We start from the raw sequence: 55582 nt of genomic DNA, 5'->3' as shown, positions 1-55582 counted from the left end.
CGCCGGCAAGAAGGACATCAAGCTGCCCAAGACCTTCCCCGGCGCCGAGCAGGAGGGCGAGCGGCTGCAGAAGGTGCTGGCGCGCGCCGGCTACGGCTCCCGGCGGGCCTGCGAGGAGCTGATCGACCAGGCCAGGGTCGAGGTGAACGGCGAGATCGTCACCGAGCAGGGCAAGCGCGTGGACCCGGAGAAGGACGAGGTCAAGGTCGACGGCCTGACGGTCGCGACCCAGTCGTACCAGTTCTTCTCGCTGAACAAGCCCGCGGGCGTGGTGTCCACCATGGAGGACCCGGAGGGCCGGCAGTGCCTCGGTGACTACGTCACCAACCGCGAGACCCGGCTCTTCCACGTCGGCCGGCTGGACACCGAGACCGAGGGCGTCATCCTGCTCACCAACCACGGCGAGCTGGCGCACCGGCTGACCCACCCCAAGTACGGCGTGAAGAAGACGTACCTCGCGGCCATCGTGGGCCCGATCCCGCGCGACCTCGGCAAGCGCCTGAAGGACGGCATCCAGCTGGAGGACGGCTACGCGCGCGCGGACCACTTCCGGGTGGTCGAGCAGACCGGCAAGAACTACCTGGTCGAGGTGACCCTGCACGAGGGCCGCAAGCACATCGTGCGCCGCATGCTGGCGGAGGCGGGCTTCCCGGTGGAGAAGCTGGTGCGCACCGCCTTCGGGCCGATCACCCTGGGCGACCAGAAGTCCGGCTGGCTGCGCCGGCTGTCGAACACCGAGGTCGGCATGCTGATGAAGGAAGTCGACCTCTAAAGCGCCTTGCCGTGATCACCGTCCCCCTTTATTGTCATGGTGACGATAAAGGGGGACGACGCATATGCCCAAGCAGCCGGCGACCGGAGCACTCCTCGGCCTCGCCCTCGGGGACGCCCTCGGCTACCCGACCGAGTTCAAGACCGTGCCGCTGATCCTGTCGATGTTCGGGCCCTGGCGGGAGCTGGAGCTGTCGCAGCGCGCCCGGGTCTCCGACGACACCCAGATGACCCTCGCCGTCGGCCGGGCGCTCGCCACCGCCATGGAGCGCGGCTTCCTCGCCCCGAAGCGTCTGGAGCGGTCGCTGCGCGAGGAGTTCGTGGACTGGTACCAGTCGCCCGAGAACAACCGGGCGCCGGGCAACACGTGTCTGCGGGCCTGCGAGCTGCTCAAGGCGGAGGGCCGCGCCTGGCAGGACGCCAGTCGGATCGGCTCCAAGGGCTGCGGCGCCAACATGCGGGTCGCCCCGATCGGCCTCGCCCCCGGCCTGAGCGGCGAACAGCGCGCCGGTGCCGCCCAGTTGCAGGCCGCGCTCACCCACGGCCACCCCACCGCGCTGGCCGCCTCCGACCTCACCGCCCACGCCGTCCACCTGCTCGCCCGGGGCGCCGACCCGGCCGGACTGGTCGGGCACCTGCGCTCCTACGCCCTGGACAACCGCACCCGCTACCACCACACCTGGCTCGGCGACCTGTGGACCCGTTCCCAGGACCCCGGCCCCGAGCAGTTCGTCGCGCGCGGCTGGGACGAGTGCCTGGAGATCCTCGGCCGGCTCCAGGAGGCCGTACGGACCGTCTCCCCGGAGACCGACCCGTGCCTGGCCACCGGCGAGGGCTGGATCGCCGAGGAGGCCCTCGCCACCGGGCTGCTGTGCTTCCTGCTCTTCCCCGACGAGCCCGTCACCGCCCTGCGCCGCGCCGCCTGCACCGCCGGCGACTCCGACTCCGTCGCCTGCCTCACCGGCGCCTTCGCGGGTGCCTGGCTGGGCGCGGAGGCCTGGCCCGCCGACTGGGCGGAGCGGATCGAGTACCGAGGCGACCTGTCGGCCCTGGGAGCGCTCTGGGACGCTTAGGCCCGTGATCGACGACCTCGACATCGACCTGACAGCCGGAGGAGACCCGCTCGCGGGCCTGGGTCCGGTACGGCGTCGAGCTGGGCCCCATCACCCACGACCTGCGCACGTTCGTCCGGCTGATGCTCCGCCGCGACGGCCACGTGCTGGAGCAGCTGCTCTCGCCCCTGGTCGTGCACACCTCCGCCGCGCACCGGGAGCTGGCCGCCCTGGCCCCCGGCGTCCACCAGCCACCACGCCCGCCACTACCGCCAGGACGAGGTCGGCGGCCCGCCTGTCCGCCCGAGCTGACAGCCGCCAGGCGGGAGCGCCGAACACGGCACGGCCGACGTCGACCGCGAGCGCGTGGAGGCCGACGTGGAGCGGCTGCACGACGTGCTCGACGGCGCGCAGGCCGGTCAGCCCTGCCCGAAGCGGCCGGCGCCCACGACGCCCTGCACGACCTGGTGGTCCGGCTCCGCCTGGCGGGCCGAGTCCCGGCGCACCCGGTACAGGAAGGCGGCCACGCGCGCGTGGTCCGGCTCCGGCGGCAGCGGGCTGCCCCGCAGGGCCTCCTCGGTCCCGGCCGCCAGCCGGGCCATCCACGCCTCCACCTCGGCCCACGGCACCTCGCCGCGCTTCACCGCCAGCAGGGGCTCGCGCCGCTCACCGACGTCGATCCGCAGCTCTCCGGTGCGCAGCAGGTCCCGGGCGCTCATCAGCAGGCGCAGCAGGTGCATCGCGTGCTTCCAGCGCGGGGCGCCCGTGGCGCGGATGCCGGCGTCCAGTTTCCGCCGCTGGCCGAGCGCGTAGCGCGTGAAGGTGTCGTACGCCCGCCGGGACAGGAAGGCGCGGCGCAGGGACAGCAGTTCGCGGCCGGTGTCGTCCAGGTGCTCCACCAGAGGGGAGTGCAGGCACTCCAGGATGTTCGGGTTGCCGCGCAGCGCCAGCTCGCAGAACCGTTCCAGCTCCCAGGAGAACTGCTCCTCGCCCGGCCCCTCCACATGCGTCGGCGGCTTCTCGAACCGCCAGAACAACGGGGTCGGGGCGAGGAACACCCCGCGCCGGTCGGTGTCGCTGGCCTCCGTCGCCAGGCCGAAGGCGCGGGAGCCCATGACACAGGCGTAGATCGTGTGGTCGCGTACCAGGTCCTGCGGCTGCATCCCCGGAGCGTACGCGGCACCCTCAGGTCAGGCGGATCGAATTTCCGTCCACCGTGATCGAGCGCTCGGGCAGCGGTCTGGTCGCGGGACCGTGGGCCACCGAACCGTCGTCGATCCGGAACCTGCTGCCGTGGCAGGGGCAGTCGATGGTGCCGTCCGCCACCGCGTTCACCATGCAGCCCTGGTGCGTGCAGACCGCCGAGAACGCCTTGAAGTCACCCTTCTTCGGCTGGGTGACCACCACCTTCTGCGCCGTGAACACCATGCCGCCGCCCTCCGGGATGTCACCCGTCCGCGCCAGCACCGTCCCGCCGGTGGCCGCCGCATCCTGCCCGGCCGCGGATGCCGATGCCGACACCGAGTCCGGCGCCGACGACGCCGACGCCGTGGCGCCGCCTCCGTCCTTGCCGCCGCACCCCACGCATCCCAGGGCGAGCGCACCGGCGCCCGTGGCGACAACCGTCCGCCGTGTAGCCGGCTGGGGCATGTCAGACCTCCGTACAGACGTACATATCGGTGGATACAGGACTCCGCGCATCGTCTCAGCGACCGAGCGGCGCACACCGGTCCCGCGCGGGCTGACTAGGCTGGACGGACCAAGAACCAGACACGCATGTCAGCGAGGAGCAGCACCGTGGCGGTACGAGCGGTCCGGGGGGCCGTCCAGCTGGAGCGGGACGAGGCCGGCCACATGGAGGAGCGGGTCGGGGCGCTGCTCACCGCCGTCCTGGAACGGAACGGGCTGACCGCCGACGACCTGATCAGCATCTGGTTCACGGCCACCCCCGACCTGCACAGCGACTTCCCGGCCGCCGCCGCCCGCAAGCTCGGCCTCGTGGACGTCCCCCTCATCTGCGCCCAGGAACTGGACGTCGAGGGCGCCATGCCCCGGGTCGTACGGATCCTCGCGCACATCGAGTCGGACCAGCCCCGCGCCGGCATCGCCCACGTCTACCTCGGCGCCGCCGCGGCCCTGCGCAAGGACATCGCCCAGTGAGAACCGCACTCGTCATCGGAACCGGCCTGATCGGCACCTCCGCCGCCCTGGCCCTCGTCCGGCGCGGGGTGACCGTCCACCTCGCCGACCACGACCCCGAGCAGGCCCGCACCGCGGCCGCGCTGGGCGCCGGCACCGACGAGGCCCCCGAGGGCCCGGTCGACCTGGCGATCGTGGCCGCCCCGCCCGCCCACGTGGCCCGGGTGCTCGCCGACGCCATGCGCCGCGGCGTGGCCCGCGGCTACCTGGACGTCGCCAGCGTCAAGGGCGGCCCCCGCCGCGAGCTGGAGGCGCTCGGCCTGGACCTCACCGCGTACATCGGCAGCCATCCCATGTCGGGCCGGGAGAAGTCCGGGCCGCTGGCCGCCACCGGCGACCTCTTCGAGGGCCGCCCCTGGGTGCTCACCCCGACCCGGGACACCGACACCGAGGTGCTGAACCTCGCCCTGGAACTGGTCTCGCACTGCCGGGCCGTCCCGGTCGTCATGGACGCCGACGCCCACGACCGCGCCGTCGCCCTCGTCTCCCACATGCCCCACCTGGTGTCCAGCATGGTCGCCGCGCGCCTGGAGCATGCCGAGGAGGCCGCCGTACGCCTGTGCGGGCAGGGCATCCGGGACGTGACCCGGATCGCCGCCTCCGACCCACGCATGTGGATCGACATCCTGTCCGCGAACCCGGGGCCGGTCGCCGACCTGCTCTCCGACGTCGCCGCCGACCTGGACGAGACGGTCCGGGCGCTGCGCGCCCTGCAGTCCTCCGACGAGGACAAGCGCAGCGAGGGCAGCGCCGGCATCGAGGACGTGCTGCGCCGCGGGAACGCGGGCCAGGTGCGGGTACCCGGCAAGCATGGCAGCGCCCCGCGCGCGTACGAGACCGTCGTCGTCCTCATCGACGACCAGCCCGGCCAGCTCGCCCGGATCTTCGCGGACGCGGGCCGGGCCGGGGTCAACATCGAGGACGTCCGGATCGAGCACGCCACGGGGCAGCAGGCCGGTCTCGTCCAGCTGAGCGTGGAGCCGAAGGCGGCGGGGGCGCTGACCGCCGCGCTGCGGGAGCGCGGCTGGGCCCTGCGGCAGTAGCGCCACCCGCACGCGTCCGGACGAGTGACCCGCACCCAGTAACCTTGTGCGGGGCGCTCTCGCTCCCCGCCTCCCGACCGCACCGCACCAGGAAGGTGTCCCCCCGTGGAAAACGGCGCCGCCCCGACCGCCAAGCCCGTGATCGTCGCGATCGACGGTCCCTCCGGCACGGGCAAGTCGAGCACGTCGAAGGCCGTGGCCGCGCAGCTCGGCCTCAGCTACCTGGACACCGGTGCCCAGTACCGGGCGATCACCTGGTGGATGGTGACCAACGGCATCGACCTGGAGGACCCGACCGCCATCGCCGCCGTCGCCGGCAAGCCGGAGATCGTCTCCGGCACCGACCCAGCCGCCCCGACCATCATGGTCGACGGCGTCGACGTCGCCGGCCCGATCCGCACCCAGGAGGTCACCTCCAAGGTCAGCGCGGTCAGCGCGGTGCCCGAGGTACGCACCCGGATCACCGAGCTGCAGCGCTCGCTGGCCGCCGCCGCGGAGCACGGCATCGTGGTCGAGGGCCGGGACATCGGTACGACCGTCCTGCCGGACGCCGACCTGAAGATCTTCCTCACCGCCTCCCCGGAGGCCCGTGCGGCCCGCCGCAGCGGCGAGCTGAAGGGTGCCGACATCCACGCCACCCGCGAGGCCCTGATCAAGCGGGACGCGGCCGACTCCAGCCGCAAGACCTCGCCGCTCGCCAAGGCCGACGACGCGGTCGAGGTGGACACCACCGAGCTGACTCTCGCCCAGGTCATCGAGTGCGTCGTCACCCTGGTCGAGGAGAAGCGAGCCGGGAAGTGACCGAGCCGTCCGTGCCCTCGGAACGGGGGGCCGAGGTCGGGCGGCGCATCGGCGTCGGCCTGATGTACGGCCTGTGGAAGCCGCGCGTGCTCGGCGCCTGGAAGGTGCCGGCCACCGGCCCGGTGATCCTCGCCGTGAACCACTCCCACAACATCGACGGCCCGATGGTCATGGGCGTGGCGCCCCGCCCCACCCACTTCCTGATCAAGAAGGAGGCCTTCGTCGGCCCGCTGGACGCCTTCCTGACCGGCATCGGCCAGCTGAAGGTGGACCGCACGGCCGCCGACCGCACCGCGATCAGCCAGGCCCTCGGCGTGCTGGCGGCCGGGGGAGTGCTGGGCATCTTCCCGGAGGGCACCCGGGGCGAGGGCGACTTCGCCTCGCTGCGCGCCGGGCTCGCCTACTTCGCGGTGCGCGGCGGGGCACCGATCGTGCCCGTGGCCGTCCTGGGAAGCTCCGGGCGGCCCGGACGGTTGACAAAGGCGCTGCCCCCGCTGCGCTCCCGGATCGACGTCGTCTTCGGCGACCCGTTCGAGGCGGGCGACGGTTCCGGGCGGCGTACGCGCAAGGCGCTGGACGAGGCGACCGAGCGCATCCAGAAGCAGCTCACCAGCCACCTGGAAAACGCCAGGCGCCTGACCGGGCGCGAGAGCGACACTTGAGTAGTGGATCAGCCCATGCGGGGCTTTTCCACCGATCACCACGAATGAACGACGAGGTACGGACTTCATGAACGACGACATCCAGCCCGGCGACTCGGCTGAGCACGAGTACGACCACGGGGCTCTCGGCGACGCCGAGTACGCGGAGTTCATGGAGCTCGCCGCGGAAGAGGGCTTCGACATCGAGGACGTCGAAGGCGCCATCGAGGCGGCGGGCCACGGTCCGCTGCCCGTGCTCGCCGTCGTCGGCCGCCCCAATGTCGGCAAGTCGACCCTGGTGAACCGGATGATCGGCCGCCGCGAGGCGGTCGTGGAGGACCGGCCGGGCGTCACCCGCGACCGCGTCACCTACGAGGCCGAGTGGGCCGGCCGCCGCTTCAAGGTCGTCGACACCGGCGGCTGGGAGCAGGACGTCCTCGGTATCGACGCCTCCGTGGCGGCGCAGGCCGAGTACGCGATCGAGGCGGCCGACGCGGTCGTCTTCGTGGTCGACGCCAAGGTCGGCGCGACCGACACCGACGAGGCGGTCGTCCGGCTGCTGCGCAAGGCCGGCAAGCCGGTCGTGCTCTGCGCCAACAAGGTCGACGGCCCGAGCGGCGAGGCCGACGCGGCCTACCTGTGGAACCTCGGACTCGGCGAGCCCCACCCGGTCTCGGCCCTGCACGGCCGCGGCACCGGCGACATGCTCGACGCCGTCCTGGAGGTCCTGCCCAACGCCCCCGAGCAGTCCTTCGGCACCGCGATCGGCGGCCCCCGCCGCATCGCCCTGATCGGCCGCCCGAACGTCGGCAAGTCCTCGCTGCTGAACAAGGTGGCCGGCGAGGAGCGGGTCGTCGTCAACGAGCTGGCGGGCACCACCCGCGACCCGGTCGACGAGATGATCGAACTGGGCGGCAAGACCTGGAAGTTCGTGGACACCGCGGGCATCCGCAAGCGGGTCCACCTCCAGCAGGGAGCCGACTACTACGCCTCGCTGCGCACGGCGGCCGCCGTGGAGAAGGCCGAGGTCGCCGTCGTCCTGATCGACGCCTCCGAGAACATCTCCGTGCAGGACCAGCGGATCGTCACCATGGCGGTCGAGGCGGGCCGCGCGCTGGTCCTCGCCTTCAACAAGTGGGACACCCTCGACGAGGAGCGCCGCTACTACCTGGAGCGGGAGATCGAGACCGAGCTGGGCCAGGTCGCCTGGGCGCCCCGGGTCAACGTCTCGGCGCGCACCGGCCGGCACATGGAGAAGCTGGTCCCGGCGATCGAGACCGCGCTGGCCGGCTGGGAGACGCGCGTCCCCACGGGCCGCCTGAACGCCTTCCTCGGCGAGCTGGTCTCGGCCCACCCGCACCCCATCCGGGGCGGCAAGCAGCCGCGCATCCTGTTCGGCACGCAGGCCGGCACCAAGCCCCCGCGGTTCGTGCTCTTCGCCTCCGGCTTCATCGAGGCCGGCTACCGGCGCTTCATCGAGCGCCGGCTGCGCGAGGAGTTCGGCTTCGAGGGCACCCCGATCCACATCTCGGTGCGGGTGCGCGAGAAGCGCGGCGCGAAGAAGAAGTAACGGCGGTACGACGTCAAGGGCGGCCCCCCGGATGGCCGGGGGGCCGCCCTTCACGTCCGGGTGCCGGTCAGGCGCCCCGGCGCTGTCCCGGCGGCAGGGCCGCGGCCGGGACGTGCTGCATCCCGGTCTCCTGCGGCCGGCCGAGCGTGCCGACCCGCTGCCACTGCGACTGCTGCCGGGCGCTGTAGGCCCCCGCGCTGTAGGCGCTGTACGAGCTGCTGAACGAACCCGGCCGATGGCTGCCGTACGTGCCCGAGGCGTCCGGGAGGTCCCCGAAGGCGCTGAACCTCAGCTCCTCCTCGCCGCTGCGGTCACCGGGCAGCGTGCGGAACGTCTTGACCCACTCCGCGTAGAGCGAGTCGTAGATCGGCGTGGCCGACGGTCCACCGGCGGGCTCGTGCGCCGCTCGGGCGGACGGCACGGACGAGAAGGACCGGCGGGGAGGAGTGTCGTATGCGTGCACGTATGTCCAAACGACGGGAACGTCAAAGGGATGCGGTCCCGCAACCCCTGAGGGTCAGGATCCGCAGCCGCCGCCCGGTGGGCGGATGTCACGTACCGGCGAGAGGGAGTGCCATGGCGACCAACTTCCCGTTGGCGGCGGCCTTGTCCAGCGCGTCCCGCAGCAGGTCCTCCCGGGGCTGACGGCCGATCGAGCCCACCGGCGCCGCGAACATCAGCACCTGCTGGTGCTTGTTGGCGGCGGCCCGCCAGCTGTCGGTCACCTGCAGCGGCTGGTGCGCCTGCCACCAGGCCACCGGCTGCCCTCCGTTCGCCGAGGGCTGCAGCACCGCGTGCAGCTGGCCCATGGCCAGCAGGACGGACCAGCCGTGCAGCACCGGAGGGACGGACGTCAGCTCGGTCACCGGCATGAAGCCCTGCTCGATGAGGAGCGGAAGGAAGTCGTCGCCGGCCGTGGCGGCGCCCGGGCGGGCGATCGGCGAGGTCGGCTCCACGACGAGCGCCGGGTGCAACTCGCCGTCGATGAGGACGAGTCCGCTGGTCACACCGAGGACGGCCTGCTCGGGCACGGCCTTTCGCGGTTCGCCGCCGGCCATGCCTCCGATGGACCGGACGGCGCCCTGCAACTGCTCCTCCGTCACCTGGACGACCTGCGAGGGAAGGCAGCTGGCGTGGGCGAAGGCGAGGACGGCGGTCTCGTCGCCGACGAAGAGAACGGTGCTGGTGCGCTCCTGCTCGGAGTCGCCCGGGGTGCGGCAGGACGTGCAGTCGTAACTGCCCGGGGCGTTCTCTCCGGCGAGCAGCCGGTCGGCTTCTTCGTCGCCGATCTCGGCGCGTACGGCGTCGCTGACGTCGAGCATGCGCGGCACGGTGGCTCCCTCGGGATGCGGTGCTGGGGTCGGCCGGGTGGCTCCCGGCCGATGAGCCCCGGCGCTCAGGGCTCATGAAGGAGACAACGGGTGTCCTGTGGTGGGAGTCACGCCCCGAGGGGGACCGGTTCGAACCATCCCCCGCACAGGGTCACTTTGCGCAACGAATCGAACTCGAACCGTCAACTTCGCGCACGGTCAAGGAACTTGAGTGGGTGATGTGGGTCACGGTTTACCCCGGACGGTGGTCGATAAATCAGGAAATCAGTGCATGTAGTGGGTGACCGAAAATCGACGATACCTGCGGTAACGGCCAACTGGCCTGGAGCAACGGTGAGTTGGTTGATCCGAGCCGCTCGCCCTCCTTACATTCCTCCGCCGTGTGCAACGAGCACCGCTCGGGTACGTCCGCCGGCCGGCACCAGGCAGAGCCGAATCGCCGACACCGGTCACGGCGGGCGGGGCGGGCGCGAGGAACCGCGGTCCTACGCGGTGAGCCGCGCCCCGCCTTGGGGGAGCCCGGGTTCGTGGAGAGGGAACCACATGTCCGACTGTGCCGATACCACCCGCAACACCGCCCGTCCCGACGGCGCCCGCAAGGGCCGTACGACGGCCGCGCTCGCCGGAGCCGCGCTGCTGGCCCCGCTGGGACTGCTGGCCGCGACCGGCAACGCCGCCGCGGCGGACAACGGAGTGTGGGACCGCATCGCCCAGTGCGAGAGCGGCGGCAACTGGCACATCAACACCGGCAACGGCTACTACGGCGGACTCCAGTTCTCCGCCTCGACCTGGCGCGCGTACGGCGGCACCGCCTACGCCCCGACGGCCGACCAGGCCTCCAGGAGCGCGCAGATCGCCGTCGCCACCAAGGTCCAGGGCGCCCAGGGCTGGGGCGCCTGGCCGGTCTGCTCGGCCCGGGCCGGGGCCTCCGGCGCCGCCCCGGCCGCCGCCCACACCGGCTCCTCCGGCACGACGGCGGCCTCCCGCGGCGAGGCGACGACGCGGTCCGCCCCCGTGCGGTCCGCCCCGTCGAAGGCGCCGGAACGCCCGGCGGCCACCACCGGGCGCGCGGCCCCGCACGGTGACTACACCGTCCGCGAGGGCGACACCCTGAGCACCATCGCCGCCCGGCACGGCACCACCTGGCAGCGGATCTACGCCGCCAACAAGGCCGTCATCGGCGACGACCCCGACCTGATCGTGCCCGGCCAGCGCCTCGCGCTCTGAGCGCCGGGCCTGACGTGGCCGGTGGCCGCCGTCCCCGCCGGGACAGCGGCCGCCGGCCACCCCGGGTCCCGTCCCGTGCCGCAGACCGGTCCGGGCGACGCCTCAGACCTGATGCCCCTTCGGCTCGGGCTGTGGGGCCCGGGCCGCGTACTCCGGGTGGTGCAGGTCGAACGCCGGGGACTCCGAGCGGATCCGGGGCAGGGTGACGAAGTTGTGCCGGGGCGGCGGGCAGGAGGTCGCCCACTCCAGCGAGCGGCCCCAGCCCCAGGGGTCCTCGGCCTCGACGCGCTCGCCGTACCGGGCGGTCTTCCAGACGTTGTAGAGGAACGGCAGCGTGGACAGGCCGAGCAGGAAGGCGCCGATCGTGGACACGGTGTTGAGGGCGGTGAAGCCGTCGGTCGCCAGATAGTCGGCGTACCGGCGGGGCATGCCCTCGGCGCCCAGCCAGTGCTGCACCAGGAAGGTGGTGTGGAAGCCCACGAACAGGGTCCAGAACTGGATCTTCCCGAGCCGCTCGTCCAGCATCTTGCCGGTGAACTTCGGCCACCAGAAGAAGAGGCCCCCGAAGACCGCGAAGACGACCGTGCCGAAGACCACGTAGTGGAAGTGGGCGACGACGAAGTACGAGTCCGTGACGTGGAAGTCCAGCGGCGGGGACGCCAGGATCACCCCGGTCAGCCCGCCGAACAGGAACGTCACCAGGAAGCCCGTGGCCCACAGCATCGGCGTCTCGAAGGACAGCGAGCCCTTGATCATCGTGCCGGTCCAGTTGAAGAACTTCACCCCCGTCGGCACCGCGATCAGGAACGACATGAGGGAGAAGAACGGCAGCAGCACGGCGCCGGTCGCGAACATGTGGTGCGCCCACACCACGATCGACAGCCCGGTGATCGCCATCGTGGCGCCGACCAGGGTCAGATAGCCGAAGATCGGTTTCCGGCTGAACACCGGGATGATCTCCGTGATGATCCCGAAGAACGGCAGCGCGATGATGTACACCTCGGGATGCCCGAAGAACCAGAACAGGTGCTGCCACAGCAGCGCCCCGCCGTTCGCCGCCTCGAACACCTGCGAGCCGAACCGGCGGTCCGCCTCCAGCACCAGCAGCGCCGCCGCCAGCACCGGGAACGCCAGCAGGATCAGGATCGACGTGAACAGCGTGTTCCAGGTGAAGATCGGCATCCGGAACATCGTCATGCCCGGCGCGCGCATCCCGATGATGGTGGTGATGAAGTTGACGGCGCCGAGGATCGTCCCGAAGCCGGACAGGGCCAGGCCCATGATCCACAGGTCCGGGCCGACGCCGGGGGAGTGCGTGAGGTCGTTGAGCGGTGCGTAGGCGAACCAGCCGAACGCGGCCGGGCCGCCGGGCACCAGCAGCGAGCCCAGCACGATCAGCCCGCCGAACGCGAACAGCCAGTACGAGAGCATGTTCAGACGCGGGAAGGCCACGTCCGGGGCGCCTATCTGCAACGGCATCAGCTCGTTGGCGAACCCCGCGAAGCTCGGTGTCGCGAACAGCAGCAGCATGATCGTGCCGTGCAGCGTGAACAGCTGGTTGTACTGGTCGTTGTTCATGATCTGGAGACCGGGCCGGGCGAGTTCCGCGCGCATCAGCAGCGCCATGACCCCGCCCGCCAGGAAGAACCCGAACCCGGTGATCAGGTACAGATGGCCGATCTTCTTGTGGTCGGTGGTGGTGAGCCAGTCCACCACCAGCCGGCCGCCCCGCACCGGCCCTGCCGTCACCCCTGCCGTCTCGGTCGCCATCGCTCGCCCCTTCGCATCATCGCGCCCGGGCCCGCCCAGCCCGCGGCACGCGTACCCGCGAGCTGCCGTCATGATGCGCGCCGGGCCCGCGCTCCGGCAGGGGGCGTCCGGCGGTTGTGTGCCGGATCCGTGAAATTCCCATGGGGCGTCAGCCGGCGTACCGACGCGCCGGATTGCCCGGGGAATCGCATCCCGGACCCGCCCCGATCACCGGCTCCGGCCCTTTACACCGGGAAATTCGGAGCGGCTCTCCGACACGCGCGAATTCTGTCCGATTACCCCGGTAAGTCGAACGAAAACCCCCGTTCGTGTGACGGAGTTCGAGTAAAACGCGGTCCGCCGGCTGTGACAGAAGTGTGACGGGGGACTGACCCTTCTCTTACCCGGGGTGCCGGACTAGCGTGGCCGCATGGCACCGATTCCCACTCCGCCCGCGGAGCCCCAGGACAGTCCGGACGGGTACGTCGGCCTCGACGCCGAGCACGCCCAGCGGCTCGCTCGGGAGCGGGGCTGGTCGCCGGTACGGGCCCTGCCGCCGGGCGCGGTCATCACCATGGAGTACCGGGCCGGACGGCTGAACTTCGAGGTACGGGACGGCCGGGTGGCCCGCGCCTGGAAGGGCTGACCCCCCCCTCGCGGCCCGGACGCGCATGCGGCGAAGGCCCCGCTCCTCTTCCGGGGAGCGGGGCCTTCGCCGTGGCGCGGGGGTGGTGGTGCGTACCGGGACCCCGGCGTCTTTCCCGCCGTCAGCCGCCGGTGAGGGGGCGGGCCGGCTGGGACGTGCCGCGCGGGAGGCGGTCGGTGTGCGGGAGCCGGTCGGCGTGCGGCGGGCGGCGGGCGGCGGCTGCCCGCGGGGGTGACCGGGGTGCGCTCCGAACGGGTCGTGTGCGGTCCCGGCGCCAGGTGCGCCAGGCCCCGCGAGGCCCGGGTCGGGGAGACCGGCTCGCGGGCCGGCACCGGCTGCCCGGCCGGCGCGCCGCGGGTCTTGAGCAGCACCGGCCTGACCGGGACGGCCGGTTCGGGCGCGGGCAGGCCACGGCGTGTGCGCCAGCGGTCGCGCAGGTCGAAGAGCCACAGCTCCGCCTGGGTGACCAGCGGCTCGAACCAGGGCAGCGCGAGCAGGATCAGCAGACCCGCGGCCCAGCCCAGCAGAACGTCGCTCAGCCAGTGCGTACCGAGGTAGACGGTGGTGAGGCCGACGCCGAGCGAGGTGACCGCGGAGAGGGCCGACAGCCAGCGCCGCGCTCTCGGGCTGGAGGCCAGATACGCCAGGATTCCCCAGGTCACCACCGCGTTGGCGGTGTGGCCGCTGGGGAATATATCGCCGCCCAGGCCCATCTCGTTCGAGCCGATCACGGTGGCGTAGTGCGGACCGAGCCGGCCCATGCCGAGCTTGGCGGCGCCGACCGTGATGTTCAGCAGCAGCAGGGAGGCGGCCAGGGTGAGCAGCGGGCGGAGGGTGTGCTGCCGCCAGGAGCGCCAGCCGAGCCAGGCCGCGACCATCACGGCGGTGGGGCCGCGCTGGCCCAGCACCACGTAGTAGTCGAGGAACGCGTGGATCTCCGGCCACTGCTGGTACGGCCGGAAGAACATGACCTGCCAGTCCAGCCGGACCAGCCAGGAGGTGGTCACCACGGCCCACACGATCGCCAGGTAGAAAGCCAGGGTCGCCGAGAACAGGACGACCCGGTGCCGGCTCATCCTCGGCACATCGATGTGAGCCGGTCGTTCCGGCTCACGGTCCAGCCTGGCGAACACCCGGTCCAGACGCCGGGTGAGGTTTCGTTCGGTACGCACCCAATCGACGTTACAGCGAGTGAGCGGTCTTCCCGGTCGAAACAGCGGCTTTGTGATGACGATGTGATGTGGGAAACGTCTCAAGGCCGGGCCGAATTCCCGGGATTCCGCAATCGGGGGAGACCGATCGGGCCAATTCCTTTGATCATGCCGGGTGTTGTTTATATGGCGCTTATGAATGTGTTAACCCGGCCCTGGCGCGGAATTTTCCGGGGTGTCATCGGGCGGACCGGTCGATCACGGCGGTCCGGAGCCGTTCAGCCAGAACGCCCCGTAGACCGCCGCCGCCACCGCCAACCCGGCGGTGACCAGGGCCGATCGGGAGGCGCGCAGCCGGGCCAGGGCGACGGCGAGCGGGAGCAGCACCGGGAAGGCGGGCATCAGCAGCCGGGGCTTGGAGCCGAAGTAGCTTGACGCGCACAGGGCGAGAGCGAGCACGACCCCCGTGTACACCAGCAGGGTGACCGGCTGGCGCCCGCGGACGCCGGTGACGTACAGCCAGATCAGCAGGGCCACCCCGGTGATCAGGCCGAGGCCGGCGAGGGCGGACGGAAATGACGTGAACTTGTCGCCCACGAAGCGGGCGAAGGCGTAGCCGCCGTCGAACCCGTTGCGCCACCCGGCCTGGACGTCCAGATAGCCGAGCGGACCCTTGCCGGTGCGGTGGCCGACCCAGAGGACGTACCCGGCGGCACCGAGCGGGGCGAGCAGCATGCCGAGCGCACGGCGCCAGGCTGGGGCGTGCGGGGGGACGGGTGCGCCGGAAGTGGGGGCCGGGGTCCCCGCGACGTTCGCTGCGCCGGGGGCGCGTTCATGGTGGTGCGCGCCCCGCGTGTGCCGTGTGCCGCGCTCTCGCACGAACGAGACCACGCCCGCGGTCCACACCGCGGCGACCACCGCCACCCCCACCGGCCGGGTCAGCCCCGCCAGTGCCGCCAGCGCGCCCGCGCTCACCCACCGCCCGGTCAGCACCGCGTACAGCGACCAGGCGGCCAGCGCCGTGAACAGCGACTCGCTGTACGCCATCGACTGCACGATCCCGACCGGCAGCACCGCCCACAGCAGTACCGCGCACAGGCCGACCCGCGGTCCGTACACCCGGTCCGCGACCGCGAAGATCCCGGCCGCTGCGGCGAGCGAGGCCAGCAGGCTCACCAGGAACCCGGCGTCCGCGTACGACAGCGGGGTCAGCGCGTGCCCCAGCCGCTCCAGCCACGGCAGCAGCGGGAAGAACGCCAGATTGGAGTGGACGTCCCCGTTCGGCAGCCGCACCTCGTAGCCGTAGCCCAGCTCCGCGACCCGCGTGTACCAGAGGGAGTCCCAGCGGGCGGTCAGCACGGTGTACGCGCTCTTGCCGCGCGCGGCGCTCCACACCGCCAGCACGAGCAGCCCCAGGGCGCGGACCGCCGCGTAGCCCAGCAGGGCCGGCGCCGCCCGGCGCAGAAGAGGGGCGCGGGGAGCGGCCACGCGCGTCGCAAGATCGGTCACGGGCTCGATTATCGACCGTGCGCGACACCGGACCGGTCGCCGGGTCGGGGGCAAGAGAGGCAGACGTGGCGTACGCCACACGGGTTCCGTCGAGCGTGTGAGAGGTCCGCCACGTGCCCCCGTGGCGAACTCGCGTACGCTGACGTGTCACCCGCGTGGGTTCGCGCAGGCCGGGGACACCGCTCCTCTCCGGTCGTACGACAGGGGGTCCCCACCCCGTCGGTCCGCCCCACGCGAGGGATCATCTGGGAGGTACGTACATGTCCGGGACGACCACGGCTGCCGTGCGGCAGCACCGTCGGGCGGCCGGGGCCGGTGCCAACCGGTGGATCGTCCTCGTCGTCCTCTGCGCCAGCCTGCTGCTCGTCGCCCTCGACGCGACCGTGCTGCACGTGGCGGTCCCCGCCGTCACCGAGGACCTCAAGCCCGGCGCGGTGGAACTGCTCTGGATCGTCGACGTCTATCCGCTGGTGTGCGCCTCGCTGCTGATCCTCTTCGGCACCCTCGGCGACCGGGTCGGCCGCAGACGCGTCCTGCTGCTCGGCTACGGCCTCTTCGGCATCGCCTCCGCCGTCGCCGCGTTCGCGCAGACCGCCGAGACACTCATCCTGGCCCGCGCGCTGCTCGGCGTCGGCGGCGCGATGATCATGCCCGCGACCCTGTCGATCCTCCGCCAGGTCTTCCCCGACCGGCGCGAGCGCGCCCTCGCCATCGGCATCTGGAGCGCGGTCGCCGCGGTCGGCGCGGCGGTCGGACCGCTGCTCGGCGGCTTCCTGCTGGAGCACTTCTGGTGGGGCGCGGTCTTCCTGGTCAACATCCCGCTGATGCTGGTCAGCCTGCCGGTGGGCCGGGCCCTGCTGCCCGAGTCACGGGGTGACGGCGGCGGCCCCTGGGACGTGACCGGCGCGCTGACGGCGGCGGCCGGGCTGTTCGGTGTGGTCCTCGGGGTGAAGCGGCTCGGCGGCGGCGGGGCGGCGGCGAGCCCCCTCACCGTGCTGCCGCTGCTGATCGGCGCGGCCCTCCTCTTCTTCTTCGTCCGGCGTCAGCGCAGGCACCCGCATCCGCTGGTGGACCTGCGGATGTTCCGGCGGCCCGCGTTCAGCACCTCGGTGGGCTGCATCGTGCTGGCCATGCTGGCGCTGGTCGGCCTGGAGCTGATCGCCGCCCAGTACCTGCAACTGGTGCTCGGCCTGTCCCCGCTGGAAACCGGTCTGCGGCTGCTGCCCCTGACCCTCGCGGCCATGGCGGCGGGTCTGGCGGGCGCGCGCATGCTGCGCCGTTTCGGGCCGCGCCGGATGGTGTGCTTCGGCTTCTGTCTGACGGCCGCCGCGGTGCTGACGCTGACGGCGATGGGCGGCACCGACAACCCGGCGCTGCTGCTGTCCGGCTTCGTGCTGCTGGGCTTCGGTCTGGAGACCACGCTGTTCGGCGCGTACGAGTCGATGCTGAGCGAGGCCCCGGCCGGCCAGGCCGGTGGCGCGGCGGCGATCGGCGAGACGTCGTACCAGCTCGGCGCCGGTATCGGCATCGCACTGCTGGGCAGCGTGATGAACGCGGCCTACACGCCGGGGCTGCGGTCGGTGCCCGGCGTCCCGCAGCACGCCTCGGACGCGGCGGGCCACTCGCTCGGCGAGGCCTACGAGGTGGCGGGCCGGATCGGCGGAACCGCCGGGGCCGCGCTGCGCCGGGCGGCGCGGGACTCCTTCGTGCACGGGCTGCACCTGACCCTGCTGGTGAGCGCGGGGCTGTTGCTGCTGGGCGCGGTGATGGCGCTGCGGCTGCCGCGGATCATGCAGTGCGGGGAGGAGCCGGCCGAGGCCGAGCTGGACCTGCCGGCACCGCGGGAGGCGGAGGCGGCGGCCGGGAAGCCGCGGGTCTCCGCCTGATCTCCTCTGGACGTGCGGGACGCCGCACCGTAACGTCGGCCGGAGAGCCGTAACTAGCGCTGCTAGTTTTGTCGACGTCCCGTGTTGCCGGAGGGTGTTCCATGTCCGCGTCCGCGAAGCTGCCCCCGTTCGATGCCGCCGACCCGCTCGGGATCGACGACCTGCTGGAACCGGAGGACCTGGCCGTCCGCGACACCGTTCGCAGCTGGGCCGCCGACCGTGTGCTGCCCCACATCGCCGACTGGTACGAGAAGGGCGAGCTGCCCGGCATCCGGGAGCTCGCACGCGAACTGGGTGCGCTCGGCGCGCTCGGCATGTCGCTCACCGGGTACGGCTGCGCGGGCGCGAGCGCCGTGCAGTACGGCCTGGCCTGCCTGGAACTGGAGGCGGCCGACTCCGGCATCCGCTCGCTGGTCTCCGTGCAGGGGTCCCTCGCGATGTACGCCATCCACCGGTTCGGCAGCGAGGAACAGAAGCTCCAGTGGCTGCCGCGCATGGCTGCCGGCGAGGTGATCGGCTGCTTCGGGCTGACCGAGCCCGACCACGGCTCCGACCCCGCCGCCATGCGCACCCACGCCAAGCGCGACGGCGACGACTGGGTGCTGAGCGGCCGCAAGATGTGGATCACCAACGGCTCCGTCGCCGGGGTGGCCGTCGTCTGGGCGCAGACCGAGGAGGGCATCCGCGGCTTCGTCGTCCCCACCGACACCCCCGGCTTCTCCGCACCGGAGATCAAGCACAAGTGGTCCCTGCGCGCCTCGGTCACCAGCGAACTCGTCCTCGACGACGTACGACTGCCCGGCACGGCCGTCCTTCCCGAGGTCACCGGGCTGCGCGGACCGCTCAGCTGTCTCTCGCACGCCCGCTACGGCATCGTCTGGGGCGCGATGGGTGCGGCGCGCAGCAGCTTCGAGGCGGCCCTCGACTACGCCAGGTCACGGGAGCAGTTCGGGCGGCCCATCGGTGGGTTCCAGCTCACCCAGGCCAAGCTCGCCGACATGGCGGTGGAACTGCACAAGGGGATTCTGCTCGCCCACCATCTGGGGCGGCGGATGGACGCCGGCCGCCTGCGTCCCGAGCAGGTCAGCTTCGGCAAGCTCAACAACGTCCGCGAGGCCATCGAGATCTGCCGTACGGCGCGGACGATCCTCGGTGCCAACGGGATCTCCCTGGAGTACCCGGTGATGCGGCACGCGACCAACCTGGAATCGGTGCTCACCTACGAGGGCACCGTCGAGATGCACCAGCTCGTGCTGGGCAAGGCGCTCACCGGGCTCGACGCCTTCCGGTGAGCCCCGGTGCGAGGCAGGGCCGGTGTGCGGCCCTGCCTCAGCTCTGGTTGAAGAAGCCGTCGGAGCGGTGGGCGGACGCCTCACCGCTGATGATCTCCGTGTCGGCCGGGGTGAGCAGGAACACCCGGTTCGAGACCCGGTCGATCGAGCCGCGCAGGCCGAAGATGAGCCCCGCCGCGAAGTCCACGACCCGCTTGGCGTCGCCGGGCTCCATGTTGGTGAGGTTCATGATGACCGGGACACCCTCCCGGAACAGCTCGCCGACGGCGCGGGCGTCCCGGAAGCTGTCCGGGGTGACCGTGCCGATCCGGCGGCCCTTCTCCTCGGCGGTGTCCGTGGCCACCTTCACCCGAGGGTCGGTGACCCAGGCGTCCCCGGACTCGGTGCCCTCGGAGTAGTCGTCGTCGTAGTAGCGCTCGTCATCGTTGTCGTCGACGAGGCCGAGCCACGCACTCGCCTTGCGTACCGATCCCATGGACGCCTCCTCTCACAGCGGTCTTTCTTGCTTTCCGCATCCCTATGGTCATCCATGATGCGGACGCCTCGCCAAGTGGATAGACGCCGCGCGGGGGGTTTGTGACGGTACTGGTGCACAGCGGATCCGTCGAGAGTCCTTGTGCCCCAAGGGGCGAGACTCATACGGCTGCTGACTGAGAGTGAAATATGATTGTCTGCGGCGGACGGGTGATGCGCGGTGCGTACGGGTGAACGCCAACGTCGTATCACAGTACGGGGGATGTTGTGTTCGGAATCGTCAGGCCATGTGCTCACCGGCTCGGTGAGCGGCTGAAGGCCGACTGGACGGCACACTTGTGCGGGCTCTGTCTGGCCCTGCGGCGTGACCACGGCCAGTTCGCACGCATCGTGACGAACTACGACGGACTTCTCATATCGGTTCTGACAGAGGCTCAGACCGGCCCGGTGAGCGGCGGCCGTCGTACGGCCGGCCCGTGTGCGCTGCGTGGCATGCGCACCGCGTCCGTCGCACAGGGTGAGGGCGCGCGGCTCGCCGCCGCCGTCTCACTGGTGCTCGCCGCCGCGAAGGTGCGCGACCACGTCGCCGACCGGGACGGGCTGCTTGGCCGCAGGCCGGTCGCCGCCGCCGCGCGCCGGGTCGCCGCGGGCTGGGGCCGGGCCGGGGAGCACAGCGGGGCGGCGGTCGGGTTCGACACCGGTGTCCTGGTCGACGCGGTCGACCGGCAGCTCGGCGTGGAGAGCGTGGCCGGTCCCGGCACGTCCCTCCTGACGGTCACCGAGCCGACCGAGACCGCGACCGCCGCGGCCTTCGCACACACCGCGGTGCTGGCCGGGCGGCCGGGCAACGCCGAGCCCCTGGCGGAGGCCGGCCGGCTCTTCGGCAGGCTCGCGCACCTGCTGGATGCCGTGGAGGACCGGCGGGCTGACGCCCTGTCGGGTGCCTGGAACCCCCTCACCGTCACCGGCACCCCCCTCACCGAGGCCCGCCGGCTCGCCGACGACGCCCTGCACGGCATCCGGCTCGCCCTGCGGGAGGCCGAGTTCCGCGACGGCGGGCTCGTCCACCTGCTCCTCGTCCACGAGCTGCGCCGTTCGGTGGACCGCGCCTTCGGCACGGCACCGGTGTGCGCGGCCCATCGGCACGGACCGTACGACGCCGGGGCGCCGCAAGGGCCGTACGGTGCCGGAGCGCCGCAGGGGCCCTATGGCGGCGGGATGCCGCACGGGCCGTACGGCGGTGGGAATCCGCAGGGCGCCGGTGCTCCCGCTCCGGGGCATCCGTATGCAGGCGGCGGTTTCCCCGGCGGAGGCAACGGCCACGGCGGGGGCGGCGGCTTCCGCGGCGGTGGTTTCGGCGGTGGTGGTTTCGGGCCGCCGCCCGAGCCCGCCGCCAAGGGCCGGCGCGGTTTCTGGGCGGGCTGCGGGATGTTCTTCGCGCTGCTGTGCACCTGCAGGATGTGCTGCGCCGAGGAATACGAGGGACCGTGGTCCCGGAAGAAGCGCAGCGGCTGCTGTCAGTGGTGCGACTGTTCCTGCCCCGGGGGCTGCGACGGCTGCGATTGCTGCTGCCCCTGCGACGGTTGATTCAGTTCTTGAGTTCCGGCGGGCTGATCTGTGACTTCCTGATCGCCGAACCGGTCGTGCCCCACTTCTTGAGAATCCGGTCGTAGGTGCCGTCGGACAGCAGTCTGTTCACCGCCGCCTGGAATGCGGGTGCCAGTTTCGTGCCCTTCTTGAAGGCGAAACCGACATCCAGGCGGTGGTATTCGTTGAGGAACTTCAGGCCCTCCTGGTGCGCGACGTCGTAGCGCAGGCCGTTGATCGTGGACATCACGATGTCGCTGCGGCCCTGCTGGAGCGAGGACCACAGCGCGCTCGACTCGGCGTACGTCTGCACCCGGTAGGCCTTCTTGCCCGCGTCGGCGCACACGTGCCGGTTCTGCTCCAGCGTGGCCTCGAACGTCGTGCCCGCGCTGGTCGCGACGTTCAGGCCGCACAGCTGCTCCAGGTCGGTGATCTTCGAGAGCTTGCTGTCCTTGCGGGTGGCGAAGCCCTGGCCGTCGTTGATGTAGGTGACGAAGTCGATGGTCTTGCGGCGCTCGTCGGTGACGCCGAAGTTGCTCGCGCCGACGTCGTACTTGCCGCTGTCCAGGGCGGGCAGGATCGCCTCGAAACTCGCCTGCTCCACCTTCAGCCTGATGCCGAGGACCTGGGCGACGGCCTTGGTGAAGTCGACGTCCTGGCCGGTCAGGGTCTTGCCGTCGGCGAGGTAGGTGGTGCCGGGCGGGGTGCCGCCGACGCTCACCGCGACGGTGAGGCGCGTCGTGCCTGCGGGCAGCAGCCTCGCCGCGGAGTCGTCCTTGCGCACGGCGGAGACGACGTCCGTGGTGGGCACGCCATCGGACCCGGCCGCCACTCCGGAGGCGTCCGTGCCGCCCGAGCCACCGGATCCGGAGCCGCAGGCGGTCAGGAACAGCGCGGCCGACGTAATGGTGGCAAAGGATATGAAATGGCGATAAGCGGGCGTGCGCATCGGAAAGCGGTCTCCTGAAGCAGAAGGGGTGCTGAAACGCGAAAGGGTGCTCAAACGCAAAAGGGGTGCTGCAGCGCGAGGGGAGGCGGTGCGTGTGTGAAGGCGGGAAAAGCAGCAGAGCGCAAGAGAACGCGAGAACGCCGCCCCCAGGGCAGGCGCGCGCAGGGGGTCAGCTCAACACGAACAGGACCACACGCGACCGAAGTCGATGTGGGAGCGGGTGACCAGCCACTGCTGTGGATGCATGGGCCAAGTGGAACAGGCATCCGGTTTCCCGTCAACCGAGTTGAGATGTACGGCTCACACTCTGGACAGCCTTGACAGCGGACGGAAACGCCCCCGTACTCTCGATGCACGGCTCTGCTGAGGGGCTCGGCCGTAGGCGCGCCGCGCGGCGCACCCGTGTGAAGGCACCACCCCGTTCCGACGCCTCATCGCGTCTTTGACGACTCGCGTCACGGAGCCTTCGCATGTCATCCGACACCCTCGCCAAAGTCCCCACCGCGCCGGACGTACCCGAGCCGGCCGACGCCCCCCGGATCGTCCCGCAGCGCCGGTACGGCCAGTGGGCGGCAGCCGTCGTCGTCCTCGTGCTGCTCGGGTTCGCCGTCAACTCCGTCCTGCGCAACCGGGCGTTCCAGTGGGACGTCGTCGCCGAGTACTTCACCTCGGACTCCGTCCTGCGCGGACTGTGGCTCACGCTGTGGCTCACCGCGGTGGTGATGGTCCTCGGCTTCGCCCTCGGCACCCTGCTCGCCGCGTTCCGACTGTCCGCCAACCCCGTGCTGCGGGCGGTCGGCTGGGGGTACGTCTGGCTGTTCCGGTCCATCCCGATCCTGGTCCAGCTGCTGCTGTGGTTCAACATCGGGGCGCTCTACCCACGGCTGTTCGGCGTGCGGACCGTCGACCTGCTCAGCCCGGTCGCCGTCGCGATCATCGGCCTCACCCTGCACGAGGCCGCCTACGCCGCCGAGGTCGTGCGCGGCGGCATCCTCTCCGTCGACCGCGGCCAGGTCGAGGCCGCCCAGGCACTCGGCCTGAGCCCGTGGCGGCGCTGGTGGCGGATCGTGCTGCCGCAGGCGATGCGCGCCATCGTGCCGCCCGCCGGCAACATGCTGATCGGCACTCTCAAGGGCACCTCGATCGTCAGCGTCATCGCGGTCAACGACCTGCTGTTCTCGGCCCAGTTGATCTACCACCGCACCTACCAGGTGATTCCCCTGCTCATGGTCGCCACCCTCTGGTACGCCGTGGTCACCTCACTGCTGGGCATCGGCCAGCACTACGTCGAGAAGCGCTACGCCCGCGGCACGGAGAACGCCCGATGAGGCGGCAGCTGGTGATCGTCGGAGCCGGGCCGCGGGGGACCGGCATCCTGGAACGCCTCGCCGCCAACGCGCCCGAGCTGTACGCCGGCCCGGGCCTCGACATCCATCTGGTCGACCCCCATCCGCCGGGCGGCGGACGCATCTGGCGGCAGGCGCAGTCGCCGCTGCTGTGGATGAACTCGCAGGCCGAGGACGTCACCATGTTCACCGACGACACGGTGACCATGGCCGGCCCGGTGCGCGAGGGACCCACCCTGCACGAGTGGGCCGGGCTGGACGGCCGTACCTTCCCCGACCGGCAGCTCCAGGGCCGTTATCTGCGCTGGGTGTACGACCGGGCCCTCGCCGACCTGCCCCCGAACGTCACCGTCCACCACCACCCCCACCGCGCCCTGCGGGTCCGTGGGCCGCGCGACGGCCGCCAGCAGGTGTGGCTGGAGGGCCGCCCCCGCCCGCTCCCGGCCGACCTGGTGATCCTCGCCGTAGGCCACCAGGACGCCGAACTCGACCCCGAGCAGAGCGAGTTGTCCGCGTACGCCCGGGAGCACGGCCTGGTGCACCTGCCGCCCGACTTCACCGCCGACAGCGACCTGTCCGCGCTCGAACCCGGCGCACCCGTCCTCGTCCGCGGCTTCGGGCTGGCCTTCGTCGACCTGATGGTGCTGCTCACCGAGGGCCGCGGCGGCCGGTACGAGGGCGACACCTACGTCCCCTCGGGGCGGGAACCGGTGCTGTACGTCGGCTCCCGGCGCGGGGTGCCGTACCACTCGAAGATCGGCTACGACTGGACCGGCGACCGGCCCCCGCTGCCCCGCTTCCTCGGCCCCGCCGAAGTGGCGGAGCTGCTGGCCCGGCCCGCAGGCTTCGACTTCCGGCGCGATGTGTGGCCGCTGGTCGAGAAGGAGCTGGGCTTCGCCCACTACCACCGGCTGTTCACCGCCCACCCCGGGCGTACGGCGATGGCCTGGACCGACTTCGAGGAGAAGTACGCGGCGGCCGGCGACGCCGCCGACACCCAGGCCCTGGTCGCCGCCGCCGTCCCGGATCCGGCCGACCGGCTCGACCTCGGTGCGCTCGACCACCCGCTGGAGGGCGTGCGGTACGCCTCGCACGACGACTTCCAGGAAGGGCTCCGGGCGTACGTCGAGGCGGACCTGAGACGCCGGCACGATCCGGCGTACAGCGCCGACCTGGCCGTCTTCCTCGGCCTGCTCTCCGTCTACGGGCAGCTGGTGCGGCTCGGCGACATCGGGTCCTGGTGGCACGGGTTCTTCAGCTACCTGGCGTCCGGGCCGCCCGGGCCCCGGCTGCGGCAGATGCTCGCGCTGTCCCGGGCCGGACTGCTCCGGTTCGTCGGGGCCGGCATGGCCGTCACCGCCGAGGACGGCGTGTTCCGGGCCACCAGCCCCACCGTGCCGGGGTTCTCCGTCGAGGCCCGGGCACTGGTGGAGGCCCGGCTGCCCGAGCCCACCATCGGGCGCGCCCGCGACAGCCTGCTGCGCGAGCTGCACGCCGAGGGCGCCGCCGAGACCCCCGAGGGACTGCTCCGGGTCGACCCCGGCGACGGCCGGATCCTCGACCGGGCCGGGCGCCCGCATCCCCGGCGCTTCGCGCTCGGCCCGTACACCGACGCCCGTACCCCGGGCGCCTTCACCCGCCCCCGCACCGGCGGCCCCGCCTTCCGGCAGAACGACGCCACCGCCCGGGCGGTGCTGGCCCTGCTGAGCGGCTCACTGGAAAAGGAACTCGCGCGATGAGCGTCATGGTCGACATCAGGTCGGTGCACAAGAGCTTCGGCTCGCTGGACGTGCTCAGGGGCATCGACCTCCAGGTGCGCGCCGGTGAGGTCACCGTCGTGCTGGGGCCCTCCGGCTCCGGCAAGTCCACACTGCTGCGCACCGTCAACCACCTGGAGAAGGTGGACCGGGGCGAGATCAGCGTGGACGGCGTGCTGATGGGATACCGGCGGGCCGGGGACAGGCTGCACGAGCTGCCCGAGCGGGAGGTGCTCCGGCAGCGCACCCGGATCGGGTTCGTCTTCCAGAACTTCAACCTCTTTCCGCACCTCACCGTCCTGGACAACGTCGTCGAGGCGCCGGTGTCCGCGCTGAAGCGGCCCCGGAAGGCGGCGGTGGACAGCGCGCACCGGCTGCTGGCACGGGTCGGCCTCGGGGACAAGGCCGGCGCCTATCCGCGGCAGCTGTCCGGCGGACAGCAGCAGCGGGTCGCCATCGCGCGGGCGCTGGCGCTGGAACCGAAGCTGCTGCTGTTCGACGAGCCGACGTCGGCGCTCGATCCCGAGCTGGTGGGGGAAGTGCTGGACGTCATCCGGGACCTGGCGGCGCAGGGCACGACGATGATCGTCGTCACGCACGAGATCGCGTTCGCCCGGGAGGTCGCCGACACGGTGGTGTTCATGGCCGACGGGCGGATCGTGGAACGGGGGGCGCCGGACGAGGTGCTGTCCGCTCCGCGGGAGGAGCGGACGCGGGCGTTCCTGGCGAAGGTGCTCTGAAGTGGGCAGGGGGCGCGGTGGGTTCGGCACCGCCGGTCCACGCCGTGGTGACCGCTCGCCGCTGAGGCGCCAACAGGGGCTGTGGCGGCAACCAGGCGTGCGGCGCCAAGGGGGGCTGCGGTGGCCGCGAGGCCTGCGGCGCCAACGGGGGCTGCGGTGGCAGCGAGGCGTCCGGGGCTGCGCGGGGCTGTGGCGGCAGCGGGGCGTACGGGGGTGTGCGGGGCTGTGGCGGCAGCGGGGCGTGCGGGGGTGTGCGGGGCTGTGGCGGCAGCGAGGCGTGCGGGGGTGCGCGGGGCTGCGGTGGCCGCGAGGCGTGCGGGAGTGCGCGGGGCTGTGGCGGCAGCGAGGCGTGCGGCGCCAAGGGGGGCTGCGGTGGCCGCGGGGCGTGCGCGGGTGTGCAGGGCTGCGGTGGCGACAAGGGGTGCGGAGGCGTCCGGTATGAGCAGTCTGCTGCATCTCGCCGCCGCGCTCGACCAGCCCGGCTCCTTCGACGCCGGGGCCTGCGTCGAGCTGGCGCGGCTCGCCGAGCGCGGCGGGCTGGACTTCGTCACGCTGGACGACCCCTTGGCCCGGACCGGGCCCGACGCGCTCGGCGTGCTGTGCCGGGTGGCGCCCGCGACCCGGCGGATCGGGCTGGTGCCGACCGTCACCACCACCCGCACCGAGCCCTTCCGGGTGCGGGCCGCCGTGGACACCCTGGACTGGGTCAGCCGGGGCCGGGCCGGCTGGCGGATCGACGTGTCCACCACCGAGGGGGACGCCCGGCTGTTCGGCCGCCGCGACGCGGTCCCGGCCGAGTCCCCCTGGCAGGAGGCGGGACAGGCCGTCGACGTGACGGCGAGGGTGGGGGACGGCCGGGACGAGTCCACCGGCCGGTTCCTCGACCGGGACCGGCCGCACCGCGTCGACCGCACCGGCACCGCCTTCCCGGTCGGGGGCCCGTCGACCGTGCCCCGGCCGCCGCAGGGCCACCCCGTGCGCGTGGTCGACGTCACCGACGGCCCCGCCCGGACGGTCGCGGCCCGGTGCGCGGACGTCGCCCTGGTGCGTGCCGTCGCGCCCGCGCAGGCCGCCGGCGTACGGGACCGACTGCGGGAGGAGACAAGAGCGTTCGGGCGGGACCCGGACGCGTTGCGGATCCTGGTGAGCCTGCTGGTCGACCTCGGCGACGGCGAGTACGCGGCCATGCAGGGGCACGGGGGCGGCGGACCGCGGCCCACCGTGCAGGGCCCGCTGTACCGGGGCGGCCCGGTCGACCTCGCGGAGCTGGTGTCCGCCTGGCACGCCGACGGCGTCACCGACGGCTTCCACCTCGTGCCCGTCGAACCGCGCCGCGATCTGGAGCGGCTGGTCAACGGCACGGTGGCACTGCTCCAGCACCGCGGGTTGTTCCGCACCTTCTACCCGGGCGGCACCCTGCGCGAGCACCTGGGCCTGGCCCGGCCCGCCGACCCGTACACCGTCCCCGGGGCGACGGCCGTGACCGGGGGAACGTCGTGACCGTACGGCGGCTGCACCCGGCGGACGGGCCGCCGGCGGTTTCGTACCGGTCCCGCAGCTCCCGGCCGGCCGGCGAGAACTGATCATGACGAGCTGTTCACAGTGGAGAGGAACCGATGGCATGACGACCGACGCGTTCGACGCCTGGAAGCAGTGGCACGAGCAGCGCGTGGAGAGCGTCTCGGCGCCCTACGGGCCGCTCGCGCTGACCGCGACGCACTGGATCGAGGACTATCCGGAGGGTCGACTTCCGGACATTCCCGGGAAGTGGGTGGCGGATGAGGACGGGGTGGTGCTAACGGCCGACGGGAGCGACGGTCTGACGGTGGACGGCCGGCCCTTCCGGGGCGCGGCCAGGCTGTCCGCGGACGGCGCCCCGGAGTCCGGGACGCGGGTCGCGCTCGGTGCGAAGCGGCTGGTCGTGCTGGTGCGCGAGGGGGTGTGGGGAGTGCGGGTGTACGACCCCGGCTCCGCCGCCCGGCAGGCCTTCCGGGGCATCGAGGCCGAGCCCTACGACCCCCGCTGGTCGGTGCCGGGGCGGTTCACACCGTACGACGGGACGCGCACCATCCGGGTCGGCAACGCGGACGGCCGTGAGCGCGGCTTCGCCCTCGCCGGCGAACTCGCCTTCTCCCTGGGCGGACAGGAGCGGACGCTGAAGGTCGCGCAGCAGGGGGACGGGCTGCTGTGGGCGGTGTTCGCCGACGCCACCAGCGGCGACACGAGCTTCCGGTTCCGCTTCCTCTTTGCGCCGGCCCCGGACGCCGAGGGACGTACGACCGTCGACTTCAACCGCGCCCAACTCCCGCCCTGCGCCTTCGCGGACCACTTCCTCTGCCCCTTCCCGGCTCCCGGCAACACGCTGGACGCGGCGATCGAGGCGGGGGAACGCCGGCTGGGCTGACCTGCGGTGCCGCCGGCCCGGGCCGCGTTGGGGCGTTCGGGTGGTTCCGGGCCGACGGCCGAAAGGCACCCTTGTGCCGACCGGCCGTTCGGCCGAATACTCCCCCCAGCGCTTGTCAGGGGCATGCGTATTCGAATTCCGGTCGGCCCCTGGCTGCGCCTCACGGGCCCCGACCCCACGCGGGCCCCCCGACTTCCCTTGGAGGGAACGACAAGTGAGGAACAAGCGCACCACTCCCCACGCCGGCATGGCGAGACGGACCCGGCTGACCGCCGTGGCCACCGGCTTCCTGGCCGCAGCCGCGTTCGCCGCCCCCACCGCGAACGCCAGTGATGCCCACACGTTCAGCGCCACCCAGCTCGCCAAGGCGAGCGACTCCGTCCTGAAGGCCGACATCCCCGGTACGGCCTGGGCGGTGGACGGCAAGACCAACCGCGTCGTCGTCACCGTCGACAGCACGGTGTCCCAGGCCGAGATCGCCAAGATCAGGAAGCAGGCCGGCGCCACCGCGGACGCCCTGGTCGTCAAGCGCACGCCGGGCAGGTTCAACAAGCTCATCTCCGGCGGCGACGCCATCTACGCGAGCAGCTGGCGCTGCTCGCTGGGCTTCAACGTCCAGGACTCCAGCGGCAACTACTACTTCCTGACCGCCGGGCACTGCACCGACGGCGCGGGCACCTGGTGGTCGAACTCCTCCCACAGCACCACGCTCGGCACCACGGCCGGCTCCAGCTTCCCGGGCAACGACTACGGCATCGTGCGCTACACCAACAGCTCGGTGACCAAGTCGGGATCCGTGGGCAGCCAGGACATCACCAGCGCGGCCACGCCCTCCGTGGGCACGACCGTCTACCGGCGCGGGTCCACGACCGGTACGCACAGCGGCCGGGTCACCGCGCTGAACGCCACGGTCAACTACGGCGGCGGCGACATCGTCTCCGGCCTGATCCAGACCACCGTCTGCGCCGAGCCCGGCGACTCCGGCGGCCCGCTGTACGGCGGCTCCACGGCCTACGGCCTGACCTCGGGCGGCAGCGGTGACTGCAGCTCCGGCGGTACGACGTTCTTCCAGCCGGTGACCGAGGCGCTGAGCGCCTACGGGGTGCACGTCTACTGACGACCCGCTGACCTCCTCCGTCTGCCGGCAGCCGGCCCCCGCACGCCTCGGGCGTGCGGGGGCCTCGTCGTGCGCGGGTGCCCCGGGGGCCTCGGAGCCGCCGCCCGGGAGGGCCTGTTTGCGCAGGTGAGAGGCCGCGTCCTGGATGTCGTACACATGTTCGGGAATGGGGGTATGGTGGAGGTGGGGAAGTTGGAACTGATGTTCGAGAGTCGTTCGGGGCTCACGAGTGCGGGAGGTGTGTGTGCCGGGCTTCGCGCATCTGCACACCGTCTCCGGGTTCTCCCTGAGGTACGGGGCGTCCCATCCGGAGCGGCTGGCCGAGCGCGCCGCGGAGCGGGGAATGGACGCCCTGGCCCTGACCGACCGCGACACCCTCGCCGGTACCGTGCGTTTCGCCAAGGCGTGCGCCGGGGCCGGCGTGCGTCCGCTGTTCGGGGTGGACCTGGCGGTGGAGGCGCGGGAGGCCGTACGGCGTGAGAGGCGGCGTACGCCGGTGCGCGGTGGTGCCTTCGTGGACGAGTCGGCCCCCCGGGCGACCTTCCTCGCCCGGGACGGCGCCCGGGGCTGGGCCGACCTGTGCGGGCTGGTCACGGCGGCGCACGCGGGGGAGGGGGTCCCGCTGCTTCCGTGGGCCGGCAACCAGGGCGACGGTCTGGTGGTGCTGCTCGGGCCGGGGTCGGACGTGGGGCGGGCGCTCGCCGCCGGGCGCCCCGACCGGGCGGCGGAACTGCTCGTGCCGTGGCGCGAGGTCTACGGCGACGCGCTGCGACTGGAGGCCGTCTGGCACGGGCGTACGGGTACGGGGGCCGGTTCCCTGCGGCTGGCGGCCCGTACCGTCGGGTTCGCCGCCGAGCAGGGGGTGCGGCCGGTGCTCAGCAACGCCGTCCGGTACGCCGATCCCGGGCAGGGGCCGGTCGCCGACGTACTGGATGCCGCACGGCGTCTGGTGCCGATCGACCCCCGGGCGGAGCTGGACTCCGGCGAGGCCTGGCTGAAGGACGGGCAGGCCATGCTGCACGTGGCCGAGCGGGTCGTGGAGGCCGCCGGGTACCGGCGGGACACCGCCCTGCGACTGCTGGAGCAGACCCGGGCCACGGCCGCCGAGTGCCGGGTCGACCCCGAGGGCGACCTGGGGATGGGGAGTGTGCACTTTCCCGAGGCGCACCTCGTCGGCGCCGGCCGGCGCACCGCGCAGCGGGCGCTCGCCTCGCGGGCGGTGGCGGGCATGCTGCGGCTCGGGTACGCCGGGCGGCGCGCGTACTGGGAGCGGATGCACCACGAGCTGGACATCATCGCCCATCACGGCTTCGCCTCCTACTTCCTGACGGTCGCCCAGGTCGTCGACGACGTACGCGGGATGGGGATCCGGGTGGCCGCCCGGGGCTCCGGTGCCGGGTCGCTCGTCAACCACCTGCTGGGGATCGCGCACGCCGATCCGGTCGAGCACGGGCTGCTGATGGAGCGCTTCCTCTCCAAGGAGCGTGTGGTGCTGCCCGACATCGACATCGATGTGGAGTCCGCGCGGCGGCTGGAGGTCTACCGGGCGATCATCGGCCGGTTCGGCGCGGAGCGGGTGGCGACCGTGTCCATGCCGGAGACCTACCGGGTGCGGCACGCGATCCGGGACGTGGGGGCCGCGCTGTCCATGGACCCGGCCGAGATCGACCGGATCGCCAAGTCCTTCCCGCACATCCGGGCGCGTGACGCCCGTGCCGCGCTGGCCGAGCTGCCCGAGCTGAAGCAGCTGGCCGGGGAGACGCGGCGGGAGGGTGCGAAGTACGGCAGGCTGTGGGAGCTGGTGGAGGCTCTCGACGCCCTGCCGCGCGGGGTCGCCATGCACCCGTGCGGGGTGCTGCTGTCGGACGCCTCCCTGCTCGCCCGTACGCCGGTGGTGCCGACCAGCGGTGAGGGGCTGCCCATGTCGCAGTTCGACAAGGAGGACGTGGAGGACCTCGGCCTGCTCAAGCTGGATGTGCTGGGCGTGCGGATGCAGTCGGCGATGGCGCACGCGGTCGCCGAGGTGGAGCGGGTGACCGGGGAGCGGATCGACCTGGACGCGGTGCCGCCGGGGGACCCGGAGACGTACCGGCTGATCCGGTCCACCGAGACGCTGGGCTGCTTCCAGATCGAGTCGCCGGGACAGCGGGACCTGGTGGGGCGGCTGCAGCCGAGCACCTTCCACGATCTGGTGGTCGACATCTCGCTGTTCCGGCCCGGCCCCGTCGCCGCCGACATGGTGCGGCCGTTCATCGAGGCGCGGCACGGGCGGGCGCCGGTGCGCTATCCGCACCCGGACCTGGAGGAGCCGCTGAAGGGGACGTACGGGGTCGTCGTCTTCCACGAGCAGGTCATCGACATCGTCGCCCTCATGACCGGCTGCGGCCGGGGCGAGGCCGACCGGGTGCGGCGCGGGCTGTCCGAACCGGAGTCGCAGGGGCGGATCAGGGTGTGGTTCGCCCAGCAGGCGGCGGCCAGGGGATACGACGCGGAGACGATCCGGCGGACCTGGGAGATCGTGGAGGCCTTCGGGTCGTACGGCTTCTGCAAGGCGCACGCCGTCGCCTTCGCCGTACCCACCTACCAGTCGGCGTGGCTGAAGGCGCATCACCCGGCCGCCTTCTACGCCGGGCTGCTCACGCACGACCCCGGGATGTACCCGAAGCGGCTGCTGCTGGCGGACGCCCGGCGGCGCGGGGTGCCGATCCTGCCGTTGGACGTGAACGTCTCCGGGGTCGCACACAGGATCGAACTGGTGTCTGAATCACCGGAGGTGTGGGGGCTGCGGCTCGCCCTCTGCGACGTCCACGGCATCAGCGAGGCCGAGGCGCAGCGGATCGCGGACGGGCAGCCGTACGCCTCCCTGCTGGACTTCTGGGAACGGGCCCGGCCCAGCAGGCCGCTGGCCGGACGGCTGGCCCAGGTGGGCGCGCTGGACGCCTTCGGCGCCAACCGGCGCGACCTGCAACTGCACCTGACCGAACTGCACCGCGGCGCCCGGAGCGGTGGCGGCGGTCAACTCCCGCTGGCGGGCGGGCGGAAGACCGCCCCGGCCGGGCTGCCGGACCTGTCCGCCGCGGAGCGGCTCAGCGCCGAGCTGGGGGTGCTGTCCATGGACGCCTCGCGCAATCTGATGGACGACTACCGCACGTTCCTCGACGAGCTGGGCGTGGTCTCCGCGCGCCGGCTGCGCGAGGCCCGGCACGGGGAGACCGTGCTGGTCGCGGGCGCCAAGGCGGCCACCCAGACTCCGCCGATCCGCTCCGGCAAGCGGGTCGTCTTCTCCACCCTGGACGACGGCACAGGGCTGGTCGACCTCGCGTTCTTCGACGACTCGCACGACGCCTGCGCCCACACTGTCTTCCACTCCTGGCTGCTGCTGGTGCGCGGAGTGGTGCAGCGGCGCGGCCCGCGCAGCCTGAGCGTGGTCGGCTCCGCCGCCTGGAACCTCGCCGAACTGGTCGAGGTGCGGCACGCGGAGGGACTCGACGGGGTCGCGGCCCGGCTGGCCGGACCGTCCGGCACGGACGGCTCCCCGGCCGGGGACGACGGCGGTTCGCTCCGGGCCCGGCTCGCCGGCTGCGAGGGGCTGCCCGCGCCGGCCGGCTCCGCGGCCCGTGACCCGGTGGCGGACCGGACGATCCGCATGCCCACGGGGTACGAGATGCACCCCTGGGCCGATCTGCGGCCCGCCGGCCAGGACGCCGCGCAGGGGCCCGCGGCGATACGGAAGTTGTGGCACCAGAGTCCGGGGAGTGCGGGATGACCATCCTCTGCGTACGTTTCCAGCTGCCGCCGATGTACGAGGCGGCCCTGCCGGGACTGCTCGGGCTGCTGGAGGAGTTCACCCCGGTGGTCGAGGCGCTGCCGCCGGACGGGGCGCTGGCCGATCTCCGGGGCGCCGAGCGGTACTTCGGGCGCAGTGCCGTGGAGCTGGCCTCGGTGATCCGGGTGCGGGCCCTCGCCCGGTACGGCGTCGACTGCGCGATCGGTGCCGGTCCGGGACCGATGCTGGCCCGCGTGGCGCTGCGCGACGCCCGGCCCGGGGTCACCTGCGCGGTGCCCGAGGACGCCGTCGCCGGGTTCCTCGCCGACAAGCCCGTCGCCGCACTGCCCGGCATCGGCGCGGCGACCGCCCGCACTCTGGGCGAGTACGGCCTGGACACCCTGGGCCTGGTCGCCGCCGCGCCGCTGTCCACGCTCCAGCGGCTGATCGGTGCGAAGGCCGGCCGCGAGCTGCGCGAGAAGGCGAGCGGTGTCGACCGGGGCCGGGTCGTCCCGAACGCCGCCGCGCGGTCGCTGATGACGGAACGGGCCTTCGCCATCGACGAGTTGGACCCCGTCCGGCACCGTGGAGCGCTGCTGTCGGCGGCCGAGGAGATCGGCGCCCGGCTGCGCGCGGTGGAGAAGGTGTGCCGCACCCTGACCCTCACCGTGCGCTACGCCGACCGGTCCGCCACCATCCGCAGCCGCACCCTGAAGGAGCCGACCGCGCACACGGCTGCCCTGGCCCGGGCGGCCTACGGCATGTACGACTCGCTCGGCCTGCAGCGTGCCCGGGTCCGTGCGCTCGCCCTGCGCGCCGAGGGCCTGACCCCCGCCGAACAGGCCTCCTACCAGCTCACCTTCGACCCCGTGGACGAGAAGGCCCGCCGCCTGGAGGAGGTCGCGGACCGCGCCCGGGCGAAGTTCGGGCCACACGCCGTGATGCCGGGGTCGCTGGGCCGCGGCGGCTCCTCGTCGGTCGGCCGGCCCCGGGCGGCGTGAGACCACGCCTCCGGTTAACACGGGAGGTTTTTACCGACGCGTAACTTCTCACTTGCGCTACTCGCCCGTAACTTGACAAGTGAACAGCATCCTCGTGATCCGGATCACAGGGTTAGGCCCCCACCTCCCTTGAGCCGCAAGGAGATCACGCGATGCTGCCCTGGAAGCGAGTGCTCAGACCCCTCGCCGCAGTGCTCCTCACCGCCGCCGTAGCCGTCGTACCGGCCGCCACGGCCAGCGCCTCCGACGACGCCGCCGCCCCCGACGCCGGCTGGAACGACTACTCCTGCAAGCCCTCCGCCGCCCACCCCCGCCCCGTCGTCCTCGTCCACGGCACCCTCGGCAACTCGGTCGACAACTGGCTCGGCCTCGCGCCCTACCTGACGAGCCGCGGATACTGCGTCTACTCCCTCGACTACGGCCAACTCCCCGGTGTCCCCTTCTTTCACGGCCTCGGCCCCATCGACAAGTCGGCCGAGCAGCTTTCGGCCTTCGTCGACAAGGTGCTCGCCGCGACCGGAGCCGCGAAAGCCGACCTGGTCGGACACTCCCAGGGCGGCATGATGCCCCGCTACTACCTGAAGTTCCTCGGCGGAGCCGGCAAGGTCGGCGCCCTCGTCGGCCTCGCCCCCGACAACCACGGCACCGACCTGGACGGCCTCACCAACCTGCTGCCGTACTTCCCCGGCGCCGAGGACCTGCTCAAGGCCACCACCCCCGGCCTCGCCGACCAGATCACCGGCTCCGCCTTCCTCACCAAGCTCAACGCGGGCGGCGACACCGTCGCCGGGGTGCGCTACACCGTCATCGCCACCCGGTACGACGAGGTGGCCACCCCCTGGCGCACCCAGTACCTGAGCGGCACCGGCGTCCGCAACGTCCTGCTCCAGGACCTGTGCGCGCTCGACCTCTCCGAACACCTCGCGATCGGCCTGTTCGACCGGATCGCCTTCCACGAGGTGGCCAACGCCCTCGACCCGGCCCACGCCACCGAGACCAGCTGCGCCTCGGCCCTCAGCTGAGCTGCCGCCGGGGCCTGTCCGGCCTGAGCCGCCGGACGGGCCCCGGAACCCTCGACGCGTGCGGGCAGCATCCCGTGGGGGCGATTCGAAGCTAGCCCCAAGAGGGCGCGAAATCGCCTGCCGAAGGCGGCTGGGGAAGATCCTTATGGTCCGCTTAAGGAACCACTCAGGCTGCGCTCAGGTAATAGCGTTCACCCATGAACGAAACGAACGGCCGGCACACGGAACGGGTCCGGCCCGCCCGCACCGGGGACGTACCGGCCGTGAAGGCGGTGACGGACGCGGCCTATCACCCCTACATCGCGCGCATCGGCGTGGTGCCCCAGCCCATGGAGGCGGACCACGCGGCGGACGTGGCCGCGGGCAGGGTGTTCGTCACCGGGGAGCCCGTCGTCGGGCTGGTGGTGATCGAGGCGTTCGCCGACCACCTCTTCGTGGACAGCATCGCCGTCCGTCCCGACGCGCACGGCACGGGCGTCGGACGTCGGCTGCTGCGCTTCGTCGACGTACACGCGCGTGCACTGGGGCTCGACGAGATCAGGCTCTACACGAACGCGATGATGTGGGAGAACCAGGAGATCTATCCGCGGTACGGCTACGAGGTCGTGGCCCGCCGGGTCGACGGTCCGTACGACCGCATCCACTACCGCAAGCGGCTGAGCTGAGGCGCCCCGGGCGTCAGCCGTCGGGCCACCAGGTGCGCGCGATGTCCTTGCGCACTTCGGGGCGTCCCGCCGGGCGCTCGTCCGCCTCTTCCCGGCTCCGGCGGGTGTCCGTCTTCTTCAGGGGCTTGTGCACGGTCACACGGCGCATGGCTGCCTCCTTCAGGCCCGCCGGTTCCCGCGGTGTCACGGGGGCAGACCCTTTCGGCGAGAGTTCCTCATCGGCGCCGGGATGTCAGTGGCGGCAGTCACGTCGGCACTGTCAGTGGCGTGTGTCACTCTCTGGGCATGACGAGCGAGAACAGCTACACGGTTGCGGTTGCCCCGGATACGGACTGGGATGCGCGCGCCGCCGCGTTCGACGACGAGCCGGACCACGGCCTGCGCGACCCCGAGGTCCGCGCCGCCTGGGCGGACCGGCTCCGCGCCTGGCTGCCCGGACAGCCCGCCGACGTCCTCGCTCGGCTGCGGAACCGGCAGCCTGTCACTCCTCGCCGCCGAGCAGGGGCACCGGGTGACGGGGGTCGACCGGTCCCCGGCGATGGTGGAGCTCGCCCGGGCCAAGCTCGCCGGGCGCACCGCGCGGATCCTGTACGGGGACGCCGTCGCCCCGCCGGTGGCACCGCGGGGCTTCGACGCGGTCCTCGTCCGGCATCTGCTGTGGGCGCTGCCGGACCCGGCCGGGGTGCTGCGGCACTGGCGTGGCCTGCTGCGTCCCGGGGGCCGGTTCGTGCTGGTCGAGGGTGTCTGGGGGGCCCTCGCCCCGGTGGGCATACCGGCCGCGCGGCTCACCGCCCACCTGGAGCCGCTCACCCGCAACGTGCGCGTGGAGCGACTGTCCGACGACTCGCTGCTGTGGGGCAGGGACGTCGAGGACGAGCGGTACGCGGTGGTGGCCACCGTGTGACCGCGCCACGGGCAGCGGGGCGCCTCAGGCGAGCAGCTCGGCGAAGCCGCCGGAGCGGGCCAGCGCCTCCAGCGTGTCGAGCGCGGCCACCGCGGCGGCCGCGGCCTGCGGGTCCCGCTGGGCGAGGCCGCTCCCGGCGAACTCGTCCTCGTCCAGCCGCCGCACGTCCCGGCCGTCCGCGGAGCGCCACAGGTCCAGGTCGAGGTCCTCCACGACCAGCTCCGGGCCGGTTCGCGTGGCGGGCCGCGTGATGTCGCAGTACCAGCCCTTGACCGAGCCGTCCGCCGCGCGCACCTCCTTCACCGAGTACCACCGGTTCCGCCAGTAGTACTCGGTGAACACGTCACCGGGCTCGAAGCGCACGAACCCGAAGTCGCGGACCCCGGATCCCGCCCAGGCGGCGCGTACGGCGATCCGGTCGCCGTCGTCCCGGAGCAGCTCCGCCGGGTAACGGATCTTCGTACGGCCCGCCTTGACCAGGACGACCTCCAACCGGTCTGCCGGCTCAGCCGAGTTCACGGACATAGCGCACCTCCTGCGCGCAGACCTCGTACCCGAGCCACCTGTTGATCGCGATCATGGGATCGTTGCCGGTGTCGTTGCCCGTGAAGGCCTCGGTGACACCGGCCGCGCGGGCCCGGTGGAGGGAATGGATCTTGGCGAGTCTGGCCAGGCCGCGGCCGCGGTGGGCGCGGGCGGTGCCCGTCATCGCCGTGGAGTAACGGCCGTCGCCGTCGGTGTAGGCCACGGTGAACGCGACCGGCCGGCCGTCGACACAGGCGGCCGTGGTCAGCTCCCGGTCCAGCAGCGGGTGGTTCCAGGTCTCCGCGAGCCAGGCGTCGTAGTCCGTGAACGCGTGGTCCACATCGCTCGGTTCGTCCTGCACCGTCTCCGCGTCCAGCTCGAACAGCGGCCGGGGATCGTCCGCGAAGTCGGCGGCCGTCCGCAGCTCGACACCGGACGGGATCTCCGGAAGCGGCGGGAGGGTGCCGTGCGCCAGGTCCAGCCGGAGGAAGTGCGCGGCACGGCCCCGCCGGTAGCCGCGCCGCTCGGCGAAGGCCCGGTTCGCCGGCTCGTCCAGCGCCCAGGCGAACAGCCGGGTGGCACCCAGGTCCGTCAGGTACTCCTCGGCCACCCGCACCAGCAGCCGGCCGGCGCCGCGGTGCGTGCGGTCCGGGCGGACATAGATGTTCAGGGCGCCCTGGCCCGGTTCGGGGCTGTCGTGGATCAGATGGACCTGTGCCGTGCCGATGATCTCGCCGTCCTCCTCCGCGACGAGCGGCCGGAAGCGGGCGCCGGGGTGCATGCGGGCGGCCGTGTGCCGGACGGACTCCGCGGTGAACAGCATGTACGGGAGAGCGCGTCGGCGGACGCGGGCGAAGCCCTCGGTGTCGGCGGGGACGTCGGGGCGCAGGGCGCGGACGAGCACTGTCATGAGGATGCACCGTACGGGCGGGGTGGCCGGGCTGCCTCTCATTTTCCGGCGCGTGCGGGACAATCGGCCTTGTGAGCCTGAAGATCCGCATCGATGACAGCGCGCCCCCGTACGAGCAGGTGCGGGCGCAGATCTCCGAACAGGCGCGGTCCGGGGCGCTCCCGGTGGGGTACCGGCTGCCGACCGTGCGGGGACTGGCCGAGTCCCTGGGGCTCGCGGTGAACACGGTGGCCAAGGCGTACCGGGCGCTGGAGGGGGACGGGGTGATCGAGACGCGGGGGCGCAACGGCACGTTCGTGGCCGCCGCCGGCTCGGCCGCGGCGCGTGAGGCCTCCTCGGCTGCGCAGGCGTACGCCGATCGGGTGCGGCGGCTCGGGCTGGACGAGGGGGCGGCGCTGGACGCGGTGCGGGACGCGCTGCGGGCGGCGTACGGGGATTAGGGGATTTGTCGACTCGCGCCGCGCAGGGCCCGGCACCGCCGGTATCCGCCGGCGTGGCCGAGCGCCGGCGTGGCCGCGCAGGCCGGGCCGGAGAGGACGTCAGCTCCGTTGCGCCGGCTCCGGGGTGCGGGTCACCGGCAGGCCCGCCCGGTGGGCGGAGCGGGCGAAGGTGATCGCGTCCTGCACCGCCGCGCCCCCGGGGTCGTTGTTGAAGTACGCGTAGACGTCCTCCCCGGCGGACCAGGTCGTCGCGATGCGGTCCACCCAGGTGTCCAGGGAGCGGCGGCCGTAGCGCGGCCAGGGCCGGGCGCGGCCCTGGTGGAAGCGGACGTAGCCCCAGTCGGTGGTGCGCCACAGCGGGGTGACCGGGCGGGCCAGGACGTCCGCCCAGCACAGGGCCGCGCCACGGGACGACAGCACCTCGCGCACCTCACCGGTCCACCAGGAGTCGTGCCGGGGCTCCACCGCGACCCTGGTACCGGGCGGGAAGCAGGCCAGGCAGGCGTCCAGCAGCGCCGGGTCGGCGCGCAGGGTGGGCGGGAACTGGAGGAGGACCGGACCCAGGCGGTCGCCGAGGCCCGCCGCGTGCGTCATCAGGCGGTGCACCGGCTCCTCGGGGTCCTTCAGCCGCTTGATGTGGGTGAGGTACCGGCTGGCCTTGACCGCGACCACGAACTCCGGCGGGACGCGCCCGCGCCAGGCGGCGAAGGTGTCGTACGACGGCAGCCGGTAGAACGCGTTGTTGATCTCCACGGTCGCGAACAGCCGGGTGTACTCCTCCAGCCACAGCCGCGTCGGCACCCCGGCCGGATAGACGAGGTCCCGCCAGTCCTTGTACTGCCACCCGGACGTGCCGACCAACAGGGTCATACCCTCATCAAAGCACTACAGGTACAGACCCGCGTCCGAGCCCTCCCGCGCGCCCGGCACCGAGGTCGGCGTCGTACCCCGGCGCAGCGCGTACAGCTCGGCCAGGGTCGCGCCCTCGCGGCCCACGCCCTGCTCGGTGCCGAGCCAGTTCACCGCCTCCGTACGGGTCAGCGGGCCCACCTCGATGCGGGCCAGACAGCGGCCGGGGCGGACCACGGCCGGGTGCAGCCGCTCCAGGTCCTCGTTGGTGGTGACGCCGACCAGGACGTTGCGGCCCTGGCCGAGCAGGCCGTCGGTCAGGTTCAGCAGCCGGGACAGGGCCTGGCCCGCGGTGTGCCGGGCCTCGCCGCGGATCAGCTCGTCGCAGTCCTCCAGGAGCAGCAGCCGCCAGCGCCCCTTGCCCGCGCCGTCGTCCTCGCCGATCGCGATGTCCATCAGGTAGCCCACGTCGGAGAAGAGCCGCTCCGGGTCCAGGACGCAGTCGACCTGGCACCAGTCCCGCCAGGACCGGGCCAGGGTGCGCAGGGCGGAGGTCTTGCCGGTGCCCGGCGGGCCGTGGAGCAGCAGCAGCCGGCCGGCGATGTCCTCGGGGGTCGTCTTCATCAGGCGGTCCATGGCCTCGGCCACCGGCGCCGTGTAGTTGGGCCGGACCTCCTCCCAGGTGCCCGCGGAGATCTGGCGGGTGGTGCGGTGCGGGCCGCGCCTGGGGGAGACGTACCAGAACCCCATCGTCACGTTCTCCGGCTGCGGTTCCGGCTCGTCGGCCGCGCCGTCCGTGGCCTGGTCGAGGATCCGCTGGGCCAGTTCGGCGCTGGTCGCGGTGACCGTGACGTCCGCGCCCCGGTTCCAGCGGGAGATCAGCAGGGTCCAGCCCTCGCCCTCGGCGAGGGTCGCGCTGCGGTCGTCGTCGCGGGCGACCCGCAGCACCCGGGCCCCCTCCGGCAGCAGGTTGGCGCCCGAGCGCAGCCGGTCGATGTTCGCCGCGTGCGAGTACGGCTGCTCGCCCGTCGCGAAGCGGCCGAGGAACAGCGCGTCGACGACGTCGGACGGCGAGTCGGAGTCGTCGACGTGGAGCCGGATCGGCAGAGCGTCGTGTGGGTTCGCAGACATGCCGCCATGATCCGGCACGGATGCCCTCCGCGCATGGCATTTCCCGCGCCGGGCAGCGCGGTTCTTCGGCCGCGGGTCCGTGACCGCCGCTCGCGCGCGCGGCGGAGCCGCACGACGGTGCACGGCCGCCCGAGTTGATGCCGCGTCAACAGATATGACATGCACATGCAATAGATGAGCGGTGAATGTTACGGGTTGATCCTGTTGAGATGACAAAAGTCTTGGCATGGACACTTCCTGTCAACGTGCGTCGTTGCTACGACAGTTGTGGCAGAGATCCTGCTAAAGGGAGGTTCCATGAGACGTTCCCGACTTACCGGATTCGTGACCTCGCTCCTCCTCGCCGCCGGCCTCGGTCTCACCGGGGCCGCCGCGGCGCAGGCGTCCTCGACGGCCGCGACCGGCGGCTATGTTGCGCTCGGCGACTCCTACTCCTCCGGGGTGGGCGCCGGCAGCTACATCAGCTCCAGCGGGAGTTGCGACCGCAGCACGAAGGCGTACCCGTACCTGTGGAACGCCGCCCACAGCCCCTCCTCGTTCGCCTTCACCGCCTGTTCCGGCGCCAGGACGGACGACGTGCTCGCGAACCAGCTCGGTCCGCTGAACTCCTCCACCTCGCTGGTGTCCATCACCATCGGCGGCAACGACGCCGGCTTCGCCGACGTGATGACCACCTGCGTGACCAGCTCCGACAGCACATGCCTGTCCCGCATCGACACCGCGAAGGCGTACGTCGCCAACACGCTCCCCGGCAAGCTGGACACCGTCTACAACACGATCAGCGCCAAAGCCCCGTCCGCCCGCGTCGTCGTCATCGGCTACCCCCGCTTCTACCTGCTCGGCCAGTCGTGCCTCGGACTCTCGGAGACCAAGCGGTCCGCGATCAACGACGCCGCCGACTACATCGACGCCGCCATCAAGGCCCGTGCCACCGCCCACGGCTTCGTCTTCGGGGACGTCCGCACCACGTTCAGCGGCCACGAGATCTGCTCCGGCAGCTCCTGGCTGCACAGCGTCAACTGGCTCGACATCGGCGAGTCGTACCACCCGACCGCGTCCGGTCAGTCCGGCGGCTACCTGCCGGTGCTCACCAACGCGGCCTGACCCGTACGGGCTCGCTCCTCAGGGTGGACTTTCCGCGCCGTCGCCCGGTGGGGCCCCTCAGGGAGAGCCCGAGGGAGAAGCGGAGGCCCCGGCCGACGGGGTCTCCGTCGTCGTCGTACACGTGACCGAGAACGGCACCGAGTTAGAGGTGGCCCGCACGGGTCCGCGCACCTCCACACCGATCTCGTTCTCGATCGTCCCGCCCTCCGCATAGGTGGTCACGGTCACCTGCTGCTGCCGTGTGCGCGGGCCGCCCGGCGGGAACGGCAGCGTCCTCCACCCCGGGTCCGACACCGACCCGTGCGCGAGCACCCACCGGTACTCCACCTGCGCCGGCAACCGCCCCACCGTGAACGCGGCGGTGAACGCGGGTGCCTGCGCGGCCGGCGGCGGACAGGACCCGGAGTACGTCGTGTGCGCGCCGGTCAGGGTCACGTGCACCGACTGCGCCGGCGCGCTGCTCGCCGAGGCGCTGCCGCGCGTGGGCGAGGGCGCTCGCGCGTCCGTGTCGGTGCTGCCGCTCGGTGTGGGGGAGTGCGCTGCGGTGCTCGCCCGGCCGGCGCTCGGGGTGCCACTGCCCTGCTTGCTCCCGTCGTCGCGGTTCAGCAGCGCGTACGTCAGCCCGGCCAGCGCCAGGACGACCGCGAGTACACCCGCGACCAGCACCGCGGCGGCGCGGCGGTCGCGCTCGGGCCGCCGGTCCGGCCCGGCGGCCGTGGTGCCCGGGTCCGGGTACCCGGTGGGCAGCGGCGCCGGCGGGGTGCCGGACGCCTCCGGCGACCGGGCCGGCACCGACGGCGGGTACGGCGACACCGCGCCGAGGGGCTCCGTGCGTGCCGTCCCGCCCGCCGCCACCAGCCGCAGCTCCCGCTCCGCCTGCTCCGCGGGCAGCCGCTCGGCGGGGTCCTTGCGCAGCAGCCCCCTGATCACGGGGGTGAGCGGCCCGGCCCACCGCGGTGGCGGCAACTCCTCGTCCACCGCGGCCCGCAGCGTGCTGAGCGGGGTGGCCTGCCGGAACGGGGAGACGCCCTCGACGGCCGCGTACAGCAGCACACCCAGCGACCACAGGTCCGACTCCGGGCCCGGCGTCCGCCCCAGCGCCCGCTCCGGCGCCAGGTATTCGGGCGAGCCGATCACCTCGCCGGTCATGGTCAGCGCCGCGCTGCCCTCCACCGTGGCGATCCCGAAGTCGGTCAGCACCACCCGGCCGTCGTTCGCGAGCAGCACGTTGGCCGGCTTCACGTCCCGGTGCAGCACCCCGGCGGCGTGCGCGGCGCGCAGCGCGGACAGCACCTCGGCGCCGATGTGCGCGGCTCGCTGCGGCGGCAGCGGCCCTTCCGCCTCCAGCTGGTCGGCGAGCGACAGCCCGCGCACCAGCTCCATCACGATCCACGGCCGGCCGCCCTCCATCGCCACGTCGTACACCGTGACCACGTTGCGGTTCGCGACCCGGGCCGCCGCCCACGCCTCCCGCTCCAGGCGCGCGTACAGCCGCTCCACCTCGGGGCCGGGCAGCCCCGCCGGCGCCCGCACCTCCTTTACCGCCACCTCGCGGTGCAGCACCTCGTCCCGGGCGCGCCACACGGTGCCCATGCCGCCCTCGCCCAGCGGGGCCAGCAGACGGTAGCGGCCCGCGATCACACGTTCCGGGCCCGGCTCCTCGGACACGGGCGCCCCCCAAGGCATCTCGCGCGAATTCTCCACAAAAGTAGCTCAGCCCAGCGCGGATGCGACCCCCTTGAGCACCAGTCCCGTGCCCAGCGCCAGCACGACCAGCGCCGACACCAGCGGCAGGGTACGGCGCACCAGGGCGGCCAGGGGGTGCGCGCCCCAGCGCGGGCGCCGTTCCATGACCCGGGCCGCCCCCGCGCCCAGCCGTACGACGGCGAACCCGGCGGCGGTGAGGGTCAGCGCGAGACCCGCCCCGTACGCCACGACGAGCAGCAGCCCGAACCACGCCTTGCCGAGCGCGGCGGCACCGACCAGGACGACCACGGCGGACGGACTGGGCACCAGGCCACCGGCGAACCCCAGCAGGATCGTGCCGCGCACGGTGGGCGCGGTCGGGTGCGTGTGGGTGTGCCCGCCATGGGTGTGGGTGTGACCCCCGTGGCTGTGGGTGTGCCCCCCATGGGTGTGCTCCCCATGGGTGTGCTCTCCATGGCCGTGCGTGTGGCTGTGGGCGTGGTCCCCATGGGTGTGCTCTCCATGGTCATGCGCGTGGGTGTGGGTGTGGTCCTCGTGGGTGTGCTCATCACCGTGGTGGTGACGAGAGGGGTGACCGGTACCGTGGCCGGCCCCCACCGCCGCCAACTCGCGCAGTTCCGCCCGCTCGTGGGGCACGACGGTCGCCCGCACGCGGTTGTGCCAGGCCCGGCGTACGAGGGTGACGCCCGCCGCCAGCACCAGCGCGCCGCTGGCGATGCCCAGCCAGGAGATCACCGCCGGTGTGGCGGCGGAGCCGGCCGTGACGAGGAGGCCCAGGGCGACCACGCCCAGGGTGTGGGTCACGGTGACCGAGGCGGCCAGCGGCAGCACGTCCCGGGGCCGGGCCCGGCCCCCGCGCGCCGCCGCCGTCGCGGCCATCAGCGTCTTGCCGTGGCCCGGGGCCAGGGCGTGCATCGCGCCCAGGGCGACCGCGATGAGCAGGGCCACGGCGGCGAAGCCGACGGTGAGGTCGCGCCGGGCCACGAGGTCGTCCAGGGCCCGGGTCCAGCGGTCGGCACCCCGGGGGAGCACCCCGGCGCCCGGAGCCGCCTGCCGCTGGGCGTCCGCCGCGAGCGCGGGGCCGCCGGGCCGCACCCGCACCGAGGCCGTGACGGTGTCGGCGGGGGAGGACAGCAGGTCCTTGGGATAGGAGGTCAGTTCATGCGAGACCGACTCCTTCGGCACGTCCGTCGCGGTGAGCGTCATCCGGTCGCCCCGCGCCGTGATCTCCCGCCAGCCGGGCCCGCCGGCGGCGCCCGCGCCGTGGAAGCCGAGGGTCACGGTGCCCGCGCGGGGCAGTGACGCGGTCAGCCGGCACTCCACGCGCAGGGTGTCGAGACCGGCCTGGCCCGGGCGCAGCCGCGCGCTGCTGCGGGCGGCCGTCAGGGTGGCCGTACGCCCGTCGACGGTGAGGGCGCTGTCGGTGGCGGCCCGCGCGCAGCGCTGCCGGGCCCACGCCTCCAGCCCCAGCCGTTCGATACCGGGCTTGGCCTGCGTCGCCGGGATCTCGGCCAGGTCCTCCACATGGTCGACGCGGAGCAGGCCCGGAGCGGCGACCAGGCCGTCGTAGCGGTTGACGGTGAAGTTGCCGAGGGGGTGCGCGCTCGCGGTGCCGGACGGGAGGAGCGCCAGGGCGCACCCGGCGAGCAGCACGTACAGCAGACGGGATTTCACCGGGCTCCCTCCAGCGCCTCGCGGGCCCGCTCGGCGCCCAGCGGGGAGAAGCCGGGATTCAGCTTGAGGGCGGCGGCGAGCGAGGCACGGCCGGCCGCCCGGTGGCCGGTGGCCAGCTCGATCATGCCGCGGTGGTAGCGGAAGGCGGCGTTGCGGTAGCCGGTGGCGGTGGCCTGGCGGGCGTAGGGCAGGGCCTCGGCGTCATGGCCGTTGACGTGCAACGCCCAGGCGAGGGCGTCGGCGGTGTGCACAGTGTGCCGGCGGGCCCATTCGGCCCGGGCCGCGCGCAGGGCGGCCCGCTTGTCGCCGTGGTCGGCGGCGGCCAGCGCGGTGTCCAGGTCGGCGTTGACGCCGTTGGCACGGGCCAGCGCGATCCACGCGTCGACCAGCGCGTACTGCTGCCGGGCCCGCGCCCGGTCGCCGGCCGCGCCCCGGGCCTCGTACAGCTCGCCCAGGGCGACCAGCGGGCCGGGCAGCGGAGCGCGGGCGACCACCGTCTCCATGTCCTTGACGGCCGCGGCGCGGTCACCGCTCGCCGCCCGCGCGCGGGCCCGGCCCTCCAGCGCCGGGAGGTAGCCGTCGTCGGCGGCCAGGGCGCGGGCGTAGTAGGTGAGCGCCGTGCGCTGGTCGCCCTGGTTCCAGGCGAGTTGACCGAGCTGGGTGGCGACGTACGCCGTGTCGCCCGGCGAGGCGGCCGCGGCCAGCGCCTGCTCCAGGACGCGGCGCGCCGTGCGCACGTCCCCGCGCAGCTCCTGCACATAGGCGTACCGGGTGAAGACCGGCACCCCCGGCCTGCGCGCGTCGGCGGTCCGCGCCGCCTTCGCCGCGTCGGCGTACCGGCCGAGTTCGACCAGGGCGTCGATCCGGGAGGACAGCGCGCGCTCGCTGTACGGGTTGCGCCGCAGGGCCGCGTCCGCGAAGGGCAGGGCGCCGTGGAAGTCGTGCCGGGCAGCCGCGAGGGCGGCCCGGCCGGCCAGGGCCTGGTCGTTGTCCGGCGCCAGCGACAGGGAGCGCCGCAGGGCCTGCTCCGCCTGCGGGTACCGGGACGGGTCGGCCGTGGTCCGCGCCTGCTCGACGTAGGCGAGGCCGAGGGTGGCCCAGCCGCCGTAGTCCTTCGGCTGGGCCCGCAGGTGCGTCTGGAGCGCGGTGATGCTCGCGTCCAGATTCCCGCCGCTCAGCATCCCGGGATCCATGGCGCCGGCGGCGACCGGCACGGACGCCGGCCCCCGGTCGGTGCCGAGCGCGATCGCGCCACCGGTCAGGGCGACCGCCAGCAGTGAGGCGGCGACGGCGAGTTGCGCGCCGCCCCGCCACAGCCGCCGGACCGCACCGACCCGCCGTACCGCGGCGACCCGCTCGTCGCCGGCGGTCTCTTCCCCGGCGGTCTCTTCCTCGGCGGTCCCGCGCTCCCCGGTGCTCCCGGGCTCGCCGGGGCCGGAAGCCGCAGGCGCCGGTGCGGCCGGCGCCGGCAGGGCCTCGCCGCTCGCGCTCGCCCTGTGCACGTCCTGCTCGTCGTCCTGCCCGCGCGGGCCCATGCCTTCTCCTCCGTCGGTCGTGTGGAAGGCGCGGCCCGCCGTGGGGGAGGGGGAATCACGGGCCGCGCCGGTCTGGGTGGGTGCGGGATCAGTACGGGCGCTGCAGGCGCCGGCGCCACCACGCGAAGGCGGTGCCGATCAGCAGGATCCCGGCCGCGCCGGAGGCCGCCGAGGCGGCGATCAGCATGGTGTTCCCGGAGCCGCCGGAGGCGGACCCGGCCGGCTGGAGGGCGTCCCCGAGCTGGCTGCGCACATCGGTCCCCGCCGTCGTGCCCTTGGCGAGCCGGCCGCGCGAACCGGCCGTGGGCTGGGCGACGTACGGGAAGTAGTGCTCGAACTTCCTGTCGTTCTTGTCGACCGCGTCACCGAGGTCGTTCTTGGAGCCGACCAGTTCGCCCTCGACGACCTGGAGCGCCGCGTCGATCACGTCGTCGCTCAGCCGGCGGCCGTTCGGGAAGCCCGCGTTGTCGCCGTCCAGCACACCGAGCCGCTTCGGGTGCATGCTCGGCTTGATCGAGGTGTTCAGCCGCAGCTCCTCCGAAGGGGTCACGTGCGGCGGCTGGTTGAGGCCCTTGACGCCCTTGAGGAAGACGTCGACCAGGTCGTTGCGCGGCTCCGCCGGCGCCTTGATCTTGTAGATGGACTCGATCAGCTTGGGCAGCTCGGGGTTGGTGACGTTCTTCAGGAACTGCCCGTCGTACGCCGGCTGCGAGGCGTTGAACTTGTCCTTGTCCTTCTGCGGGTTGACGACCTCGTTGACCAGCGGGTTGCCCAGGCGCGAGACCTGGCTGTAGTAGCCCTGCGCGTTGCGGCGCTGCGCCGTCGACCAGATGCCGACGACCGGCTGGTGGGACGACTCGCGGATCAGGTCGTTCGGCACCTGGAGGGCGATCGTGTTGACGTTGTAGCCCTTGAGGGTGTCCCGGCCGACCTCGGTGAGGTTCCCGCCGTACAGCAGGTCGAAGACGCGCAGGTCCGCGAAGAACGGGTCGTCTGCCTGGCCGGCGAAGGTCGCGGCGCCACCCGCCGTCTTGTACACCGCCTGCGCGCGCAGCTTGCCGTAGTCCGGCATGGACGCCTTGCCGACGTTCGACGGCGCCACCGGCACGTCGTCGGCCAGCTTGGTCTTCGACATCTCGTGCCCGTGCCTGAGCTTGATCAGGTCGATGTCGTACGTCTGTGTGATGTTGAGGTCGGGGTCGTCCAGGCTGGTGACCGGACCGGTGTTGTAGAGGAACGTGTCGCCGTTCTTCGTGTGGGTCTTGAAGGTGTAGCGGAACACCAACTCGCCCTGCGCGTCACCGTTGTTGTCGACGTGCAGGTCGTACTGGGCGTCGTCGGCGAACGTGTAGAAGTTCGGTCCGCCGGCCGGCTCCTCGAACGGGATCCAGTTCGCCACGATCGTCGTCGTGTCGGGCTTGTCCGGGCTGACGAACGCGTACAGGTCGGTGTTGTCGTACTGCGGGGTGCCCGAGATCAGCGGGGCCTCACGGTGGGAGGAGGCGGAGGCCGCCCCGGGTGCCAGGGTGGCGACGCCGGCGGCCGTGAGCCCTCCGGCGGCCAGTGCGCCGCAGATGAGCGTGACCAGTCCGGTGCGTCCCGTGCCGCGCCCGGAGAACGCCCTCCCGGAGAGGGCGCCCCTGGAGAAGAGAGGTGTCATGCCGTCCGTCCTCAGTGCCGACTTGCCTTTGACGGACGGGTATACGGAGCGAACCCGCCGATCGGTTTGGTCGACGGCGAAAAACTTTTTTTCCGCCCGGGACCCGCGTTTTCGGCCCGCTGATCCGTAACCCCTCGGGGAGGTGTGTCTCGGTGCGGATGCGCGGTGCGCGAGGAAGAGCCGGCTGCGGCCACGGTGAGGGGGCCCGGATGCAGGCGGACGAGCTGCTGGTGCTCGTGGCGGGCGGCGACCAGCGGGCCTTCGAGGAGCTGTACGGACTGGTGTCCGGCCCGGTGTACGGGCTGGTGCGCCGGGTGGTGCGCGATCCCGCCCAGTCCGAGGAGGTCGCCCAGGAGGTGCTGCTCGAACTGTGGCGCTCCGCAGCCCGCTTCGACCCCGGCCGGGGCAGTGCCCTGTCGTGGATCCTCACCCTCGCCCACCGCCGCGCCGTCGACCGGGTGCGCAGCGCCCGCGCGGCCGGGGAACGCGAGCAGCGCGAGGCCCTGCGCGCCGGGGAACCCGCGTTCGACCAGGTCGCCGAGGAGGTCGAGGCCGGCCTGGAACGCGAGTGGGTGCGCCGCTGCCTGAACCGGCTCACGGCCCTGCAACGCCAGTCGGTGACCCTCGCCTACTACGACGGGTACACCTACCGTGAGGTGGCCGAGCGGCTGTCGCTGCCGCTGGGCACGGTCAAGACGCGGATGCGCGACGGGCTCGCCCGGCTGCGCCAGTGCCTGGGGGGCACCGTATGAGCATCCTCGGCAAGCTGCTGCGCCGCGAGGACCTGCACTCCCTGGCCGCGCCCTACGCGCTCGACGCGCTCGAGCCGGGCGAGCGGCGCCGCTTCGAGAAACACCTGGCGGGCTGCGACCGCTGCACCGCCGAGGTGCGGGAGCTGGCCGAGGACGCGGTCCGGCTCGCCTGGTCCACGGCGGCCCCGGCACCCGCCGCGCTGCGCGACCGGGTCCTGTCCGCCGTCCGCAGCACCCCGCAGGAGCCGGCCCGCGGCCGCACGGCCGCGCGGGCGCAGGCGCCGGGCCGGGAGCACGCCCCCGTGCTGCCGCCGCACGTCTGGGGCACCCAGCCCCCGCCGGGACGCGCCCGTACGGCCCGCAGACGCCCCCTGTTCGCCCCGTTCGCCACGGTCACCGCCGCCGCGGCCCTCGTCGTCGCCTCCCTCTTCGCGGTCCAGGCGCACCGCACCGAGGACCGGCTCACCGCCGAACGGGCCCGGGCACGTGAGATCGCCCACGTTCTGGCCGCTCCGGACGCCCGCGCCGCGAGCAGCGAGGACGCCCGGGGCCGCAGTATCGGAGTAATCGCTTCCGCCTCCGAGCGGGAGGCCGTCGTCACCCTCAGCGGATACGGCACCCCGCCCGGCGGGCGCGTACACCAGCTCTGGCTCATGCGCCCCCGGGTCCAGCCGCGCTCCCTGGGGCTCCTCGCGGGCGACACGCCCCTGGTCGCGAAGGGCCTCGACACCTCCTCCTCGTCACTCGCCGTAACCGTCGAGCCTGACGGAGGGTCAGCGCAGCCCACCGGGCAGCCGGTTGTCCAACTCACCCTGAAATCGGTCGGATTCGGAGAGTAGTCAGCGAGGGATGGTCAACCCCCTTACAGGGAAGGTGAATCCTGTGGCCGAGATACACGCGTGCCCCGGTGGGGCGATAGGGTTACCCTGCCCGGGCCGGGTGGACTCGTACGGGTGGGGAGTGACATGGAACAGATAACAGTGCGCAGCAGGGCGAGGGTCCCTGCGATCACCTGCGGGAGCAGCGCGACCAGTTCGCGCCTCGACCGCCATCTGTCGGTGCTGGCGGGTCCCGCCATACCGCAGCGGGAGACGGTCGAGGCGACCTCGCTGATGCGTGAGCTGACGGCGCGTGACTCCGTGCGGAGGCACAGCGACCGGGGCGCACGGGTCCGTCGGGTCTCCCTCTTCGCGCCGCTGCGCCGGCTGCGCCGTTCGCTGTTCGGCGGTCACTGACCGCACCGCAGGGCCCCTGACCCCGAGCAGGGGTACCCGCGCTCAGGCCGCCACACCGTCCCGGCGCAGCGCTGCGATCTCGTCGTCCGTCATCCCCACGGCACGCAGCAGCGCTCCGGTGTGCTGGCCGAGTGCGGGCACATCACCCATCCGTGCCTCGTCCCCGCCCGGCAGCGTGATGGGGGGCAGCAGTGCCGTCAGCGGCCCGACCGGCGAGCCCACCTGACGCCACCGCTCCCGGGCCGCCAGCTGCGGATGCTCCGCCAGCTCGTGCAGGTCCCGCAGCCGCGCACAGGCGATGCCCGCCTTCTCCAGCCGGGCCAGCGCCTCCTCGGTCCCCAGTGCCGCCAGCGCCCGGGCGACCAGGGCATCGGTCCGCTCCCGGTGTGCCACCCGCGCGGCATTCGTCGCGTACGCCGGGTCGGTGCCCAGTTCGGGGCGGCCTATGACCTGTTCGGCCAGCCGCCGCCACTCCCGGTCGTTCTGCACCGACAGCAGCACCCGCCCGCCGTCCGCCGTCGGGTAGGCGTCGTACGGCGCGATCACCGCGTGCGCGAGCCCGGTGCGGGCCGGCGGTTCGCCGCCGTGCAGCGCGTGGTGCAGCGGATGGCCCATCCACTCGGCGAGCGCCTCCAGCATGGACACCTCCACCGGCCCGCCCCGCCCGGTCGTGCCGCGCCGCACGAGCGCGGCCAGCACACCGGAGAACGCGTACATGGCCGCCGCGATGTCCGCCGCCGGGATGCCCGCCTTCACCGGCTGCTCCGGCGTCCCGGTCACCGACACCAGCCCCGCCTCGCACTGCACGAGCATGTCGTACGCCCGCTTGCCGGAGTACGGCCCCGAGCCGCCGTAGCCCGAGATGTCCACGGCGATCAGCCGGGGGTGCGCGGCGCACAGTGTGGCCGCGTCCAGGCCGAGCCGGGCGGCGGCGCCGTGCGCGAGGTTCTGCACGAACACGTCCGCGTCCGCCACCAGCCGCCGTACGACCTCCAGACCGCGCGGGTCCTTCAGGTCCAGCGCGACGGACTCCTTGCCCCGGTTGCACCACACGAAGTGCGAGGCGAGACCGCGGGCCGCCGTGTCGTAGCCGCGCGCGAAGTCGCCGCCGTCGACCCGCTCCACCTTGATGACGCGGGCGCCCAGGTCGGCGAGCTGCCGGGTCGCGAAGGGCGCGGACACGGCCTGCTCGACGGCGACGACGGTGATGCCCTCCAGGGGCAGCGGGAGGTGATCCATGGGGTGGATGATCTCCCCTGACCGGCGGTTCTGTCAGCAGTGCGGGTTCACTCGGCCCGCGCGTACCTGCCCACCGCGAGCGGCAGGAACAGGGCGATCAGGACCAGGCTCCACAGCAGCGACCCGGCGACCGGGTGGGCCACCGGCCAGGCGGAGCCCTCCGGGACGGGCGCGTTGCCGAAGAGGTCCCGCAGGGCCGTGGTGACCGCGCTGATCGGGTTCCACTCGGCGAGCGCGCGCAGCCAGCCCGGCAGGTTGCCGGTCGGGATGTACGCGTTCGACAGCAACGGCAGCACGAAGGAGGATGCGCCGAGCTGTCCGGCGGCGTCCTCGCTGCGGGACAGCAGGCCAAGGAAGATCCCGGCGCAGGTGCAGGCGAACCGGAAGAGCAGCAGCAGCCCCACCGCACCCACGGCCCCGGCCGCGGACCCCTCGATCCGCCAGCCCACCGCGAGCCCGGTCAGCAGCAGCGGCACCGTCCCGACGGCCGTGACGACGAGGTCCGCGACGGCCTGCCCGAGGGGCACGGCGGCCCGGCTCACCGGCATCGTGCGGAACCGGTCCGTCACGCCCCGGTGGGTGTCCTGGGCGGCCTGGAACATGCCGGTCATCAGCCCGCCGGCGGCCGTCGCGACGAGCAGCCCGGGCACCAGGAAGGAGCGGTACTCGCGGCCGGGCATCGCCAGCGCGCTGCCGAAGACGTAGCCGAAGAAGAGCAGCATGTTGACCGGCATCAGCTGCGTCAGGACCGCCAGTCCCGGGCTGTTGCGGACCCGGCGCAGCTTCCGGCCGGCCATCGCCAGCCCGTCGTACGCGAACGCGCTCATGCGGCGAGCTCCTCGCTGTCGGCGGACTCACCGGTGAGCCGCAGGAAGACGTCGTCGAGGGTGGGCGGCCGGATGCCCGCGTCCAGCAGCGGCACGCCGGCCGCGTCCAGTTCGCGCACCAGGCGGGGCAGGGTCAGCGTCGGGTCGGTGGTGACCGCGCCGACCGCGTTCCGCTCGCGGTCGAACACCGGCTCCCTCCCGGTCAGCCGGTCGAGCACGGCCGCCGCCCGGGTCAGCGCGCCGGCGTCCGCGACCACCGCCTCCACCTGCGAGCCGATGAGCGCCTTGAGCGAGGCCGGGGAACCCGTGTGGGCGACCCGGCCCCGGTCCATCAGGGCGATGTCGTCGGCGAGCTGGTCGGCCTCCTCCAGGTACTGCGTGGTCAGCAGCACCGTCGTGCCGTCCGCCTTCAGCTCGCGCACGGCCTGCCAGACGCGGGCCCGGCTGGCCGGGTCGAGTCCGGTGGTCGGCTCGTCCAGGAAGAGCACGTCGGGACGGCGGACCAGGCTCGCGGCGAGGTCCAGCCGACGCCGCATGCCGCCCGAGTACGCCGACGCCTTCCGGTCCGCCGCCTCGGTCAGACCGAAGCGCTCCAGCAGCTCGTCGGCCCGGGCGGCCGGCCCGCGCACCCGGTGCAGCCGGGCGAACAGCCGGAGGTTCTCCCGGCCGGTGAGGTCCCCGTCGACCGAGGCGTACTGCCCGGTGACCCCGATCCGGCGGCGCACGGCCGCCGCCTCCCGCACGAGGTCGTGCCCGGCGATCCGCGCCGAGCCCCCGTCCGGGCGCAGCAGCGTGGTCAGCAGCCGTACCGCCGTCGTCTTCCCCGCCCCGTTCGGCCCCAGCAGCCCGCAGACCGTGCCCTCGGCGACCGCCAGATCCAGCCCGCGCAGGGCCCGCACGGCGCCGAAGCGCTTCTCCAGACCCTCACTAAGTACGGTGTACGTAGTAGTCATACCGGGACCATACCGCACTACGTACGGTGTACGTAACTAGGATGGTGGCCGAGGTGATGACCGATGGCAGTCCGAGGGGCCGTCCCCGAGGTGATCTGGGCGCGCCCCGAGCGCACCGGCCGGGGCCCGAGACCGGCGTACACGCGCGACGACATCGCCGCCGCGGCCGTCCGGATCGCCGACGCGCGGGGGCTCGACGCGGTGTCGATGCGGCACGTCGCGGCCGAGCTGGGCTGCGGCACCATGTCGCTGTACAACTACGTCCCCCGTAAGGAGGACCTGTACGAGCTGATGGTGGACGCGGCCGGCGCCGAGCACGCCCCGTGGGAGCCGAGCGGGGACTGGCGGGCCGACATGCGCCGCGTGGCCGGGCAGACGCGCGAGCTGATGCACCGCCACCCCTGGCTGCCGCGCCTGATGTCCCCCGTGTACGGCTTCAGCCCGAACGCCCTGCGCTACCTGGAGCACTGCCTGGCCTGCCTGGACCCGCTGGACGCGGCGTACGGCACCAAGCTGGAGCTGATCGCGATGCTCAACGGCGTCGTGACGATGTACGTCCGCAACGAACTCGACACCGCCGAGCGGGCCCGTGCCCTGCCGTGGTCGCCGGACGAGGAGCACGCGGTCCGCATCGCCTACCTGAGCAGCCAGGTCGCCACCGGCGCCTACCCGCGCATGGCGGCGGCGTTCGCCGAGGACCCGGGGCCGATCGATCTGGAGGCGGTGTTCGCACGGACGGTGGAGCGGGTCCTCGACTCCTTCGACAGGGAGCGGCGGAGCCGGTGAACCAGGAGCGTGCCGGACGCCAACTGGCCCTGATCGAAGAGGTGGTCGAGGCCGCCCGGGCCGGCGGCATCCCGCTCTGGCTGCGCGGCGGCTGGGCCATGGACTTCTTCCTGGGCGAGGTCACCCGGGAGCACGGGGACATCGACTGGTTCGCCCGGGCGAAGGACGCGGAACCGCTCGCCGGCACCCTGGTCCGGCTCGGCCACACCCCGGTGCCCGGGCCGCCCGCCGGCCTCCAGCTCGACTTCGTGAAGGACGGCCTGGAGAGCAGCTTCACCCTCGTCGGCACGGACGCGGCGGGCCGGGTGACCGTCGCCGGCGGGCCCTGGGCCGGCACGCCCTGGCCGGAGGGCCTGCTCGGTGCGGAGTCGGAGCCCTGGAGGTGCCGATCGTCGATCCGCGCGTCCAGATCGAGATCAAGCGCATGATGCCGGTCTGGGATCCCTCCCGGCCCCGCCGTGCCAAGGACGCCGAGGACATCGCCCGGCTGGAGGCCGCCCTGCGCGGGCGCGCGGCGGGTTCGGCCCTGTCGTCGAACTCCCTGTCGGACGGGACGAAAATCCCGCCGGACGCCGCGGCCTGAGCGGGCCCGATCCCGCCTGATCCAGGCGAAACCCCTTAGAGCAGCGCGAACTGTCCCTCCGGGCCCTCCTCGTGGTGGTCGAGGACCGAGGCGGGGCGGCGGGACGCCTCCGGCGCCGGCAGGACGCCGGCCTGCCGCAGCTCGGCCGCCGTGACCGGTGACCGCATCTCCAACCCGGCCCGCAGCGGCCGCACTTCCGCCAGCAGGGCGAGGACGGTGATCAGCTCCAGCAGTTCCGAGGTCCACGTCTGCGGCCAGGCCGCCGGGCGGATCGCGGTCAGTGTGCCCGGCTCGGCCGGTGCGGTCCGGACCGCCAGCCAGCTCTCCAGGACCCGGGTTCCGGCCACCTCGTAGTCCCAGGCCGCGGGCGGGACGGGGGAGATGCGGCCCTCGTCCAGGTGCAGGGTCTCCTCGTCACGGTCGTAGTGCAGGCCGGCGGGCCGGCTCGGCAGCGGCGCGCGGACGTACGGGCGCCGGCCGCCCGGCAGCTTGGGGCGCTCGCCGTCGCGGAGCATCAGCCACAGCGTCCGGCGGCCCACGTCCACACCGGCGGCCCACAGGCCGGGGTCCTCGGTGAGCGGGACGGTGAGGTCCGGGCGGACCGTCGCCAGGATCCAGGCCAGCACGTCCGGCGCCGAGGGCCGTGCGCCCAGCCGGGCCGACAGGTGGTCCAGCAGACCGGGGGACAGGTTCGGTTCCGTGCCGCCGGGGCGGCGGTACAGCGGGCGGACGCGGCCGGTGCGCAGCACCGGCAGGTGCGGAGTGGCCAGCAGCGGGCCGTCTGCGTCGCCCGTCTCCACGGTGAACACCTGCCGCGCGTCCGCCACCCGCCACAGCTCCGGACGGGCCGCGTCCAGCAGCCGGTGGTCCGGGATCAGCCACTGCTCGTCGAAGGCGGCGGCCAGGACCCGCACGGGCTCCGCACAGCGCCCCTCCGCGCGCGCCAGCCGCTCCGTACCGGTGGACTGCCCGGGCAACTGCGCCACCGCCGACCGGAGCGTGCGGGCGCGGGTCGGCTCGAACAGGCGCTCCCGGTCCGGCCCCTCGGCCTTCAGCAGGGCGTCCCAGCGGG

The 55582-nt window shown here is 73.1% G+C and carries 51 protein-coding genes and 3 pseudogenes (2 of these 54 cut by a window edge); 32 read left to right on the top strand and 22 right to left on the bottom strand.

The genetic code is table 11. The features are described 5' to 3' along the window. The 3 genes and pseudogenes from S1361_RS09755 to S1361_RS40285 form a co-directional block, all read left to right on the top strand. Positions 1–772, top strand: the 3' portion of a protein-coding gene (locus tag S1361_RS09755; RefSeq protein WP_208031446.1) for a pseudouridine synthase. Its footprint begins 290 nt before the window's first position; the window shows 772 of its 1062 coding nt (coding positions 291–1062); the start codon falls outside the window, past its left edge; it ends in the stop codon at positions 770–772. A 64-nt stretch (positions 773–836) separates the two neighbouring features. Further along, positions 837–1844, top strand: coding sequence for an ADP-ribosylglycohydrolase family protein (locus S1361_RS09750; RefSeq protein WP_208031445.1), 1008 nt, complete (start codon positions 837–839; stop codon positions 1842–1844). An 80-nt stretch (positions 1845–1924) separates the two neighbouring features. Next, positions 1925–2065: pseudogene (locus S1361_RS40285) on the top strand (DNA polymerase beta superfamily protein); the annotation flags it as partial. 177 nt (positions 2066–2242) lie between these two features. Here the strand turns inward: S1361_RS40285 and S1361_RS39095 are convergent. Both S1361_RS39095 and S1361_RS09740 read right to left on the bottom strand, forming a co-directional pair. Next, positions 2243–2986 carry a nucleotidyltransferase domain-containing protein gene (locus tag S1361_RS39095; RefSeq protein WP_243769506.1) on the bottom strand — a complete coding sequence of 248 codons (744 nt, stop codon included), beginning with the start codon at positions 2984–2986 and terminating at the stop codon, positions 2243–2245. Positions 2987–3008: 22 nt separating this feature from the next. Beyond that, complete coding sequence (locus S1361_RS09740) at positions 3009–3473, bottom strand: Rieske (2Fe-2S) protein (protein ID WP_208031444.1); 465 nt, start codon at positions 3471–3473, stop codon at positions 3009–3011. A 147-nt stretch (positions 3474–3620) separates the two neighbouring features. Here S1361_RS09740 and aroH point away from each other — a divergent pair, with 147 nt between their 5' ends. The 5 genes from aroH (at position 3621) to der (ending at position 8077) form a co-directional block, all read left to right on the top strand. Then, positions 3621–3983, top strand: a complete 363-nt coding sequence (aroH, locus tag S1361_RS09735) for a chorismate mutase (RefSeq protein ID WP_208031443.1) — start codon at positions 3621–3623, stop codon at positions 3981–3983. Next, positions 3980–5065 (top strand): prephenate dehydrogenase, encoded by a 1086-nt coding sequence (locus S1361_RS09730; RefSeq protein ID WP_208031442.1) that lies wholly within the window; start codon positions 3980–3982, stop codon positions 5063–5065. Before aroH ends, S1361_RS09730 begins: the two co-directional genes overlap by 4 nt. A 105-nt stretch (positions 5066–5170) precedes the next feature. After that, positions 5171–5866, top strand: coding sequence for a (d)CMP kinase (gene cmk / locus S1361_RS09725; RefSeq protein ID WP_208031441.1), 696 nt, complete (start codon positions 5171–5173; stop codon positions 5864–5866). Positions 5867–5928: 62 nt separating this feature from the next. Beyond that, positions 5929–6528 (top strand): lysophospholipid acyltransferase family protein, encoded by a 600-nt coding sequence (locus S1361_RS09720; protein ID WP_425087995.1) that lies wholly within the window; start codon positions 5929–5931, stop codon positions 6526–6528. Between the two features lie 67 nt (positions 6529–6595). Further along, the gene (gene der, locus S1361_RS09715; protein WP_208031439.1) at positions 6596–8077 is read left to right on the top strand and encodes a ribosome biogenesis GTPase Der; all 1482 of its coding nucleotides are present in this window, start codon (positions 6596–6598) and stop codon (positions 8075–8077) included. A gap of 67 nt (positions 8078–8144) precedes the next feature. Here the strand turns inward: der and S1361_RS09710 are convergent, their stop codons facing one another. Together S1361_RS09710 and S1361_RS09705 are read right to left on the bottom strand one after the other, a co-directional pair. Beyond that, entirely contained in the window at positions 8145–8540 is a 396-nt protein-coding gene (locus S1361_RS09710; protein WP_208031438.1) for a hypothetical protein, read from the bottom strand. Between the two features lie 88 nt (positions 8541–8628). After that, positions 8629–9408, bottom strand: coding sequence for a hypothetical protein (locus S1361_RS09705; RefSeq protein WP_208031437.1), 780 nt, complete (start codon positions 9406–9408; stop codon positions 8629–8631). A 543-nt stretch (positions 9409–9951) separates the two neighbouring features. Here S1361_RS09705 and S1361_RS09700 point away from each other — a divergent pair. Further along, positions 9952–10635, top strand: coding sequence for a LysM peptidoglycan-binding domain-containing protein (locus S1361_RS09700; RefSeq protein ID WP_208031436.1), 684 nt, complete (start codon positions 9952–9954; stop codon positions 10633–10635). A 102-nt stretch (positions 10636–10737) separates the two neighbouring features. On the opposite strand, the gene ctaD is transcribed toward S1361_RS09700, so the two are convergent. Beyond that, on the bottom strand, positions 10738–12405 hold the full coding sequence (gene ctaD, locus S1361_RS09695) for an aa3-type cytochrome oxidase subunit I (RefSeq protein ID WP_208031435.1): 1668 nt from the start codon (positions 12403–12405) through the stop codon (positions 10738–10740). Positions 12406–12814: 409 nt separating this feature from the next. On the opposite strand from ctaD, the gene S1361_RS09690 reads away from it, so the two are divergent. Continuing rightward, positions 12815–13030: an I78 family peptidase inhibitor gene (locus S1361_RS09690; RefSeq protein ID WP_208036535.1), complete on the top strand. Its 216-nt coding sequence runs from the start codon at positions 12815–12817 to the stop codon at positions 13028–13030. Positions 13031–13151: 121 nt separating this feature from the next. Here S1361_RS09690 and S1361_RS09685 read toward each other — a convergent pair. Next, positions 13152–14202, bottom strand: a pseudogene (locus S1361_RS09685) (phosphatase PAP2 family protein). Between the two features lie 237 nt (positions 14203–14439). Continuing rightward, a complete protein-coding gene (locus S1361_RS09680; RefSeq protein WP_208031434.1) occupies positions 14440–15690 on the bottom strand; it encodes a glycosyltransferase family 39 protein in 1251 nt (416 codons plus the stop codon). A gap of 260 nt (positions 15691–15950) precedes the next feature. On the opposite strand from S1361_RS09680, the gene S1361_RS09675 reads away from it, so the two are divergent. After that, a complete protein-coding gene (locus S1361_RS09675; RefSeq protein WP_208031433.1) occupies positions 15951–17576 on the top strand; it encodes an MFS transporter in 1626 nt (541 codons plus the stop codon). Positions 17577–17677: 101 nt separating this feature from the next. Next, positions 17678–18868, top strand: coding sequence for an acyl-CoA dehydrogenase family protein (locus tag S1361_RS09670; protein WP_208031432.1), 1191 nt, complete (start codon positions 17678–17680; stop codon positions 18866–18868). Between the two features lie 37 nt (positions 18869–18905). On the opposite strand, the gene S1361_RS09665 is transcribed toward S1361_RS09670, so the two are convergent. Then, positions 18906–19343, bottom strand: a complete 438-nt coding sequence (locus tag S1361_RS09665; protein ID WP_208031431.1) for a cell division protein SepF — start codon at positions 19341–19343, stop codon at positions 18906–18908. A 266-nt stretch (positions 19344–19609) separates the two neighbouring features. Between S1361_RS09665 and S1361_RS09660 the strand changes: the two genes are divergently transcribed. Further along, positions 19610–20929, top strand: a complete 1320-nt coding sequence (locus S1361_RS09660; RefSeq protein ID WP_208031430.1) for a DUF5685 family protein — start codon at positions 19610–19612, stop codon at positions 20927–20929. Between the two features lies 1 nt (position 20930). Here the strand turns inward: S1361_RS09660 and S1361_RS09655 are convergent, their stop codons facing one another. Continuing rightward, positions 20931–21878 carry an ABC transporter substrate-binding protein gene (locus S1361_RS09655; protein WP_208031429.1) on the bottom strand — a complete coding sequence of 316 codons (948 nt, stop codon included), beginning with the start codon at positions 21876–21878 and terminating at the stop codon, positions 20931–20933. Between the two features lie 470 nt (positions 21879–22348). Between S1361_RS09655 and S1361_RS09650 the strand changes: the two genes are divergently transcribed. From S1361_RS09650 to S1361_RS09605, 10 genes are all read left to right on the top strand, one after another. Then, positions 22349–23206 carry an amino acid ABC transporter permease gene (locus S1361_RS09650; RefSeq protein WP_208031428.1) on the top strand — a complete coding sequence of 286 codons (858 nt, stop codon included), beginning with the start codon at positions 22349–22351 and terminating at the stop codon, positions 23204–23206. Further along, positions 23203–24963, top strand: coding sequence for an FAD/NAD(P)-binding protein (locus tag S1361_RS09645; protein WP_208031427.1), 1761 nt, complete (start codon positions 23203–23205; stop codon positions 24961–24963). The genes S1361_RS09650 and S1361_RS09645 overlap by 4 nt, the downstream gene beginning before the upstream one ends. Further along, entirely contained in the window at positions 24960–25721 is a 762-nt protein-coding gene (locus tag S1361_RS09640; RefSeq protein ID WP_279577606.1) for an amino acid ABC transporter ATP-binding protein, read from the top strand. Before S1361_RS09645 ends, S1361_RS09640 begins: the two co-directional genes overlap by 4 nt. 438 nt (positions 25722–26159) lie before the next feature. Then, on the top strand, positions 26160–27221 hold the full coding sequence (locus S1361_RS09635; RefSeq protein WP_208031426.1) for an LLM class flavin-dependent oxidoreductase: 1062 nt from the start codon (positions 26160–26162) through the stop codon (positions 27219–27221). A gap of 121 nt (positions 27222–27342) precedes the next feature. Next, entirely contained in the window at positions 27343–28125 is a 783-nt protein-coding gene (locus S1361_RS09630; RefSeq protein ID WP_208031425.1) for a DUF1684 domain-containing protein, read from the top strand. 214 nt (positions 28126–28339) lie between these two features. Beyond that, positions 28340–29242 (top strand): S1 family peptidase, encoded by a 903-nt coding sequence (locus S1361_RS09625; RefSeq protein WP_208031424.1) that lies wholly within the window; start codon positions 28340–28342, stop codon positions 29240–29242. Positions 29243–29486: 244 nt separating this feature from the next. Continuing rightward, positions 29487–33008 carry a DNA polymerase III subunit alpha gene (locus S1361_RS09620; protein ID WP_208031423.1) on the top strand — a complete coding sequence of 1174 codons (3522 nt, stop codon included), beginning with the start codon at positions 29487–29489 and terminating at the stop codon, positions 33006–33008. After that, positions 33005–34009 (top strand): DNA polymerase Y family protein, encoded by a 1005-nt coding sequence (locus S1361_RS09615; RefSeq protein ID WP_208031422.1) that lies wholly within the window; start codon positions 33005–33007, stop codon positions 34007–34009. The genes S1361_RS09620 and S1361_RS09615 overlap by 4 nt, the downstream gene beginning before the upstream one ends. A gap of 152 nt (positions 34010–34161) precedes the next feature. Continuing rightward, positions 34162–35031 (top strand): esterase/lipase family protein, encoded by an 870-nt coding sequence (locus S1361_RS09610; RefSeq protein WP_208031421.1) that lies wholly within the window; start codon positions 34162–34164, stop codon positions 35029–35031. Between the two features lie 197 nt (positions 35032–35228). Then, positions 35229–35696, top strand: a complete 468-nt coding sequence (locus tag S1361_RS09605) for a GNAT family N-acetyltransferase (RefSeq protein WP_208031420.1) — start codon at positions 35229–35231, stop codon at positions 35694–35696. A 13-nt stretch (positions 35697–35709) separates the two neighbouring features. Here the strand turns inward: S1361_RS09605 and S1361_RS39855 are convergent, their stop codons facing one another. After that, complete coding sequence (locus S1361_RS39855; RefSeq protein WP_279577605.1) at positions 35710–35844, bottom strand: hypothetical protein; 135 nt, start codon at positions 35842–35844, stop codon at positions 35710–35712. Positions 35845–35981: 137 nt separating this feature from the next. Here S1361_RS39855 and S1361_RS09600 point away from each other — a divergent pair. Beyond that, a pseudogene (locus tag S1361_RS09600) lies at positions 35982–36600 on the top strand (class I SAM-dependent methyltransferase). Positions 36601–36624: 24 nt separating this feature from the next. Here S1361_RS09600 and S1361_RS09595 read toward each other — a convergent pair. Next, positions 36625–37125 carry a ribonuclease FAU-1 family protein gene (locus S1361_RS09595; RefSeq protein ID WP_208031419.1) on the bottom strand — a complete coding sequence of 167 codons (501 nt, stop codon included), beginning with the start codon at positions 37123–37125 and terminating at the stop codon, positions 36625–36627. After that, a complete protein-coding gene (locus tag S1361_RS09590; protein WP_208031418.1) occupies positions 37106–38035 on the bottom strand; it encodes a GNAT family N-acetyltransferase in 930 nt (309 codons plus the stop codon). Before S1361_RS09590 ends, S1361_RS09595 begins: the two co-directional genes overlap by 20 nt. A 71-nt stretch (positions 38036–38106) precedes the next feature. On the opposite strand from S1361_RS09590, the gene S1361_RS09585 reads away from it, so the two are divergent. Next, positions 38107–38475: a GntR family transcriptional regulator gene (locus tag S1361_RS09585; RefSeq protein ID WP_208031417.1), complete on the top strand. Its 369-nt coding sequence runs from the start codon at positions 38107–38109 to the stop codon at positions 38473–38475. Between the two features lie 99 nt (positions 38476–38574). On the opposite strand, the gene S1361_RS09580 is transcribed toward S1361_RS09585, so the two are convergent. Then, positions 38575–39345, bottom strand: a complete 771-nt coding sequence (locus S1361_RS09580; protein ID WP_208031416.1) for a DUF72 domain-containing protein — start codon at positions 39343–39345, stop codon at positions 38575–38577. Positions 39346–39360: 15 nt separating this feature from the next. Beyond that, positions 39361–40455, bottom strand: a complete 1095-nt coding sequence (locus tag S1361_RS09575) for a DUF5925 domain-containing protein (RefSeq protein WP_208031415.1) — start codon at positions 40453–40455, stop codon at positions 39361–39363. 297 nt (positions 40456–40752) lie between these two features. On the opposite strand from S1361_RS09575, the gene S1361_RS09570 reads away from it, so the two are divergent. Continuing rightward, complete coding sequence (locus S1361_RS09570; protein WP_208031414.1) at positions 40753–41559, top strand: SGNH/GDSL hydrolase family protein; 807 nt, start codon at positions 40753–40755, stop codon at positions 41557–41559. Positions 41560–41616: 57 nt separating this feature from the next. Here the strand turns inward: S1361_RS09570 and S1361_RS09565 are convergent, their stop codons facing one another. The 4 genes from S1361_RS09565 to S1361_RS09550 form a co-directional block, all read right to left on the bottom strand. Further along, complete coding sequence (locus tag S1361_RS09565) at positions 41617–43245, bottom strand: serine/threonine-protein kinase (protein WP_208031413.1); 1629 nt, start codon at positions 43243–43245, stop codon at positions 41617–41619. A 27-nt stretch (positions 43246–43272) separates the two neighbouring features. Beyond that, entirely contained in the window at positions 43273–44940 is a 1668-nt protein-coding gene (locus S1361_RS09560; protein ID WP_208031412.1) for a sulfite exporter TauE/SafE family protein, read from the bottom strand. Further along, on the bottom strand, positions 44937–46475 hold the full coding sequence (locus tag S1361_RS09555) for a tetratricopeptide repeat protein (RefSeq protein ID WP_243769131.1): 1539 nt from the start codon (positions 46473–46475) through the stop codon (positions 44937–44939). Before S1361_RS09555 ends, S1361_RS09560 begins: the two co-directional genes overlap by 4 nt. Before the next feature lie 88 nt (positions 46476–46563). Further along, positions 46564–48135, bottom strand: coding sequence for a DUF4331 domain-containing protein (locus tag S1361_RS09550; protein ID WP_208031411.1), 1572 nt, complete (start codon positions 48133–48135; stop codon positions 46564–46566). 209 nt (positions 48136–48344) lie between these two features. Here S1361_RS09550 and S1361_RS09545 point away from each other — a divergent pair, with 209 nt between their 5' ends. The 3 genes from S1361_RS09545 (at position 48345) to S1361_RS09535 (ending at position 50122) form a co-directional block, all read left to right on the top strand. After that, positions 48345–48887 carry a sigma-70 family RNA polymerase sigma factor gene (locus S1361_RS09545; protein ID WP_208031410.1) on the top strand — a complete coding sequence of 181 codons (543 nt, stop codon included), beginning with the start codon at positions 48345–48347 and terminating at the stop codon, positions 48885–48887. Beyond that, positions 48884–49726: an anti-sigma factor gene (locus S1361_RS09540; RefSeq protein ID WP_208031409.1), complete on the top strand. Its 843-nt coding sequence runs from the start codon at positions 48884–48886 to the stop codon at positions 49724–49726. The genes S1361_RS09545 and S1361_RS09540 overlap by 4 nt, the downstream gene beginning before the upstream one ends. Before the next feature lie 126 nt (positions 49727–49852). Continuing rightward, positions 49853–50122, top strand: coding sequence for a hypothetical protein (locus S1361_RS09535; RefSeq protein ID WP_208031408.1), 270 nt, complete (start codon positions 49853–49855; stop codon positions 50120–50122). A 42-nt stretch (positions 50123–50164) separates the two neighbouring features. Here S1361_RS09535 and S1361_RS09530 read toward each other — a convergent pair whose 3' ends face one another. Genes S1361_RS09530 through S1361_RS09520 form a run of 3 tightly spaced genes read right to left on the bottom strand, consistent with a single transcriptional unit; the run spans position 50165 to position 53141 of the window. Beyond that, positions 50165–51361, bottom strand: coding sequence for a CaiB/BaiF CoA transferase family protein (locus S1361_RS09530; protein ID WP_208031407.1), 1197 nt, complete (start codon positions 51359–51361; stop codon positions 50165–50167). A gap of 47 nt (positions 51362–51408) precedes the next feature. Next, on the bottom strand, positions 51409–52188 hold the full coding sequence (locus S1361_RS09525; RefSeq protein WP_208031406.1) for an ABC transporter permease: 780 nt from the start codon (positions 52186–52188) through the stop codon (positions 51409–51411). Beyond that, a complete protein-coding gene (locus S1361_RS09520; protein WP_208031405.1) occupies positions 52185–53141 on the bottom strand; it encodes an ATP-binding cassette domain-containing protein in 957 nt (318 codons plus the stop codon). Before S1361_RS09520 ends, S1361_RS09525 begins: the two co-directional genes overlap by 4 nt. 63 nt (positions 53142–53204) lie before the next feature. Here S1361_RS09520 and S1361_RS09515 point away from each other — a divergent pair, with 63 nt between their 5' ends. From S1361_RS09515 to S1361_RS39085, 3 genes are read left to right on the top strand one after another with little or no spacing between them, the layout of a single operon-like run. Continuing rightward, entirely contained in the window at positions 53205–53927 is a 723-nt protein-coding gene (locus S1361_RS09515) for a TetR/AcrR family transcriptional regulator (RefSeq protein ID WP_208031404.1), read from the top strand. Beyond that, entirely contained in the window at positions 53924–54355 is a 432-nt protein-coding gene (locus S1361_RS09510; RefSeq protein WP_243769130.1) for a nucleotidyltransferase domain-containing protein, read from the top strand. The genes S1361_RS09515 and S1361_RS09510 overlap by 4 nt, the downstream gene beginning before the upstream one ends. Beyond that, positions 54310–54510 (top strand): hypothetical protein, encoded by a 201-nt coding sequence (locus tag S1361_RS39085; RefSeq protein ID WP_243769129.1) that lies wholly within the window; start codon positions 54310–54312, stop codon positions 54508–54510. The genes S1361_RS09510 and S1361_RS39085 overlap by 46 nt, the downstream gene beginning before the upstream one ends. Before the next feature lie 35 nt (positions 54511–54545). Here S1361_RS39085 and S1361_RS09505 read toward each other — a convergent pair whose 3' ends face one another. Further along, on the bottom strand, positions 54546–55582 hold the 3' portion of the coding sequence (locus tag S1361_RS09505; RefSeq protein WP_208031403.1) for a type ISP restriction/modification enzyme. The gene runs 118 nt beyond the window's last position; 1037 of the gene's 1155 nt are visible here — the last part of the coding sequence; the start codon falls outside the window, past its right edge; it ends in the stop codon at positions 54546–54548.

Origin of the sequence: Streptomyces cyanogenus, from assembly GCF_017526105.1 — a bacterium.
GTDB lineage: Bacteria > Actinomycetota > Actinomycetes > Streptomycetales > Streptomycetaceae > Streptomyces > Streptomyces cyanogenus.
Note: the sequence above shows the minus strand (reverse complement) of the source record. Positions and strands in the feature narration are given on the sequence as shown.

What these genes read in the sequence shown, in the direction of transcription:
- S1361_RS09650 (WP_208031428.1), top strand. Translation starts at nt 22,349, where the DNA reads ATGTCATCCGACACCCTCGCCAAAGTCCCCACCGCGCCGGACGTACCC.
- S1361_RS09580 (WP_208031416.1), bottom strand. Translation starts at nt 39,345, where the DNA reads ATGACCCTGTTGGTCGGCACGTCCGGGTGGCAGTACAAGGACTGGCGG.
- S1361_RS39095 (WP_243769506.1), bottom strand. Translation starts at nt 2,986, where the DNA reads ATGCAGCCGCAGGACCTGGTACGCGACCACACGATCTACGCCTGTGTC.
- S1361_RS09615 (WP_208031422.1), top strand. Translation starts at nt 33,005, where the DNA reads ATGACCATCCTCTGCGTACGTTTCCAGCTGCCGCCGATGTACGAGGCG.
- S1361_RS09595 (WP_208031419.1), bottom strand. Translation starts at nt 37,125, where the DNA reads ATGTCCGTGAACTCGGCTGAGCCGGCAGACCGGTTGGAGGTCGTCCTG.
- S1361_RS09575 (WP_208031415.1), bottom strand. Translation starts at nt 40,455, where the DNA reads ATGTCTGCGAACCCACACGACGCTCTGCCGATCCGGCTCCACGTCGAC.
- ctaD (WP_208031435.1), bottom strand. Translation starts at nt 12,405, where the DNA reads ATGGCGACCGAGACGGCAGGGGTGACGGCAGGGCCGGTGCGGGGCGGC.
- S1361_RS09740 (WP_208031444.1), bottom strand. Translation starts at nt 3,473, where the DNA reads ATGCCCCAGCCGGCTACACGGCGGACGGTTGTCGCCACGGGCGCCGGT.
- S1361_RS09520 (WP_208031405.1), bottom strand. Translation starts at nt 53,141, where the DNA reads ATGACTACTACGTACACCGTACTTAGTGAGGGTCTGGAGAAGCGCTTC.
- S1361_RS09690 (WP_208036535.1), top strand. Translation starts at nt 12,815, where the DNA reads ATGGCACCGATTCCCACTCCGCCCGCGGAGCCCCAGGACAGTCCGGAC.
- S1361_RS39855 (WP_279577605.1), bottom strand. Translation starts at nt 35,844, where the DNA reads ATGCGCCGTGTGACCGTGCACAAGCCCCTGAAGAAGACGGACACCCGC.
- S1361_RS09565 (WP_208031413.1), bottom strand. Translation starts at nt 43,245, where the DNA reads ATGCCTTGGGGGGCGCCCGTGTCCGAGGAGCCGGGCCCGGAACGTGTG.
- S1361_RS09610 (WP_208031421.1), top strand. Translation starts at nt 34,162, where the DNA reads ATGCTGCCCTGGAAGCGAGTGCTCAGACCCCTCGCCGCAGTGCTCCTC.
- S1361_RS09545 (WP_208031410.1), top strand. Translation starts at nt 48,345, where the DNA reads ATGCAGGCGGACGAGCTGCTGGTGCTCGTGGCGGGCGGCGACCAGCGG.
- S1361_RS09515 (WP_208031404.1), top strand. Translation starts at nt 53,205, where the DNA reads ATGGCAGTCCGAGGGGCCGTCCCCGAGGTGATCTGGGCGCGCCCCGAG.
- S1361_RS09590 (WP_208031418.1), bottom strand. Translation starts at nt 38,035, where the DNA reads ATGACAGTGCTCGTCCGCGCCCTGCGCCCCGACGTCCCCGCCGACACC.
- S1361_RS09530 (WP_208031407.1), bottom strand. Translation starts at nt 51,361, where the DNA reads ATGGATCACCTCCCGCTGCCCCTGGAGGGCATCACCGTCGTCGCCGTC.
- S1361_RS09535 (WP_208031408.1), top strand. Translation starts at nt 49,853, where the DNA reads ATGGAACAGATAACAGTGCGCAGCAGGGCGAGGGTCCCTGCGATCACC.
- S1361_RS09670 (WP_208031432.1), top strand. Translation starts at nt 17,678, where the DNA reads ATGTCCGCGTCCGCGAAGCTGCCCCCGTTCGATGCCGCCGACCCGCTC.
- S1361_RS09720 (WP_425087995.1), top strand. Translation starts at nt 5,929, where the DNA reads ATGTACGGCCTGTGGAAGCCGCGCGTGCTCGGCGCCTGGAAGGTGCCG.
- S1361_RS09605 (WP_208031420.1), top strand. Translation starts at nt 35,229, where the DNA reads ATGAACGAAACGAACGGCCGGCACACGGAACGGGTCCGGCCCGCCCGC.
- S1361_RS09640 (WP_279577606.1), top strand. Translation starts at nt 24,960, where the DNA reads ATGAGCGTCATGGTCGACATCAGGTCGGTGCACAAGAGCTTCGGCTCG.
- S1361_RS09570 (WP_208031414.1), top strand. Translation starts at nt 40,753, where the DNA reads ATGAGACGTTCCCGACTTACCGGATTCGTGACCTCGCTCCTCCTCGCC.
- der (WP_208031439.1), top strand. Translation starts at nt 6,596, where the DNA reads ATGAACGACGACATCCAGCCCGGCGACTCGGCTGAGCACGAGTACGAC.
- S1361_RS09525 (WP_208031406.1), bottom strand. Translation starts at nt 52,188, where the DNA reads ATGAGCGCGTTCGCGTACGACGGGCTGGCGATGGCCGGCCGGAAGCTG.
- S1361_RS09540 (WP_208031409.1), top strand. Translation starts at nt 48,884, where the DNA reads ATGAGCATCCTCGGCAAGCTGCTGCGCCGCGAGGACCTGCACTCCCTG.
- S1361_RS09635 (WP_208031426.1), top strand. Translation starts at nt 26,160, where the DNA reads ATGAGCAGTCTGCTGCATCTCGCCGCCGCGCTCGACCAGCCCGGCTCC.
- S1361_RS09675 (WP_208031433.1), top strand. Translation starts at nt 15,951, where the DNA reads ATGTCCGGGACGACCACGGCTGCCGTGCGGCAGCACCGTCGGGCGGCC.
- S1361_RS09750 (WP_208031445.1), top strand. Translation starts at nt 837, where the DNA reads ATGCCCAAGCAGCCGGCGACCGGAGCACTCCTCGGCCTCGCCCTCGGG.
- S1361_RS09550 (WP_208031411.1), bottom strand. Translation starts at nt 48,135, where the DNA reads ATGACACCTCTCTTCTCCAGGGGCGCCCTCTCCGGGAGGGCGTTCTCC.
- S1361_RS09645 (WP_208031427.1), top strand. Translation starts at nt 23,203, where the DNA reads ATGAGGCGGCAGCTGGTGATCGTCGGAGCCGGGCCGCGGGGGACCGGC.
- S1361_RS09555 (WP_243769131.1), bottom strand. Translation starts at nt 46,475, where the DNA reads ATGGGCCCGCGCGGGCAGGACGACGAGCAGGACGTGCACAGGGCGAGC.
- S1361_RS09700 (WP_208031436.1), top strand. Translation starts at nt 9,952, where the DNA reads ATGTCCGACTGTGCCGATACCACCCGCAACACCGCCCGTCCCGACGGC.
- S1361_RS09665 (WP_208031431.1), bottom strand. Translation starts at nt 19,343, where the DNA reads ATGGGATCGGTACGCAAGGCGAGTGCGTGGCTCGGCCTCGTCGACGAC.
- S1361_RS09655 (WP_208031429.1), bottom strand. Translation starts at nt 21,878, where the DNA reads ATGCGCACGCCCGCTTATCGCCATTTCATATCCTTTGCCACCATTACG.
- S1361_RS09630 (WP_208031425.1), top strand. Translation starts at nt 27,343, where the DNA reads ATGACGACCGACGCGTTCGACGCCTGGAAGCAGTGGCACGAGCAGCGC.